Raw genomic sequence first — 57,671 nt, 5'->3', positions numbered from 1 at the left:
TTTATGAGCTTCAGGCACAAACGATAGTTCAATCTCTTGAATACCGAACAAGCTACGGCTATTTGGTTTATATTCCAGCTCTTGATAACAACCAGAGACAGAGTTAAACGTACTAGCACGTAAGAAGCCCTTTTCAACATCCGCTTTTACCAAGCTAAAACCCAGTTTATCCATCGCTTGCATAAAAGTAGTTACGGCATCATTTGGATAAATATGAAGATGATCTTTATCCGTAGGATCAAGTGCTAAATCAATATCTAAACCTGTTTCAAGCCACACATGTGATTGGTTATAACCGGCGTTGATTTCGGTGATCGGTGTTTCTGAATGTAAGCGCGCTTCAAACGGAATGTGTTTTTGCTGACCCGGTTCAATTGTACCAATATCGGTTATACGCCACTTATCAATAATATGATTGGTAAAATAAGCACCGTCTTCACCTTCCACTTTTACGCGCGTCATTAATGCTAAATCAAGACCTGTTATCGCTTGGCTAACATCCCCTGCGGTGATCACTATTTGGGCATTAAATAATTGCCCAGGTTGTAAATGCTCAGTTTCAAGCACGGTATCTACTGTTGCTGCACCAATACCGACTGATGCAAGAATTTTTTTAAACATCTATTTCTCCTTAAGCTTAATTCACCTAAACCTGAATCACGCTTAAATTCCTTTGTTACTGCATCTTAACCATATTTAAAAGCTGCTGTCAGTGAAAAAATAACTATTTTTTGAGTTTTTAGCAGAATAATTAACTAAACGAGTGTTTTTCATACACAGGTATATCTCTATGCGCGCAATTTATATGCATAATATACACGAATGATTTTCAAAAATGCTGATATTTCGCTACACTAGGTAACCAAATGAAGTGATATTAAGAATTATGGAACTATTATATTTTGCTGTCGCATTTGTGTGTGGCTTTGCCGTGTACCAACTTAAACTTCCTCCGCTAATCGGTTTTTTGATTGCTGGCTTTGTACTGAACTTATCTGGCTTTAAAACCACTGAGCTACTTAATACGATTGCTAATTTAGGGATCACGTTATTACTATTTAGTATTGGTCTAAAACTAAAAGTTAGTCATCTTATTAAGCCACAAGTTTGGGCCCCAGCCTCTTTACATATTATTATTAGTAGCGCTATTTTTTGCAGTTTGATGCTGTTCTTAGGCGCACTTTCTTTGCCATTATTTGCTGACCTAAGTTGGCAAAGTGCGTTACTTGTTGGTTTTGCTTTTAGCTTTTCTAGCACAGTTTTTGCTGTAAAAGTACTTGAAGAACGTGGTGAAATGGCAAGCCTTCACGGCAAAATAGCCATTGGTATTTTGGTTATGCAAGATATCTTTGCAGTGATCTTTTTAGCCATCAGCACAGGTAAAACCCCCAACGGTTGGGCTTTTGCGCTATTAGTTGCCTTGCCATTGTTACGACCAGTCATGTTTTGGGTGTTAAATCGTTCTAAACATGGTGAGCTACTACCTTTGTTTGGCTTTTTCTTTGCACTTGTCGTTGGCTATCATGCATTCGAATTTGCAGGCTTGAAAGGTGATTTAGGCGCGTTGATCATCGGTATGATCTTTGCTCCTCATAAAAAAGCCAGCGAGCTTGCAAAATCACTACTCAATCTAAAAGAAATTTTATTAGTTGGGTTTTTCTTAACAATTGGTTTAGGTGCTGATCTGACGCTCAACTCATTACTTATAGCGCTTATTATTGTATTGGTGTTACCAGTCAAAGTTGCCCTGTATTATGTACTAACGAATGCCTTTAAGTTACGCGCTCGTACTTCTTTATTAAGTGCTTTTAGTCTAGCTAACTACAGCGAATTTGGCTTGATAGTCTGTATGGTTGCTGCCAGTAGCGGGTTAATCACCTCTGAGTGGTTGGCTGTTATGGCTATTGCAGTATCAATGACCTTTATCATTGCATCCCCACTAAATAAACGTTCAAACGAAATTTATGTAAAAATCGAAGCTTGGCTCATGCGTTTTGAGAGCCCTACTCGCTTAGCAGAAGAACTTCCTGTGAACTTAAATGACACCAAGATTGTTATTTTTGGTATGGGTCGTATTGGCACCGGTGCATATGAAACAATTAACATCACCCATCCTGGCGTTGTAGCGGGTATAGATATCAAACCTGAAGTGGTCGAAAAGCATGTTACACGAGGTCGTAAGGCACTCTTGGCAGATGCAACCGATCCAGACTTTTGGCAACGGGTAAATCACTCCCATGTAGAGATGATCATGCTCGCGATGCCGAAACATATGCAGAACATTTTTGCTTTAGAGCAATTGCGTGCTTCGGGTTACCAAGGTCAAGTTACTGCCATTGCTAACTATCCAGATCAGCAAAAAGAATTAGAAGATATGGGCGTTGACTCTACTTATAACTTCTATTTAGAGGCCGGTAGCGGCTTCGCTGAGCATGTAAAACAAAAATTATTTCCATAATATAGAAAGGTTCTCAGTACCACAAAAGGTACTGAGAACTATTTTCATTTAATTTTCATATCCTTATATATAGCCGCCTGAAACAACCCCGCAGAAGTCCCCAAATAAGAGTCAAGCGCATTTACAAAGCTTTACATCCAGATTGGCATTTACCCATGAAAAAAGAGTAAACTGCACTTGTTGAGTAATACGTAAGTATCTATTTTTAGCACAAAAAAAGCCTTCTCATGTTTGTGTATACGTATTTATCGGCATTTTGTCTTTTGCTATTAAATAAGGTTTTTAGATGAAAAATAAGTTTGCTACACAGTTTCAGACAGTGGCGGATGATGTAAATAACCCAAAACTGGTTGAACTTCAAAATCGCCTTGATGAAATACAAAGAAATGGAATGACAGCGTTAACAATGCGCGCAGTGCTATTTCAAAAAATGCTCGATATATATCAAGTGCCGGAAAATCATTTCTTGCGTGATAGCGAAACACCAAGCCGCATCGATGATCCGTCAATTATAAACAAACTTAAACAACTTGGATTTACCAAAAAGCATCAATACCAGATCCATTAGTAATTATGAGGGCCCTACTCTCCCTCATTAAATAGGCTGTTTCTTGCCCGTCACAGCCTATTTTCTCTCTCTCTTTTGTAATACACTTCACGCATAACCTAGCAAACTAAGTTAACCATGGATCCAGAGCTTTTAAAAATAGCGATTAATACAAAAATGCCATTTGGTAAATATGCAGGCCGCCCTTTGCTGTTATTACCAGAACCATACTTAGTCTGGTTTAAGCAGCAAGGATTTCCTCACGGCACACTCGGTGCTCAATTAGCAATGATGTATGAAGTTAAACTCAATGGCTTGGAGCAGATGCTCATGCCGCTTTTAAAAACACATAAATAAATTAAAAGTAATAAATAATGGAACTTACTTAGCAAAGTGAAGTCTACTCTTTTGCTACTTGTTGATTTTGGTTTTAACCGCAGAAAAGCGCCTATTAGGCGCTTTTTTTTTGAGTATCAATTTAGCCACAGATATAGCAATAGAAAAGGAGTTACTTACCCTGAACTCTGGTTACTTAGGCAAATAGATTGTAAATTTGGCGCCACCTAATTCTGAATTCGATATCGAACAGCTGCCTTGGTGCCAAGACACTATTTTTGCCACAATGGCTAAACCAAGCCCAAAGCCTCCAGTCTTTTTATCGCGACTTTTATCAAGTCGGGCAAAAGGTTTAAACACTGCATCCCATTGTGATTGTTCAATGCCAGGGCCATCGTCTTCGACCGATAAAATTAACTGCCCAGTATTTTCAACTAAGCTAATTCGCACTTCGTGACGAGCATATTTCAACGCATTGCCTACTAAGTTTTGGATACTGCGGGCGATAAAGTGACTGTCACAAGTGTAACTGCATAAAGCTGGTAATTGCATATTGAGTTTTATTTGCGTAGCAAAATCAAGTTTAGTGACAACACTTTCTACTAGCTGCACTAAGTTACATGTTTGCACCGTAAGATTAGGTTGTTGGCTATCAAGGCGAGCATAATCAAGCATTTCTTTAACTAACGACTCTAACTCCACAATATCTAATTGCATGTTATCGATATATTCAAAGGCTTTTTCGTCAGCTACTTTATCCTCAAGCATTGCCAACGCAAATTTTAAACGTGCCAGTGGCGTTCTAAACTCATGCGATACCGACGATGTAAGTTCTTGTTGAGCGGTTAATAAATGCTGAATACGCTGCTGCATAGCACTTAAGGTGTCGGTAATTGGTAAAAAGAATGATTTCGAGGTGGCGCTCAGCTCAAAGTCTTGTGATCCACCAACGGCTTCACAGGCCAGTCGCAACTTAGCAAAATCACGCCACAGTAAAAAACTCCATAAGCCAACAGGGATCCCAACGACACACAATAATAATAGATAAGGCCAAACGGATGAGAATACTGGCGCAGAAACGGTAATTGGACCCACTTGCAATAATTGCTCATTATCAACAACGATATACCAGATAGCTCGCTGTTGTTGATCAAATAGATAAATATAATTATGTAGGTTAAGTTCTTGTTGTTGTTGTGCGGGCAACATTAGGTCTTGTTTTTGTACTATTTCACTTTGAAAGCGAGTGGCTATTTTAGTAAGCCCTTGCGGGGTTTGCGCTAATAGCCATAGGGATTGACCAAACTCATCATCGAGCGCAATTTGTTGTTGGCTATCTTCGTACGGCCAAAGTTGTTCAATTACCCCACTGACTAAAAACAAGGAAACTATAATGTACAAATATAAACTTGCGAATAGTTTCCCCATTAATAATTACATACCCCATGCATCGGAGACAAATAAGTAGCCTTGTCCCCAAACGGTTTTAATACGGTATGGTTTATCGCTGTTATCACCTAATTTTTTACGGATCCGCGATACGCGTACATCTACGGTTCGGTCTAATCCATCATATTGGCGACCGATCATGTGTTGATGAACATGTTCACGACTTAGTACTTCACCGGAATTTGAAGCTAATAGCCACAGTAATTCAAATTCATGGGAAGTGAGGGTGATTTCGTTATTCTTTAAGCGAACAATACGGCTGGTTTTATCAATACATAAATCGCCAAATTGTAATTCCTCTGGCGCTTTTACTGATGCTTGGCCACGGCGTAATAGCGCATTAATACGGGCAAGCAATACTCTTGGCTCAGCTGGCTTAATAACATAATCATCGGCACCAAGTTCCAAACCAATGACTTGATCAAAGTCTTCACCTTTGGCGGTCAACATTAATATTGGTAAGCTAAATTTATCTCTCACTTGACGACAAACACTAAAGCCATCTTTACCTGGCAGCATTACATCGAGGATCATCAAATCAACCGGATTGTTTTCAAGGTAACTAAACACTTCATCGCCACGGTCTAGCACCGCCACTTCAAGGCCATTATTTTCAAGATAGTCACGGGTTAATTGCTGTAACCCTAAATCATCTTCTACAAGTAAGATCTTTGCCATTTGCAGCTCCAAGATTAAAAAAAGCTCCACGGAGAACGTAATCGGCGCCGAGTTGTTTTAGCGCGAGTGCTCTGTACTTCAATGCGTGTTGTCGCCAGTAATTCATCCGTGTGAGGATTGACTAGGGAGTATATGGTTTCAACCTGAACACGCGCTTTATGATTGAATTCTTCTAAGGTAACCTGTTGCCAACATTGCAGTTGTTGATCTTCGCTGTATAAACAAACGTCCATTTTATGGGGCATATTTAAAGCAAATTTTACATCAACATCGCAAAAGTCTTGTTGTTCGGAAACCACACAGACTTTTGGAGTAACTGTTAATATATCTTTTTTTGCGGCAGCTAACTTTGGCCATACCAACAAAAAAATGACGCACGCACCAAGTTGTAAATACTTCATATTAAAAAATATGATCAAACCCTATAAAGGCAGTCAGAGAATACGTTTGTTCAAACAGCGGACTGTCGTCAGCTAAGGCGGAATAATCATAATAAGCCAGATGAAAACGCAATGAGTTGGCTCCATTTAAGGGCCAGCGGGCATCTATTTTAGCATAAGGCTGCCAACTACTGCCAACCTCAATTGCACGAACTGGAGACTCTTTTTCTGTTAAGCCATAAAAATATGTATTCAGTGCTGCCGATTTATACCAGATGCCAATAGTCGGCTTAATCTGTAACTCACCAATGTTCTTGTGCATTTGCCACTGCAGTGCACTTCGCCACCCGTCATACACTCCGGATACATCAGCTAATGCCTGCACGGAAAATACATGCTGCTGATAGCTATAATGGTAACTCAGGCCAGCATCGAGTGCCCATTTACGTTTATTAAGCTCACGGATATCTAGACTAGGTTGTTGGATTTGAAGTTCATTTTCACTGTTCGTAAATGAACTTTCTGATCTTAATGCAAAAATGTTACTTGGATGCCAATCAACAAAAAAACGAGTTTCCGAATTAAACTCAGTGACTAAATTAAAGGTATGTGGGGAGTCTTGTATCAGGCTATAGCCTAAGCGACCATTATCAAAAAAGAACTGTTCACCGTAATAAGCTATATCTGGGATCAACACTAATGGTAAATCACCTCCACCAGCTAATGGATTTGTTATGACTCCTAATCCCGTGTTAAGGCTCAAGTGCCACTGCCCTGTTGTTATATCCTGCACAGGCTCAATTTCTGATGGCTGTGCAAAACAAGGTACTGTAAGCCATACAGAGATGCAAAGCGCAGTAAGAATATTAACTATCGACTTCATTGTTGTTATTTATGCCAAAAGAGACAACCCAATATCGTTATCATAGCAAGGTATTAATAACTAATCCCTAGACGATTACAATCATTCACACTTTTGATACATATGGAACGATTCAAGGTAAATAAACTTTACATCTGCGTATTTAGACTCGGCTAAGGAGCTAAGCTATTAACGTTTTTCAGTGATTGAGCAATCTCCCATAATGCATTTAACGCGGCATCTGGTAACTCTTTACGTAATACTGCCAAACCAATCTCAAACCCGGCAGGGGCCTCTTTTTGATCACTGATCACCTGAACGCGATCTTTTAATGGGCTATTATCTAAAACAATTTTTGGCACCATGGCAATGCCTAGCCCTAAACTCACCATTGACACCATAGCTTCATGCCCCGCTACTTGCGCATAGATCTTTGCATTAATACCGTGCTTACGCCACCACAGCTCTAACCTTTGACGAGTAAAACCTTGCTCTGGCACTATAAACTCAAGCTCAGACCAATCTATCTTATCGCCAAACTGGGCCAGTTTTTCAGTGAGCAACGACGGAATACGTGGCGCGATAAATACCAAGGATGAATAACCAATACTGGCAAATGCAATTTGCGTCGGTAATTTATCAGGCTTTGCGGCAATTGCCATGGCTTCGTGTCCGTCAAGCACACGGTTTATTGCCACTGCGGGATCGCCAGTATTAAGCTTTATTTCTATATGTTGATGTTGCAAACGCAGTTGCTCTAATAGTTGATGCAAAAAACTATAAGAGGCCGTTACTGAACAGTAAATGCTTACTTTACCGTAAATAGTTTGCTCAGGATTTTGTACATTTGCTCGAAAACGCTGCCAATTAGCTAACGTAGCCGTTGCATAGTCGATAAACGATTCTCCTTCAGCTGTTAACTTTACACTGCGATTATCGCGACTGAATAATGCGACTCCAACTTCATCCTCTAACTGTTTAATATTGCGACTTAAGGTGGGAGCACTTATGTGGCATAACTCGCTGGCACGGGCAAAATGTAAGGTTTTGGCAAGTGCCAGAAAGTAATGTAATCGTTTATGGTCCATAGTGATCCCAATAGTTAGCGGTTATTAATTAAAGCATTTCATTTTTTGAAATACTTTAATGCAAATATATCATTTTACGCAAGGGTAAAAATTCCTTATGGTGACTTTAAGCAAAGCAGCAAGCGCTTGCATCTAACAAATACGAAATTTATAGGATACTAACAATGGCGAATTATTTTAATACTCTTCCCTTACGCGAGCAGTTAGCACAACTAGCACAATGTGAATTTATGGATCCGGCTGAATTTGCCGATGGTGTTGAAGCACTTAAAGGCAAAAAACTTGTTATTGTTGGGTGTGGTGCACAAGGTTTAAACCAAGGACTGAACTTACGAGATTCAGGTTTAGATGTTGCCTACACATTGCGTGATTCTGCAATCAGCGAACGTCGTCAATCATTTCTTAATGCGTCAGAAAATGGTTTTACTGTAGGTACTTACGAAGAATTGATCCCTACTGCTGATGTTGTGTTAAACCTAACACCTGATAAACAGCATACTGCGGTTGTAAACGCAATCATGCCGATGATGAAACAAGGCTCTACGCTTGCTTATTCACATGGCTTCAACATTGTTGAAGAAGGTATGCAAGTACGTGATGATATCACTGTAATCATGGTTGCACCTAAGTGCCCAGGCTCTGAGGTTCGTGAAGAGTATAAACGCGGTTTTGGTGTCCCAACTCTTATTGCTGTTCACCCAGAAAATGATCCTCAGGGACATGGTCTAGCCCAGGCTAAAGCTTATGCAGCGGGTACTGGCGGTCATCGCGCTGGGGTATTAAAGTCTTCATTTATTGCTGAAGTAAAATCAGACCTAATGGGTGAGCAAACAATTCTTTGCGGCATGTTACAGACAGGCTCAATTTTATGTTTTGATAAGATGATCGAAAAAGGTATAGATGCCGGTTACGCATCAAAACTAATTCAATACGGTTGGGAAGTTGTTACTGAAGCACTTAAATACGGCGGCGTTACAAATATGCTTGACCGTTTATCAAACCCAGCGAAAGTAAAAGCGTTTGAATTAAGTGAAGAATTAAAAGTAATCATGCGCCCGCTTTACAATAAACACCAAGACGACATCATCGATGGCACGTTCTCTCGTGTAATGATGGAAGATTGGGCGAATGATGATGCAAACCTTTTGAAATGGCGTGCAGAAACAGCTGAAACAAATTTTGAAAAAACCCCTGCCGGTGATGTTGAAATCACCGAACAAGAGTTTTTTGATAACGGTATATTGATGGTTGCAATGGTGAAAGCCGGTGTAGAATTAGCGTTTGAGACCATGACTGCTGCAGGTATTATAGCTGAGTCAGCATATTATGAATCGCTACATGAAACGCCATTAATTGCCAATACCATTGCACGTAAAAAATTATTCGAAATGAACCGCACGATCTCCGATACTGCAGAGTATGGTTGCTACTTATACAATCACGCATGTTTGCCACTGTTACAAGACTTTATGCAAAACATCGATACTGATGTGATTGGTAGAGGCTTAGGCGAGCGCTGTAATCATGTTGATAACCAAACACTAATTGCAATCAACAAGTCGCTGCGTGAGCACCCTGTTGAAATCATTGGTACCAAATTGCGTGGCTACATGTCAGCAATGAAGAAAATTGTTTAACCCTGGAAAGTAACAATTTCGCTTGTTAGAAACCAAGCCCACATGCTAAACGCAGTGGGCTTTTTCATTTTATTTACTTTGTCAAAATACATCTTAGAGTAAATTACAAACTGAGTACTTACTCTAATAGATGATGAACTGCATGAAAAAAACATGCTAAAATACCCGCATAATTTGTAAATTCAGTACCCACAATGTCGTATAAAACTCTTAGTATCACGCGTAAGATCACTATTTTAGGGATCGCTATTGCCCTGTCAGTTGCCAGCTTAATTGGCATTACGGCGCTGTTATCCGCCAAAACCATTATCGAACAACGGATGATACAATCTGAGTTGCCCAGTAAACTACACGCAATTAATAACTATATCAGCTTAGAAATAAATGAATTGCTTAGTGCGGCCGAACAAGTATCAAGTAATCATTTTATACTCGCGTGGGCAAATAGTCGTGATAACAATGATGAAGTTTTAATCAAAGAATTAAATCGTCTGGTAAAACAATACGGCTTAGCAACCGCATCATGGGCAAATCGCGATACCGCGCAGTACTGGAATCAAGATGGCTTTTTAAGAGTATTAGATAGGCAGCAAGATGGCTGGTTTTTTGATTTTAAAAACGCCAATCAAGCTTACTCTATTAGCTTATATCAAGAGCCTAATGGCAACACAAAAATGTTTGTAAATCATCAACAGATCAATGGCATCGGCTTAACTGGACTGGCAAAAAGTATTGATGATATGCAGGCACTGCTAAATAAATTTACTATCGAGCAAACCGGTTTTGTATTTATCACTGACGATAAAGGCGTAATTAAACTCCATCAAGACGTTAATAAAGTAGAAAAAACAAATCTAGATAGCTTGTATGGTCATCAAGTAAGTGGTCAATTATTAACAAGCAATGAATTTAACTTGCAAGAAGTCGAACTCAATGGCGACACTTTTTTCCTAGCGGCGAGTCCGATTAAAAACACCCAACTCTATGTGGTTGCACAAGTACCAAAAACAGAAGTTTTTGCTGGGATCACTACATTACAATGGCAAATTTTAAGTTTTGCTATCGCAATTGCGCTGTTGGCATGTATCGTTAGTTTTTTACTGGCTCGTTCGTTAGCTTCACCGCTATCAAAAATGGCAGAGTTATTTACTCGTTTAGGATCTGGTGATGCCAATCTAGCTTACCGTTTACCTCACAGTGACCAGCCTGAGCTATCAGCATTAACGAATGGTTTTAACCAATTCATTGATAAAATTGAAACCGCCATTGCGCAAGTCTCCCACGAAAGTTTAAAAATTCGTCAAAGCTCAGATCAGGTATTTACTCAAGCCAAGCATAACTCACAGGCAATGGACAACCAAAAAGAGCAGACTATCTCTGTTGCAGCAGCAATCAACGAAATGGGTGCAACAGTGCAAGAAATTGCCCACAGCGCCGCAACTGCCGCAAAACTGACCGAAGATAGTAAAGCGAATACATTACAGAGCCACCAGCAAGTAGTGCAAAGCCAACAGAGTATTACCGCATTAGCCAGTGATATTGACACAATTGCGAGACAAGTGACTGAGCTTGCCAATAAAACCCAGACTATTGCCAGTATTGTTGACTCTATTCGTGGTATTTCAGAGCAAACCAATTTATTAGCACTAAATGCAGCAATTGAATCAGCACGTGCTGGTGAACATGGCCGCGGCTTTGCCGTGGTTGCGGATGAAGTACGAGCCTTAGCCAACCGTACGTCACAATCAACGACTGAAATTCAATCAATGATTGAAGAGCTCGCGAAAACAGCTACCAATGTGGTTGAACATATTGCCCAGTCCAAAGATAAAGCTCAACACAGCGTAGCAACAATGCAAAGCTCTGTGCAGTTGCTTGATGCCATTACCAATACCGCTAATGAAATTAATGATATGGCAACCTTGATTGCTACAGCTACTGAGGAGCAAAGTAGCGTGGTTGCTGACGTCGGCCGCAATATTGAACAAATTAGTGAGATCAGCGATATGGCAATGCGAGAACAAATTGATACCGAGCAGGCGATCAAAGGACTTGCAACCAGCGCACAAACCTTAGCAAGTTTAGTCGCCACCTTTGAAAAGCGCTGACACAGTTTGTAACATTTAACATCTACCCCGACTAAAAAACAGACTAAACTTAATAAGTCAGTAATTAGTTGGGGTATGATTATGACAATATTAACGCGGCTTTATAAGCTAGCAGTCATTGTGCTGCTTTTTAGTATCTCTGCCTGTACCAGTGTGAGTAATCAACCAATACTCATCCCGCCACCAGTGACTGAAAACCAATCTTTCACGCTTTACCCGGTAGAAAGTAGTGAACAGATTTTTACCTTAAGCGATACAATAACACAACAACTCGATGCAGCCTTTCCAAGTACTAAACGCAATTTAAACACAACTCGAAAATTACTAAACTTTTTGTTAGAAAATGGCGATGCATCCTTACTATATCAAGCAGGGGCTACCCTAACCGCCAATCAAGCCTACCGAGATTTAAATGCTAACTGTTTATCATTATCGATTTTGGCCTATAGTATCGCGGAATATTTAGGCATGCAGGGGCAATTTCAAACGGTTCATATTCCTGAGTATTGGGCGCTAAATAAAGGCTATAACTTATTGACTGGGCATATTAATTTGATCGTCACACAGCGTCGTAACAACAACACTAATGTGACTTATGTGTATGACGCAAAAACCTCATTAGTGATTGATTTTGATCCGAACTCGCGAGGCGAGAAATTTCAGACGACCCCCATCAGCAAACAACGAATTACCGCGATGTTTTATAACAATAAAGGGGCAGCGGCAATGCTCAATCAAAATTATGATTTAGCCTATAGCTACTTTTTAGCGGCAACAAAAGCAGATAAATATTACTCTGCTGCATGGGGTAACTTAGCCGTATTACTTCGCCTTGATTCTCAGTATGATAACGCCGAATTAGCCTATAATTATGCTTTGCTGCTTAATAACGACAACAATACAGCACTGGGCAACTTAGCTTTACTGTATCAACTCACCGACCGTCCTGAACTGGCCGACAAGATTTTATCTAAACTTGATTTGAAGCGCCAAAGTAATCCGTATTATCATGTGTCATTAGGAAATAACGCATACCTTGAACAAAACTATCAAGATGCCATCAAGCATTTCAATAAAGCAAAAAGAATTGATGATAATATTCATGATAGCTACTTTGGTCTTGCCCGCACTTATTATCAGTTAGGTGATTTTAAGCAAGCGTATCGCCAATTACGTTTGGCTAATAAACATGCCGATTTTGACCATGATAAGCAACGTTATCAAAATAAATTACAGGCACTAAGTGACATGACCGCGCGAGTAATTAATCATTAACTATTTTATTTTGCTATTGAGCCTCAGCTTTTCAACATTGTGCCAAAGTAATAGCAGCGCGCAGCAACAGCTGATTGATGATCTGAGGCATCTAAGCTCTACGGCTCTAAGCGGTAGAAAAACCAATACCGACGGCGCGCATACCAGTGCCCAATACATTAGTACGCGACTGCAAACGCTCGGTTACAATACACAATTACAGCCGTTTAGTTACAGCCATGGCTGGTCTTCAAAAGCAACGGGGCAAAATGTAGTTGCGACTTTAAAACCACCGCACTTAGTCAAGACTCATTTGGTAATTACCGCTCATTATGATCACTTAGGTATGCGTGGTAACACTTTATATGCAGGCGCAAACGATAATGCCAGTGGCGTCAGTGCCTTGTTATTCCTAGCGCAACGCTTCGCACACACAAATCTGCCTTTCCAACTTAGTTTTGTTGCTACTGACGCAGAGGAAAATGGTTTACATGGAGCTGAATATTTTGTTAGTCAATTGCAAATCGACGACAGCGTAACCGTGCTAAATATTAATTTGGATATGTTAGCAGTAAAGCCGCCAAAAAAAATCTTATATGCCTTTGTCTCACATGCACAACGCAGTGCTTTACAAGCACAACTACAGCAGGTGCCTGAGCATAATTTAAAGATAAAAGTAGCTAGTTCATCAACCACAATGAACAGAATGACCCTCGGAGATAGTATTGATTGGCGCCGAGCAAGCGACCATTATGCGTTTGCTAAAGCCGGAATTGCTTATATTTACTTTGGCATGGGTCATGACCCCCACCATCATAAAAGTTCCGACCTACTAAATAATATTGACCAAGCGCTTTATATTGATGCAGTTAATTATATTGCCGCATTTATTAGCCAACTTGATATAAACGATATAAACACTCTTTGAGCTAAATTGTAGATAGTAAATATATTTTAAACTGAATTCAGGTTAGCAAAATCCCAGAGCTAACAAACGCTCGCTTTTGTGCCTTACTTAAGCGTTTAATTTTTATCTCAAGCTTGCTGGCTTCACTGCGAGAACCGACTTCACATTGATATATTAAAGTCAGTGGCCCCTTCCCCTTTAAGTTTTTAGCCCCTTTGCCCGCTTGATGTGCTGCAAATCGTTTTGCCACATCCGTGCTGATCCCAGTGTACCAATGCCCTAAACGTGTTTGTACAATATAAAGTGACCACGTGGAGATCTTAGTTGTCATAGTATTTTCAGTAGTAGTTAAACTTTTTGCGGACTCAGAGGTCAAAATTACGCTCCAAACATCGATAGTAAAAATTAAGTCACAAACAATTACTCAAAAGGGTTTTACCTTAGGTGACTAATCGGTATCATGCAGTTTATAAAAAATAAGGATCCAAACAAACAATGCAGTCGTTAAAAACTTTTTCTCTTTGGTTTATCGTTGCTCTGACCTTAAGCGCAACCGCCGGTTGTTCTAGCTGGGTTTATCGTATCAACATCCCACAAGGTAACTTTTTAGAACAAACCGATGTTGACAAGCTTCGTATCAATATGACCCGTGAGCAAGTTCTTTATGTATTAGGTAAACCTGTTGCAGAAGACGCTTTCGATAAAAACACGTGGCATTACTTATATTCTTTTAATCTTGGCCGTGATAACGAACAACGTAAATCACTGACTATTAATTTTGAAAATGAAAAATTGGTATCGCTCAGTGGTGACTATGAACAACCCGCAGAGTTTAATACACCGCTTGAGCAATAACGCTCCAGTTCAGTAAATTACGAAAAGGTTAGCAACAGCTAACCTTTTTTGTTTGAGCTATTATTTAGCTTTATCAAGCGGTCGCCCACCTGTAATTTTATTAGCACGACCTTCGTCTTTAGCTTTTTCTGCACGTTTTCGTCGTGCGTCTTTAGGATCAGCAATTAAAGGACGGTAAATTTCAATTCTATCGCCATCCTCAAGCACTTGCGTAAGCTTGCAGGTACGGTTCCATATTCCTAAGGTTAATGCTAAGCCATCAATTTCAGGGCACTTAGCGAGGATACCTGATTGCATCACGGCATTTTCTGCCGTTGTACCAACTGGTACTTCAACAAGCAAACACGTTGCCGTGGTAGGTAATGCATACACAACTTCAACTTTTATCATCATCGCAGTCCATATACCTGTTTAGCGCGTTGAGTAAATGCATTCACCATGTTTTTTGCAACATCGTTAAATACGCGCCCAAACGCAAGTTCAATTAATTTACTCGCAAATTCAAACTCAAGCTGTAGCTGAACTTTACATGCATTGTCATCCAACACTTGAAAATGCCAACGCCCTTGCAAGGCTTTAAATGGCCCATCAACTAAGCGCAATGTTACTGTATTATCATCTACAAAGGTGTTTTCAGTAGTAAACCATTTTTTTATACCCGCTTTGGAAATTTCCAAACTTGCCGTCATGGTATTACCTTGCTGTGCAATAATTTTTGCATCCGAGCAATGGGGTAAAAATTCAGGATAAGCATCCACATCATTGACTAAATCAAACATTTCTTTGCTGCTATACATTACTAGCGCACTTTTTTCTATTTGTGGCATACTCACTCCCAACTGTGTGGGCGAATTTTAGCAAGCTTTGCGTTTTTCCCCAAACTTTCATGGCGCTTTATTTACAAACACTTTTTTATTAGCAAAAATAAAAAATCGATGTAAAAAGCAGAGCTTTACGTATAATATGGGCCACTATGGCTAAGAAAAATTCATCTAAATCGACAAGTAATACTATCGCGCTAAATAAAAAGGCGCGTCATGAGTATTTTTTACACGACAAGTTTGAGGCTGGTGTTGAACTACAAGGCTGGGAAGTAAAAAGTATCCGAGCTGGTAAAGTAAACATCTCTGAAACATACATTCACCTTAAAAATGGCGAAGCGTTTTTGCTTGGCAGTCAAATACAGCCTCTCAATAGTGCTTCAACCCATGTTATTTGCGATCCATTACGTTATCGCAAGTTATTATTAAGCAGACGCGAGCTAGATCGCTTAGTCGGTGCGACTGAGCGCGATGGCTATTCATTAATCGCCACTGCCATGTATTGGAAAAAATGCTGGGTGAAACTTGAGTTCCACCTTGGTAAAGGTAAAAAAATGCATGACAAACGTGAAGACGGTAAAAACAAAGACTGGTCTCGCGAAAAAGAACGGTTAATGAAGCACAAAGTTTAATCTATCTAAACAACCTCAAAAACGCCTAACCCAGTTAGGCGTTTTTATTTATATCCCTTAAATCCTTCTAACTGTATCAAATATAGTACACCTCTTTACAATTCAATTTGATAACAAACCTGTTACATGGTATTGATGTGTGTGGTTCATTTGACCAGATAAAATTAACATTATAACAAGGATTTAAGGATGAAGAACATACTCCCATTTAAACCTAAGCTAATCGCTTGTGTAACACTTGCACTTTCAACAGCGGGTTATACTTCTCAATCATTTGCTGCGGACGAAGCAAAAAAAGTTGAACGTATTGAAGTGACGGGTTCTAGAATAAAGCGAACAGATATTGAAGGCCCTTCCCCAGTACAATCAATTAGTCGCGCCGATATCGATAATATGGGCTATGACAACTTACAACAATTACTGGAAAGAATGCCTGCTGCTGGTAATGGTACTTTTTCTACTCGCGGTAATAATCAGGATTCGACCGCTAACGGCTCTGCAGCGGTATCGCTACGAGGTTTAGGCGCTGATGCAACACTTGTATTAATTAATGGCCGTCGAGTAGCTATAAGCGCATTTGCGGAGAGTATCACTAACTCATTTGTTGATATTAACAGTATTCCGGTCTCTGCTATCGAACGTATTGATATTCTTAAAGATGGTGCCTCTGCAATTTATGGTTCCGATGCCGTTGCAGGTGTGGTGAATATTATTTTGAAAAAAGACATCGATGGTTTAGAAGTTAATTTAGGTTATGGTGGTACTGACGGCCCTAACTATGAAGAAACCTCAGCAAGCATAGTTTGGGGTACCTCAAACGAAAAAAGCAGTGCGTCTGTGATCATCGATTACTTTAAAAACACCTCTTTATCATCAGATGAAATGGGCCGCTTAGGCACTGCTAATCAAACCGCGAATGGTGGTGAAGATTTCCGTTCATCTCGTGGCTTTCCAGGTACATTTGGCGTGAATGGCGTCCAAACTCCAGATCCAAGTTGTCCTGCAGATCAAATTAGTGGTAGCGATAGTTGTGTGTTTGATTATGGACCCTATGGCTATATTGCCCCAGCTTCTGAACGCGTTGGCGCGATTTCTCAGTTTGAATATAACTTTGATAATGGTATTACTGCCTTTATGGAAATGGCTGTTCAACACAACAATTCAATTGCCGCAGGTGCTCCAACACCATTAGATAAAGATGCAGGTTTAACAGTCCCAGGGAATCATCCAAATAATCCTTTCAATCAAGAAGTAATTATCAACTACTATAGAACTGTTGATGCGGGTGCCCGTCAATGGGATATTGAGTCAGACACTTTGCGATTTGTTGCCGGTCTACGTGGTGAAATTAGCGATTGGAGCTGGGAAGCCGCTGTACAAAAAGGCCGTAGTAAATCAATGCAAACCGGTGATCGTACTCAAGGCTGGGTAAGAACTGATTTTTTACAGCAAGAAATAGATGCCGGCAACTACAACCCATTTGGCGGCACTTATAATGATCCTGCAGTCATTGAACGTATTTCAACCAGCCTAGTTCGTCGTGGTGAATCACATATGACCTCTTTTGATGCCAACATCACTGGCGAAGCGTTTAGTTTTGGTGACAATGTCGTGATGATGGCGGCTGGTATTGAGTACCGTGAAGAGGATGTCAGTGATACCCCTGATGATCAATTTCAGCGAGGTTTAATTTTTGGTACTGAGTCCGTTTCTGCTGCCGCTGAGCGGGACCAATACGCTGCCTATGTTGAATTCTCAATCCCATTAGCTGATAGCTTAGAATTACAACTTGCAGGTCGTTACGATGATTACAGTGACTTTGGTACCACAACCAATCCTAAAGTAGCGCTGCGCTGGGCACCTACTGATGAAATTACTGTTCGCGGCTCTTGGGCACAAGGTTTTAGAGCACCTTCACTAGCACAAATAGGTCTAGGTCCATCAGAGAAAAGTCAATTCTTTATTGATAATTACCGCTGTAGTGCTACAGGTCTTGATTGTAAAGCTCTTGATTACAATATCCAATTTGCTGGTAACCCTGATTTACAAGCTGAAGAATCTGAATCATGGAACGTTGGTTTTATTTGGGCTCCTATGGCTGAACTTGGCTTTAGTATTGATGTATGGAGTATTACTCAAGATAACAAAATTGATGAACAAGCATTCGGCCCAATTTATGACGCAGAATGTAACAACCAAAACAGTACGATTTGTGTTCGCCTAGCCCCAGCCGGAAGCGAAACCCTTGGTGTTATCCAAAAAATTCATAGCACTTTTAAAAATGTCTCTTCGCAGGAAGTGTCTGGTGTTGATTTCTCAGCAAATTATAATCACTCCTTGGATGATCTTGGTTTACTTAAGTTCAACTTAGAATGGTCCTATCAAGACAAGTTTGAAAAAGACGGTCGCGATTATACTGGTGAATATGGTTACCCTGAACACCGCTGGATGTTCTCAACTAATTGGGAGCTTGGTGAATTCAATACTAATGTAAATATCAGCTATGTGGGTGAGTTTGAAGATACGCCTGATATTGATTTTGATGGCACCCTCGATTTTGATAGCAACACGTCAAGAATGGTTGATTCACAAGTCTTAGTTGATTTACAAACGGCTTATCGTATTACCGAATCGACCAAGATCTCGATTGGCGTAAATAACCTATTTGATGAAGAGCCACCATTTGCAATTGGTGATGGTGATGGTGATTTATACGGTTATGCTTCCGCGGTTCACAACCCTCGCGGACGTTATATCTACACCAAAGTGTCATTCGCTTTCTAGCGACTACCCTAAATAAAAAACCCGCCAAATTGGCGGGTTTTTCATATTCTAAAACAAAGGCCTAAATTATAGGTCGCTTTCGTTTTCTGAAAGGAACTTAGCAACGCCTGCTGGGCTTGCATCCATACCTTTTTTACCTTCAGTCCAACCAGCTGGACATACTTCACCGTGCTCAGTGTGAAACGCTAGAGCGTCAACCATACGAAGCATTTCGTCGATGTTACGACCTAGTGGTAAGTCATTTACTACTTGATGACGTACATTACCTTCTTCATCAATTAAGAATGAACCACGAAATGCAACGCCCGCTTCTGGATGCTCAACATCGTATGCTTTACAGATTTCGTGCTTAACATCTGCAACTAGTGCGTATTTAACTGCACCGATACCGCCGTCTGCAACAGCAGTGTTACGCCATGCGTTGTGTGAGAATTGTGAATCGATTGAAACACCAATTACTTCTACGCCACGCTTTTGGAATTCTTCATAACGCTTGTCAAAAGCAATTAGTTCAGAAGGACATACGAAAGTGAAATCTAATGGGTAAAAGAAGATGACTGCTTTTTTACCTTTGATTGTTTCGTGAAGATTGTAGCTATCTACGATCTCGCCGTTACCTAGTACTGCTGCAGCGGTAAAGTCTGGTGCCTGGCGGCCTACTAATACACCCATTTTATTCTCCAAATATTTGAGTTTGCTTTTAATTGCTTACGCAATGCTTGCCTTTAATATGGGATCTAAAAAATAAATACCAAGGGCTAGCATGCATAATTATCAGAATATTTTAGAGACTAAAGACTTAAAAGAACAATCGTATTTTCCGATGTCACTCATCGAAAAATACGAACGCAGTGTATCACTCGCTGTTTGTCATTAATAACAGCGAAAAAAAACCTGCATATGCAGGCTCCTTATAGATATAACTACACAGTAAATGCAGAGTTAATCCATGATATTTTCCGGCATATCACCACGGATTTTTTGCCAGATCTCACCTGTTTGATGACCATATTTCCGCATCATTGAAATTGCGCCGTCATGTTCGCGTTTCTCAGCAAGTATGGTTAAATCTTTATAGAATTGACGCGCTAACTGACGCGTGCCTGGATCTGAAAAGTAATGACAGCCAATTTTAGAGTAAAAACCCTTAAAACCATTAAGAATAAGTACATAAATACGGTTATTACCTGCAACAGCCAACTCATGATGTACTTTATAATCATAATCAGCGAAAGCTTGTGCACTATCTTCAAGTTCATCACTTTTTGAAAGAATTTCTATCACGCGATCAGGTGCTAGTTTAATGGCAGCGCGAGTATAGATAGCGCTAATATTAGTACGCGCAGAAAGTAACTGGTCGGTTAACTCGGGCATTTTATCTTCATCAAGACGCGCTAAGGTCTCTAAAATATTAAGTCCTGAGGTTTCCCAAAAGTTATTTACTCGAGTCGGTTTACCGTGTTGGATTGTTAACCAACCATCACGCGCTAAACGCTGCAGTACTTCACGTAAGGTTGTACGAGTAACACCGATTAATTCTGATAACTCTCGCTCAGCGGGAAGAATAGAACCTGGTGGAAAATCACCATTCCAAATTGACTCAACAATGTACTCTTCGGCAAACCCTGCTGGGCTTTTCGCTTTAAAAATTCTCATTCAATTCCCACTTGAGTTACCACATAACATTACTTTAAACGATTAACTGACTGATTGTACCAGATGAAGCCAAACTAACAAGTAAAGTCACTTCATTAATTCACCCACGACGACAGGCTTAAGCCTCTACTCTCGCCACGTTTTTAAAATGGATACAGGCTAATTTATCACTCTTTCAGTGTCGCTTTCTTTTATACTAAATTGAAGGGATTGACCACAAAGAGTAATAGACATTTAACGTCATTATGCACACTATACGGACTGAATAAAAATACCCATTTCGCTATTTCAGCTACACTTAATATAGCGCGGCATATTAAATGGATAAAAGGTACGTGATGTTGTTTATAGCTTTTTTGTTTACACCACGGCTAGACTGAATTAACTTAACCAACAACAGTTATACTTAAATGTACAATAATAAGGAACACCTATGCAACAGAGTGTTTTCAATGCAATTTTTAAGAATTTTTTAGGCTCTGCCCCACAGTGGTATAAATACACAATTATTGCTTTTTTAGCTATTAACCCTGTGTTATTTCATATCAATCCCTATATGGCTGGTTGGGCATTAGTTTTAGAGTTTATTTTTACTCTCGCGATGGCGCTGAAATGTTATCCACTGCAACCAGGTGGTTTACTTGCAATTGAAGCACTGTTTATAGGCATGACAACTGCCGGGCAAGTAGAGCATGAAATTGTTCAAAATGTAGATGTAATCTTACTGTTGATCTTTATGGTCGCAGGTATCTACTTTATGAAAGATTTATTACTCTATATTTTCACCCGCTTGGTGGTATCAGTTCGCAGCAAAACTGTACTTTCCTTAGCATTTACTATTTCTGCAGCATTTCTTTCTGCTTTTTTAGACGCACTTACAGTAATGGCGGTGGTCATAGCTGTCGCTATGGGCTTTTACAGTATTTACCATAAAGTCGCCTCAGGGAAAGACTCCACTAGTGAACATGACATTAACGATGATAACCAAGTACGCCCAGTTAATCGTCAGGAACTTGAAGAATTTCGAGCTTTTTTACGTAACTTATTAATGCATGCTTCGATTGGTACCGCGCTTGGTGGAGTCTGTACTATGGTGGGTGAACCACAAAATCTTATTATTGCAGAACGAGCAAGCTGGCAATTTGGGGAGTTTTTCTTGCGTATGTTGCCTGTTACTATGCCTGTATTCATCGCTGGTATTGTTACTACAATATTACTCGAAAAAACAAAAACCTTCGGTTATGGCGCAAAGTTACCAGAACCGATTCATCAAATACTTGCTGATCACGCAAAAGAGCTCGATAACAAACGCACTAAACGCGATAAAGTTAATCTGATGTTTCAGTCATTTATTGCTGTATGGTTGATCATTGCATTAGCTTTACACCTTGCCACGGTTGGCTTAATTGGCTTATCCGTCATTATTTTTGCAACTGCGTCCGCTGGTATAATCGAAGAACACCAACTAGGAAAAGCGTTTGAAGAAGCATTGCCGTTTACTGCACTGTTATGTGTATTTTTCTCAATCGTTGCAGTAATTATTGATCAACACTTATTTACTCCTGTAATAACTTGGGTACTGACATTTGAAGGGCAATTACAGTTAGTTATGTTTTTTGTCGCTAATGGCCTACTCTCGATGGTCAGTGATAATGTGTTTGTTGGCACTGTTTACATCAACGAAGTAGCGGCGGCTTTAAAAGCAGGACAAATTAGTCGCGACCAATTTGATTTATTAGCAGTAGCAATTAATACTGGTACTAACTTACCAAGTGTAGCCACACCGAATGGACAAGCTGCATTTTTATTCTTACTAACATCAACACTTGCTCCCGTATTACGTTTATCTTACGGGCGTATGGTTTATATGGCACTTCCCTATACCATTGTACTTACGGTTGTTGGTTTAAGCTCTACATATCTAGGGCTTAGTGAGGTAACTGATTTACTCTATCAATGGGGTTGGATTGAACACCACAGCGCAAGCTTACAAAGTATAGGAAGTTCAGGGCATTAAATATCCAAACTCTGGACAGTAAATCCCTTAACCCATATTTAGGTTAAAGAGTAAAAAACAAAGCTGCTTCGGCAGCTTTTTTATTGTTACAAATCATATTTATCCTTGCGCCTAGTTTAATGACTAAGTCATAATTCATCTACAAATTATAGATTGGATATTTTATGACTTGGTTAGCAAATTTAGCCCAACAGCGCAGTGCTTGGTTACTGCTCGCTTTTAGTGCTTTTATTTTTGAAGTAATCGCATTGTTTTTTCAATATCAAATGGGCTTAGAGCCATGCATTATGTGTATTTACCAACGTACTGCCATGCTGGGGTTATTAGCCGCAGGGTTACTCGGTGCAATTAAACCCACGAATGTAATATGCCGTCTAACAGCATTTTCTGCATGGGCAGTTGCCAGTATTTGGGGTTATTTAATTGCACGCGAACATATCGATATGCAAACTACCACCGATCCTTTTGCGTTTAGCTGTGAATTCGAACCTAATTTCCCATTACCATTGCACGAATGGATGCCACATTTTTTTGCTGCAACAGGTGACTGTGGCAACATCGATTGGCAATTTGCAGGGCTAAGTATGCCGGCGTGGATGGAGATCATTTTTGCCGCATTTACTCTGATACTAATGGCCGTTGTAGCAAGTCGTTTAATAATTAAAAAGTCGCTGTGATGATGGCATTATTTTCAAGTCAAGTAACGCAATTAAAATCGTTTAAAATACGTCAACGTCAGCAAATAATTGCGATTGCAGTGAGTATGTTAACTCCAATGCAAAAAATCAGTTTGCGTATTATAAAGCTGGTTTTATTGATCCCAGTATTTCTATCATTAGCGTATGTTGAAGGTTGGTTGTTACTTCCAGCTTTACTTCTGGCCGGGTTAAGCTACCCGTTGTTAACCACTCCAGTCGAAATTCAATTCTCTAAACGCTATTTAAGGCACGCTATTAAGCAATTTGAGCAGGGCGAATAATTCGCCCTGCTGATTTTTAGAATGTAACTTTGCCATCCAATTTAGCGACTAATTTTTCGCCAATACCTTTCACCTGCGCTAAATCTGCAACAGACTTAAACTTGCCTTGCTTGGTACGGAAATCAATTATCGCTTGCGCTTTTGATTTACCAATACCCGGCAGCTGAGTAAGCTGTTCGACTGTTGCTTGATTCACATTGACTAACTGAACTTTCTTCATACTTTCAGCAGTCTCTGTTTTAGTTACAGCTGCGCTACTAGGCAATGAAATAGCTAAGCCAAGCACTACCACTATTAAAGTTAAAAACTTCATGTTTCTCCTCCATGATATCCATACGTGGACTCAATTAATAGTTGATTTTAATGCCTTCACTTTTGGACTACCTCCAAATAAAGTCATACTAAAAAAGTGCGACTATTTAAATAAAGTAAAGTTGTACCTCTTTGTCAAATCCTAGTAGTAAAAAATAAAAATGTTCACTTGCAAAAAGACCAATAAACAATTACTGTACATAAAAACAGTAATCAATCAAGGTGAACTTGTTATTCACCAAGCAAATTGGCAGGAGAAATCATGGCTGTTGTTGTTAAATATGTTGTAGAGAGAAACGGAGTCGAGCGTATGACGTTTACTACTAAAAAAGAAGCTGACGCGTATGACAAAATGCTTGATATAGCAGAGTCGCTTGAGGTTATGCTTGAGAAAGTTGATGTGCCACTAAGCGAACAACAAATCGAATCGCTCGCACTTGAGATTGCTAAAAGTAAAGACGACTTTATGAATGTACTTAAAGGCGGCAAAGAGGCAATACAGAAAACACCTACGGCGAAAGTAAAAAAAGAAAATGTAGCGTCGATTAAAGCCAGCGCAGATAAAGAAGCAAGCTAAAAAATTACAAGTTAACTTACTAAAAAAGGGCAATTAATTGCCCTTTTTTAGTTATAAAAATTACTACCCGTTATAGCCCTCGTTCAACTTCATCAAATAATTCGGTGATCTCTTTATTTGGTGGCGCTGTTGATAAGCTCACTGTAATGATTGCAATTGTTGCAAGTATAAAGCCCGGTATAATTTCATAAATGATACTGCTGAGGCTCTCACCATTTATAGTGATTGGCGCGTATATCCAGATCAACACTGTCCCTGCACCCACAACCATGCCACTGATCGCACCTTGTAGATTCATTCGCTTCCAATACAAGCTAAGTAATACTAACGGGCCAAACGCAGCCCCAAAACCAGCCCATGCATTACTTACTAAATCTAAAATAGAACTATCGCGATCATAAGCCAAATAAATAGCAAATAATGCAACGAGTAGTACACTAATTCGCCCAACTAAAACCAGCTCGGTTTGTGATGCATCACGGTTTAAATAAATTTTATAGAAGTCTTCAGTCAAAGAGCTTGAACAAACCAATAACTGAGATGAAATAGTACTCATAATCGCAGCTAAAATAGCAGCAAGTAAAAAGCCGGCAATAAGTGGATGGAAAACCAATTCAGATAATACTAAGAATATCGTTTCTTTATCGTCAATCAGCATTTGATTTTCGATCATGTAAGCGGCACCAAATAGTCCAGTTAACACTGCACCAATCGCTGATAAAGTCATCCACGACATACCAATACGACGCATAGTTGGCATATCTTTCACTGACCGTACTGACATAAAACGTACTATGATATGCGGTTGACCAAAATAACCTAAGCCCCATGCCATTGCAGAAATAATAGCGATAGTTGAACCACCAGCAAACCAATCTAACATATTAAGCGAGTGGACTTCGCTCTCTTTCGGAGCGCTTAACAGCAAGTCATAGCTGGCATTAGCAAGTGTGTCTAACACTGGCTGGTCTAGCATCGTATAAGTAACAATAGGTACAGCAAGTAGCGAGACAAACATAATGCAACCTTGCACAAAGTCAGTCAAACTAACAGCTAAGAAACCACCAAACAATGTATAGAGTACGACGACTCCGGTTGTCACATAAAGCCCTGTTTCGTAACTCATCTGAAATGAGTTTTCGAATAATTTACCGCCAGCGACAACGCCTGAAGAAGTATAAAGTGTAAAGAAAACGATGATCACGATTGCCGAGATGACTCGTAATATATTTTTATTATCAGCAAAACGATTAGCAAAGTAATCTGGGATGGTAATCGAGTCATTCGCTTTTTCAGTATAGACACGTAGCCTTGGCGCGACTAAAAAGTAGTTTGCCCAAGCACCAAGTACTAAACCTATCGCAATCCAAACTTTACTTAAGCCAAATAGATACATAGCACCGGGTAAACCCATAAGTAGCCAACCACTCATGTCCGATGCACCTGCAGATAGTGCAGCTACAGCTGGTGATAAACTTCTGCCACCCAACATATAACCCGACACATCGGCGGTAGACTGCTTATAAGCGTACAAGCCAATACCTAGCATTACGATAAAATACGCAGCTAAAGAAATAATCATTCCAGTTTCCAAACTCGCCTCCAACTCTGAAGTTAAAACCTGGCTTTCAATCCTAATAATGACTCATAAATCAATACTATATAAAGTCATTATTGGTGTAAAAACCAACCTAGAACTTGACTATATCACGCAAAGGGTGAATAACTCCACTTACTGAGGTAGCCAAGTAATGATATAAGGTGGAGTTGTTTTTATCTGATGGTTAATTATTTAACTACAGAACATGGTAATTAATACTTAATTACCTTAGGATTAGATCGATGATGTATCAATTAATTAATACTATAGCATTGATATTCTAAATATAATTAATGCTATTTATGCTGTTTTATCTTATATTGCCCAAGTAATCGCTTAACTGATGTGGACCCGCTGTTTATGTATTTTTATGCTGCACGCCAACCAATTTTAGATCGAAACAAACAACTTGTAGGGTATGAGCTACTCTTTCGTGATGGCGTTGATAATGTATTCCCTGATATTGATGGTGACGAGGCAACCACTCGGCTAATTGAAGGTAGTCAATTCAATTTTGGTTTAGAAGATCTCACCGATAATAAACCAGCGTATATCAACTTTACGCTTGAAACATTACAAAAAGGCTACCCAACTCTGCTTGGTAAAGATCAGATTGTTGTAGAAATACTCGAAACAATTCAACCTGGGAAACGCTTGCTCGCGATCGTCAAAGACTTAAAACAAAAAGGTTATACGCTCGCGCTGGATGATTATATTCACCAGCCTGTATGGCGTCATTTTTATCCTTTTATTGATATTATTAAAATAGATTTTATCAATTGTGACGTTGACACTATCCACACCATAATCGAAGAAATTAAACCTTATCCGCATATAAAATTATTAGCAGAAAAGGTAGAAACCTACGAAAAGTATCAATTAGCATTAGATCTTGGCTTTACTTACTTTCAGGGGTTTTTCTTTTCCAAACCAGAAATGGTGCAAAGTAAAACCTTGCCGCCATCAGAGATAGCTCTTGCCGAGCTGCTTTATGAGACATCCACTGTTGAAGTCAATTTAAAGAAAATTACCGACGTATTTGAGCGAGATGTAAACCTCTCTTATAAATTATTACGTTATAGTAATTCAGCGGCATTTAAGCGCAGAGCTGAGATCAGCACCATCAAACAAGCACTAATTGTGCTAGGTGCAGCAGAAATTAAAAAGTTTTTATCCTTGTTGTTTGCAGCTCAAGTTGCTGGTGATAAACCCGCAGAGTTAATACGCTTATCGTTAACCAGAGCACGCTTTACTGAGTTGCTAGCTATAAACCATAATAAACTCAAAGATACGGGCATGGCTTTTTTAACCGGTATGATGTCATTAATGGATGCCATATTAGATGAAGATATGCAAAGCGTGATGAAAAAGCTACCATTATCCAACGACATAAAGTTAGCATTATTAGAGGATCAAGGTTTACTGGCACAATATCTGCGCTTAGTAAAATTATACGAACAAGCCAATTGGCAAGGTGCAAACGCGATTAAAGATGAGCTTGGTCTTGGCGCTGGTAAAGTGCCAGATGCGTATCATGATGCCGTTAACTGGGCTAATGAACAAATGAAAGTGCTGGCAGGATAATAAATAATACCGTAAATAACAATGCCAGCTTAGACGCTGGCATTTTTATTTAACCTGAAAATACACATTAAAGGCTTTCTAAAAAGTCTTCATCAAAATCGTCGGGCTCTTTTTCAACCGGTGGATTACCATCATACAACTCATATAACTGACGTTGAAAGTAAATGTCTTTCATAAAAATATACGGATCGAGTGACTCATTCAATAAGCTTTCTTGTGGTATTAAAGAAGCCCGAGCTTCTACAGCCTTTAACGCAAACACCAATACAGTTTGTGGCGTGGTTAAGGCAATTTTTGGTAACACATAGCCATCAACCACTGCACCCGTTAGGTTACGCGCTGTTGACGGTCCCATTCCCGGTAGCATTAAATAAGCACCGTCGCCTATTCCCCATACCCCCAGAGTTTGACCAAAGTCTTCATCGACAATATTCAAACCAAGCGATGTCGCAACATCAAATAAGCCAAAAATACCCACAGTTGAATTAACTAAAAACCGCGCTAAGCTCACGCCTGCGTTACCCGCTTTACCTTGTAGCGTGGCATTAACTACATCAGTTGGTGCACTAATGTTGCCAGTAAAATTGACGATACTACGGCGCACCGGTGTTGGTGTTACGGCCACATACCCTACCGCAACAGGGCGCAGAACATAAGCATCAAGTACATCCATATTAAAATCATACATTGGACGGTTAAATGATTGTAGTGGATCTCGCTCATCTATTTTTTCGTCAGGCACTTGCGCGCATCCTGCTAGCACCAATAGCCCAAACAAAACTAAACTCTGTCTTAACATCTTTTATCCTTAAGGTATTAATTCATTGATAAGTAAATCGTAAGCCTTGGTTTGGCTACGTTCTAACACATCTGAACGCCCTTCCAACTCACCCGTTGAAGGCATTACTGATGCATCCTTTGAAATGCGTGCAGTTAAAATAATTTTATCAACGCTTGAAAGCGTTAACCCTGCGACCATAGCATTACTATCACTTAACTGTACTTCAATTGGAAAACTATAATCTGTTAATTTTACCACTGCGAGCGGCATTGGCGGACCATTGGCAGCTTTTGCAAATACGAATAAGGTACCTTGGATTGGAAGCTTGTCCGCAAGCTGTGGCGCAAGATTAACGGTAACTTTGATAGCACTCATTTTAGCTGCGTTATTATCCTCGCCACTGCCCTGCTCAGCTTGTGGTTGCAATGCAGGTGCTAGTTGTGTGTTTTCAGCTGTAATATTTTGTTCAATTTCAGTAATTCGCTGAGCAATCATGTCATAGCGAGTATCTTGCTCATCCATACTCTTTAAAAGCACTTCGAATGCTGCTTTTGCTTGCAACCAATCATGACGCTCATAAGCAATTAACGCTAACAATGAAATAGCATCAAGGTTAGTTGGATCGTCTTTGAGCACTTTAGAGAGCATACCCGCAGCGCGCGTCATATTTACATCACTGCCTTCAAGTAATAGTACTTGGCTGTAACTGATCAGCACAGGCATGTTGTCAGGATCCATGCGTAGCACTTTATCAAATGACTGTTGCGCCATGTCGTATTCATTCAATGACATTGCAACACGACCGAGTAGCATCCAAGCCACTTGATCATCACCACTTTGCGCAAGTTTAGTGCGTAGCCCTAACGCAAACGCTTGTAATTCATTTTGGGTTAAAGGTTCGCCTTGTTGCATCACGGCTCGTTCACCATAAACTGCTAAATTATCCATGGCGCTGTGCCAGTTCTGCAACTGTTGTTGTGAACCAGTTGCGGTATAAAATACAGCGGTAAAAGCGATTAAAAATGCACTGCCTGTTAATGCAAAAATACGGTTATTGCCTCTGCTCATCAGTGATTTTTCAGGCGATAACTCATTTAGTAAACGACGTTTGAGCTCAATCACAGACTCATCATGGTTAACTTGGTCAATACGTTGATTTGCTAAATCATTTGCCAGCTCGCCAAGGCGCTGATGGTAGATGGCAATAAGCTCTGAATTAGCATTGTAAGTGAGACTTTGTACCCGCTCTTTACTCAAAAACGGCAATGCCACAAACGTCACAGCTAATAAGGTTAATAATGCAAAAGAAACCCACATTAGTATCATTTAAATCTGCTCCTGACGTTCATTTTTCGCAATGAGCTTGGCTAATAACGCCTCATCTTGCTCACTCCATGTTTGCTTAACCGCAGCCTTACGTTGACGAAAAATAATAAAGCCAAAGCCAAATACCACTATCAAAATAGGTAATACCCATAGCACTAATGTTGCTGGCGTTACTGGCGGATCGTAGTGAACAAAATAGCCATAGCGGTCAATCATATATTCAATCACATCGTCTTTCGATTTGCCTTCTTTGACTAACGCCAATACTTTTTCGCGCAAATCTTTCGCAACCACAGCATCTGAATCTGCGATATTTTGATTTTGACATTTAGGGCAACGTAATTCTTTAGTTAACTCAGTAAAGCGTTGCGCTTGTTCGTTGTTATCAAATTGGTAACGATCTTGCTCTGCCATAGCTATGCCACTGGCTAGTATCATTAAAGCAATTAAAAAATATTTCATGGCTGTAATTCCTGCATCAAGGGAGCAAATTTAGCACGCCAAACTCGTGGGTTTATATCGCCAGTATGGTGCAATAAAATGGTGCCTTTGCTATCCACTAAAAATGTTTCAGGTGCACCTGACACACCTAAATCAAGCGAAAGAGTACGGTGTAAGTCAAGAATATTAAACTGATACGGATCACCGGCACGACTTAACATTGACGTCACTTCTTCACGTAGCGCTGGCATATCAAATTCACCATCAAAGTCAGCATCATAACTTTGTACATAGTAAAGCCCGATAATTTTAACGCCTTGCTCTCGCAATTGGGTTAAATAATCTAATTCAGCTAAACAGGTAGGACACCAAGTGCCCCATACATTGAGTAGATATACATCGCCTTTTAATTGGCTATCTTGCCAACGCTTTGAATCCTGCATTAAATCAGGTAAATCAAAGGCTGGCATTGGCTGACCTAACCGACCGGTTTGAATTTCTCTTGGGTTTGAAAACAAACCTTGAAATAAAAACACGCACACTAAAACAAATGCCAGCAGAGGTATCAGCGCTAACAACTTGCGGTTCATACCAGTTTCTCCTGTGACTTATCGGTTTTTTTCTTGCTAGTACGGTAACGTTTGTCACCTAAAATCATAAAACCGGCAAGTGAGATCAATACACCACCAATCCACATCCAACGTACAAATGGCTTGTGATAGATGCGCAATGACCAACCGCCGTTATTTAATTGCTCACCCAGAGCAAGGTATAAATCACGGGTAAAGCCAGCATCAATTGCAGCCTCAGTCATAAATTGCATACCAATATCGTAACGGCGCTTTTCAGCATGCAGTACAGTGACTAGTTTATCATTTTTCAGGACGCTCACTTCTCCAGCATGACCACTGTAGTTTGCACCACGAATAGTGTATACCCCTTCAAAACGATACTGATATTGATTTAACTGTACGATTTCGCCCGGCTTCATCGAAACATCACGTTCAACCGAATACGCCGAAGTTAAAGTGACACCTGCGATAACAAAGGCAATACCAACATGCCCTAGTACCATAGCCCAATAACTAAGTCCTAACCTTTTAAGACCTTGGCTAAAGTTAGTTTGCACAGTAGCTTTAACATATAAATCAACACCGGTGGTGATCACAATCCATATCGCAAGCGTGGTCGCCAATAAAGTTAAAGGCGCTACGCTGGCATAACTTGAATATAACCAAGCAGCACTGATCACTATGCTCATTAACGCTGATACAAGGAGTTTATTTTGTAAAAAAGACCACTTATTTTGCTTCCAACGTAACAGAGGGCCAATGCCCATTAAGATGGCAAACGGCACTAAAATAATGGCAAACATTTTATTAAAGAATGGTTCGCCAATTGAAATACTGCCTAAGCCCATTTCTTTATGAACCATAGGTAGTAAAGTACCCAGTAACACAATAAATGTAGCAACCACTAAAAATATATTATTGAGCCATAACGCCACTTCACGTGATACCAGTTTGTAACGACCTTCGCTGCGTACTTGCGATACCCTAAATGCATATAACGTTAACGCACCACCAACCACTATCGCTAAAAACGCTAAGATAAATAAGCCACGATCAGGATCGGTAGCAAACGCATGCACTGACACAATAATGCCAGAGCGAACAATAAAGGTGCCCAGTAAACTCAATGAAAATGCAGCAATCGCAAGTAATACGGTCCATGATTTAAATACACCGCGTTTTTCGGTTGCCGATAATGAGTGCAATAATGCAGTAGCTACTAACCAAGGCATAAGCGATGCGTTTTCAACGGGATCCCAAAACCACCAGCCACCCCAGCCAAGCTCGGAATATGCCCACCAGCTTCCAATAGTAATACCTAGTGTTAAAAAACCCCACGCAGTCATTGTCCAAGGACGTGACCACTTAGCCCACGTATTATCAAGTTTACCTGTTAATAACGCTGCAATTGCGAATGCAAAAGAAACCGATAGACCAACATAACCCATATATAATAAAGGTGGATGGATGATCATCCCTGGATCTTGTAATAGTGGATTAAGGTCGCGCCCTTCGACAGGAAAATACGGCAGTAATAATTCAAATGGATTTGACATCCACAGGGTGTAAAGCATAAAGCCAACACCTAAAAAGCCTAACACACCTAATACACGAGCACGCAGTATCCAAGGCAGTGAATTAGAGCGCAGTGCTACTACTGCAGTCCAACCGGCTTGCATTACTAGCCACAATAAAATAGCACCTTCGTGCCCACCCCAGGTTGAAGTGATTTTATAATACCAAGGCAAGGTACTGCTAGAATGATAAGCCACGTACGCGACGGTAAAATCATCGGTTAAACTGGCATAAATTAAGGCAGCGAATGACATTAATACAAATACAAATTGGCCAACAGCTAATGAAGGAGCTGCACGCATTAACCGTAAATTACCAGTATGTGCGCCCCATAGAGGAAAAATACACAATAAAACACTCAGCACCATGGCCAGTGTTAGGGAAAAATAACCGAGTTCTGGGATCATCTTAATTGCCACTTTCTAAGTTATATTTAGGTTTTTCGTGTTTGATCCCCTTCACCGCTTCCGCAACTTCAGCAGGCATGTATTCTTCATCATGCTTAGCCAATACTTCAAACGCTTCTATTACATTAGGTTCAATCAACACACCTTGAGCAACAATCCCTTGCCCCTCGCGAAATAAGTCAGGCAAAATACCTTGGTATTTGATCGTTACTAAAGGGCCTGTATCAATCAAGGTAAAGCTTACTTGTAGGCTGGTTTCATCTCGAATAACTGATCCTGGGACCACCATACCGCCAATACGCAACTTTTGACCAATGTGCGGCTTTTCTTTATTCGGGCCTTTTCCTTCAATTAACTCACTTGGAGTATAAAATAAGTTAATATTTTCTTGCAGCGCATACAATACTAAACCGATGGCGGCACCAATACCGAATACAATAGCGACGACGCCAAGCAAACGTTTCTTACGTCTTGGGTTCATGCTTGATTCTCCTGTTGAGCGTGTTTAATGCGAGCCTCTCGTTCAGCTTGTTGCTGCACAGAAGCCATAATGCGCTTAGTATCATTAAAAGAGCTTACTAAAATACCTAATAAAATCAGTGCACATGAACCAAAAGAAAGCCACACGTAAAAGCCGTAACCGCCCATGGCAATAAAATCAGAAAAAGAATCAAACTGCATAACTAGCCCCTATTTAACAACTGACGCACCCAAGGGCGATGCTTTTCACGTTGTAAAATTTCATTTTTAAGACGCATCAAAGTCACCATGCCAACAAAACCAGCAAATGCGACTATATTTACCATTAATGGCCAAAACATACTTGAATCAATGGCTTTCGTATCAAACTTGGTAATAGTGGCACCTTGATGCAAGGTGTTCCACCACTCAACCGAAAAGTGAATAATGGGTAGGTTAATTACCCCCACAATAGCTAAAATAGATGCAGCTCGACCTGCTGCTTTTTTATCTTCAAAGGCATGATATAAAGACAATACCCCCAAATATAGAAATAATAGAATGAGCTCAGACGTAAGTCGTGCATCCCATACCCACCAGGCACCCCACATAGGTTTACCCCAAGCGGCGCCAGTAATAAGTGCAATTGCAGTTACACATGCGCCAACAGGTGCGATGGCAATCACCGCCAACTCGGCATTACGAAGTTGCCATACCAAAGCGATCACTGCCGCAATAGCCATTGATGAATAAGCCCCCATCGACAAAATAGCTGACGGTACATGAATGAAAATAATGCGATAACTGTCTTTTTGTTGATAGTCAGCTGGTGCATAGGCTAACCCCCAGACCCAACCAATAATCATAAAGACAACCGTTATCACGGCAAAATAAGGCAGTAACGTATTGCATAATTGATATGCACGATCTGCTTTAGCGTAGGGATGTAACCACTTCCACATATTAACTTACACTCACTTTCAATGCTGACGATATGGCGATTGGTGCGCTGATAATTGCAATGACAAGCATCGCACCAAGGATGGCAAGCTGACCACTATAATCCAGCGACATTGTGCTGGTATCGATAGCAGACGTTGCAAAAATTAATACGGGGATATATAAAGGCAAGACCAATAAACTCATCAAAATGCCGCCTTTTTGTAATCCCACTGTAAGCCCAGCGCCAATAGCGCCGATAAAACTAAGTAATGGCGTACCCAATAGCAAGGTAAGCACAGTTGCAATCAATGCTTGATTGTCTAAATTTAATAACAAGGCGAACAGCGGCGTCATCAACACCAACGGCAAGCCTGTAATAATCCAATGGGCAACGACTTTGCCAAGCACCGTTAACGGTAACGGGTACGATGAAGCAATCAATTGCTCTAAACTACCATCATGATAGTCATCACGAAATAGTTTATCTAAGCCTAACATGGTTGAAAGTAACGCAGCGACCCAGATAATACCGGGTGCCATACGGCTAAGTAGACCGGGCTCAGGACCAATTGCTAACGGAAATAATGTAATAACAATTAAGAAGAACAAAATGGGGTTTACGATTTCAGCACGCTGGCGAAATGCCAGCCGTAAATCTTTTTTACAAACGGCACTAAATAGCTGCCAATATGAATGCTGGCGTAACATCAGTGTCGGTACTCCAGAGTAACGGTTTGCAACTCATTAAAGTGGGTCGTTAAGTCTTGGTGGGTGGTTAATAAAATCGCCCCACCTTGTGCTAGGTGAGCTAAAAAGCGTTGCTGCAAAAATGCGATACCGGCTTTATCTAAGGCTGTAAATGGCTCATCCAGCACCCATAACTTCGCATCATTAAGCCAAAGTCTGATCAACGCAACACGACGTTGTTGACCAGCAGATAGAGTACGCACAGGTACATCTTCAAGACCAACTAAGCCAATCTTAGCTAATAATGAGTAAAGATCTTGCTCAGTGTCGTAACCTTGAATCTGTAACCAAAATCGCAGGTTTTCAATCGCACTAAGTTGGCTATTCACCCCTGTTTTATGGCCGATAAATAACAATTGCCGGGCAAATTCATCATAATTTTTAGCAATTGATTCACCTTGCCACATAACTTGTCCTTCATCGGGCGCAGAAAAACCCGCAATTATACGCAGCAAGGATGTTTTACCAGCCCCATTTGGGCCTGCTAATTGCATGATTTGGCCTGATTTCAAGCTGAAATTAAGATCCGCAAACAAACAACGTTCTTGCTTGATGCAGGTGACGGACTTAATGTGTAACAAGATGATGATTCTCTATACCCAAAATTAGGCGTTAGTCTAGCATAATGATAGGGTAATACGAATAATGCTTTGCACCGATTAACAAAAACTTGATTTAAAATAATGAACAAACCTACACAGATAACATTAGCGAATTCGCTTCCTGTCAGTCATTCGTCGCACAATGGCGTTGCACAGCAATTACCTGTTTTCAGCGAGCAAACACTCAGCGCTAAAAACATCGTGTTCGCCAAAGGCTCTGTGCAGATGGAAGTCTATGTTGATAAGCATTGGCAAACATTACGCTTAGCTACAACTGGCACTGAAACAAACACTCAAAAAATTGCCAGTGCCGATATTCAACTCAGTAATGATGGTAAACAACTCACTATTTTACCAAAGCAAGCTGAGATCAGCTTGCGTCAAACAAACCAACTGCAAAGTGTTTTAAATTTAATTAACAGTGGTGTTCAGGTCGAGAATAAACCTTTGTCGTTGCAAATTATTTTACAGCCTGCTGCAAAATTACTGTTAAATCAGTTACACGCCAGTATTCCTATCAATAAAGAAGTCGCCCAACTACTGCACAATGAGCAAGATCTAAAAGCAATAATTACCCCGAACCGCAATAATTTTACCTTAAGTGTTGTTAATCGCTTTGCTGATACACTTCACCAGCAGCCAATCAGCCAAGCAAAACTTGCTCTTTGGCTTAGTAAACTGGTACCAAATGGGCAGCTACAGCTAGATAAAAATACCGCAATACTGAGCTTTAATAATTATAATGGCAATATTAAGCTCGCACTGCAGCAGCCGTTAAATAATCACAGCATACACTCAACTCAGCCTGGTGGGGTAATTCAAAAAGTACAATTAAATGCGCTTAATGAACAATTAATAATAAAAACGCAGCTACCAAAAATAGCTCTGCAGTTAAAAAATTCATTAGCCCATACTTTTAATTCATTGCTACAAAAAAGCCATGTACCAGGCCAGTTTAATACCCAAACAAGTGTCGCACCTAGCAGCCCCTTATTGGTCAGCAGCAGCCCAATAAGCTCGTGGTTGCAAGACAGTTTTGCTGACTTAAAAACCCGGATCAGTGACGCTGTACGCTATTTTGAAAGCAAACCATTTAGTCAAGTCAGCAATAAATCAGCTGTAGCACAATCACTAACACCAACAGATCAAACTGCACAAACCTTACTACCCAAATCACTCAGGCAAATAAACCTTGTGGCAATGGCGACAAGCAACACCCAACCATTACTGACAGATATTAGCCAAGGTACCGCGCTGCCAAAGCATTATCATCAATCGCCTCCCCTGGTACAGTTATTTCAGCGATTAAAAGCCGGTTTAGCAAGTATTACAGAGCCTAATGCGGTTAAAAATAACAGTACTACTGCGGCGCCACTGAGCAAAGATACCGATAACTACAAACAATTAAATAAACTAGCTGCCGCGATTCAATCCAGCGAGCAAACTACAGTAGCGCAAAATAAAACACCGCAGGTTACTGTTAATCCAAAACAAGCAGCATCTGATATTAATGCTCAACCTGCTCAGCTAAACAAAGAACCTATCGCTAAAGCGCTAGCACACAGTCCCGAACAAGTTCTACCCAGCAAAACCAATAGTACAACTGTCAATGTCAGTGATAATAGCGCTGTCGCCAAAACAGTTATAGCCGATGCTCAGCAAAAATTAAAAACAACTCCACCTTTTGCTGCAGGAGTAGATACCAAAGTAGCATCTCTAACAGCACAGCTAAACAACGACAACCTAAAAGCAAGTACTCACTTACATATAGAAGCACTATTAAAAGGACCGATAACCAGCGCTTTGCCAGCCAGCCAGATTAGCTTGCCACTGGAAGCCAAATTATTGGCACCACTTTTAAAAACGCCTATCGAAAAGCCGCTACCTAATTTTAAATCAGCAGCAAACTACGATAAACAGCATATCGCTTCACAAATTAATAAACTAGCAGCGACCAAAGTAAGTAATAATGTCGATTTAAATCGGCTAGTCAATCAAGCTTTTAGCCGCATGATTGACAGCCAATCGTTGCAACCGTTAACCATTCAACGAGAAATACTCAGTGTTTTGCGTCCAGAAAGCTTAACCACTAGTGCCCTGCAAAATAGTTTTAGCCAATCTATTGAGCATTTGGCAGTGGCGATTTTAGCGGCTCCAAGCTTAGCAAATATCAGTGCGTTGAATTTTAACAGTCAAAGCTCACTTGATGCTTTATTACAAATATTAGTGCCTAACTTTAAAGCAACTAACCCACAGAAACTGCAAGAACAATTACTACAGCCACAATCACAAGCCTTAGCGGCTGAGCTGAGCCAAATAAAAACTGCAATTAGCCAAATTAACAGCACCCCCATCAATCAGCAGCCTGATAATAATCCGTTAGTACAATTTTTACTGCCGATGCGACTGCCACCGGAAACCGCACAAACAGAAATTTCATTAGGACAATATAAAAAACCAAGCCAAAATAAACTCGAAGCTAAAAATGTTTGGTTTGTGCGACTTAATTTTGATTACGCTGAGCTTGGCCAATTACAGATCACCGCTGAATTAATGGATAAAGCACTCGATTGTCAATTACTTGCCTCAAGCCAAGATATCACCGCAATGGCTCATCCGCACCTTGAGAGTTTGCGTCATAAATTAACAGCTCATGGCCTACAAGTTGGTGAAATGAAGCTAAGCCAAGGTGCGCCGCAACACCAAGCTTTTTATCAATCCCATGCCATTATTAATATTAAGGTTTAAGCCATGAGTGAGATACCAAAACATAAGTCTGCAATTGGTTTAGTTTACGAAGCCGGTCGTACTCCTACAGTCAGTAGTAAAGGGTTTGGTGAGCTCGCAGAAGAGATCATTAAAGCTGCAGAAGAAAAAGGAATTTTGATCCACAAAGATGAAGCATTGGCTAAAACGTTATCGCATTTAGAGCTTGGCGAAGAGATCCCAAGAGAACTGTATTATGTGATTGCCGAACTGATTGCTTTTTCATATGTACTGCGGGGTAAATTCCCACCAGGCTGGCAAGACTTTCAAGGCAAGTTAAATATTCAGGCGTAAAAAGTAAAAGGCGCTAATTAGCGCCCTTTTGATGATGTAACGACATTAATAGTTCTGCTTCGGCACGCGGAAGTTCACACTCTCGTATGATCTCTTCAATATCGGCACCTAGTTCAACCATTTTCACTGCTCGAGAATAAATTTTCGCATCAGGATCGTCATATTTTTGCGCATCTTGTAATTGCGCTAACTCTTGATTTCGCTGCTCTACAGCGACTAATCGCTTACCAATACTTAGCATACCGGTGCGCATTTCTGCGACTTCACTGCGTAAAATACTGAGCTGTTGTTGAGTTTCTTGCAGTTGCAGTATTTTGCTTTTTAATGCTGCAGCGTACTTATTATTATTAATAAAAATTAGTCCCAAGCATACTAACACCAGTACAATTGAGACTCCAAGCAACGAGTATAACAACATAGTTTTTCCGTAAGCGTTATAAATCGCTCAACTCATCCCACTCTTCGTCATTTAGTAATTTATTTAAATCAACTAAAATCAATAATTCACCATCACGATTACTGACACCTTGAATAAACTTGGCACTTTCTTCAGTACCAATGTTTGGTGCACTATCAATTTCTGAGCTACGCAAATAAACCACTTCTGCTACACTGTCGGCTAAGATACCAATGACTTGCTCTTCAGCTTCAATAATTAATACTCGTGAATTGTCTGTTGCTTCTGCAGACATCAAACCAAATCGTGCACGCGTATCGATTACTGTTACAACATTGCCACGTAAATTAATAATCCCTAAAACATAGCTTGGAGCACCTGGTACTGGAGCAATTTCTGTATAACGCAAAATCTCTTGCACTTGCATCACATTCACACCATAGGTTTCTGATTCAAGCTTAAAAGTTACCCACTGCAATACTTCATCATTGCCATCGGTATTTTTACTGCTTGATAATAATCTTTGTTCACTCATGTTATTACTCCGAATATCGTTACTGGTCGCGGCTATCTAAACCTTGCTCTAATAATTGACCTAAGCTTTGCACATCAATTAAGGCACACATTTTTTCTTTAATTACACCTGCAAGCCAAGGCCGCTTGCCACTTTTAGCTCGCCATTTCACATCTTCACTGCGTAGTGTAATGTTATTAACCAGCTTTTCAGCCAACAATCCCCATTGGCTATTACCTAAAGTAATTAAGTATTGGTAGTTTAATTTGTCTTCTAACTCTTGGGTATACTTTTCTGGCATCACCCAAAGCGCTGTATCAACTACATTAAGATTCTCATCACGATTTAGCATCACTCCTTTAAACCACTTGGGTTTACCAAAAAGCTGATTAACTTCACCTAATTGATGAATACCACCTAATGCTTTTAATGGTACTGCGAGGGTAAGCCCAGCCACTTCAAAGAATAACGCCTGAAACTCACCATCAAAATAATCTTCTTGACGCTGTACAGGAGTTTTAGCTTCAGCAACATTTAGCTGTTCACTCACTTTAGCTATATCTTTGATATTAGCTTGGATCTGTGGTTTCTCAAGGGGCGCGGGTATTTCTTCCTCAATACTAGTCTTTGGCTCATCAAGTGCGTTTGGCTGCACAATGGTTTGCTGCGACGCCTTGAGTGGCATTTTATTGCTACTTTCTGTGGATGGAACTTGTTCGAGTAATTTTGCAACCGGGTGTAAGTCTGTTGACTCATCGTCTTCGCACAGTAAAGCCCCCAAGTACTGGGTCATTACTTTTTCATTAGCAAATAATTGCTTACTCATTCATTAACCTTGTTCAATCAAATAATCGAGTAATGCGCGATAAGCATAAACACCTCTTGAGCGTGGACAATACTGAATCGGTACTTGTTGAGCTAAACTTGCATCACGGAACTTAGTATCTACGGGTATTACCCCTGGCCATACTTTTTCTTGGTACGTTTGCTGTAATGTCTTATATGCTTCAAGGGATGCATTAGTGCGCTTATCATACATTGTAGGGATAATGGTATATTGATACTGCTTTGATTGCGAGCTTTGCATTAATTCCATGGTCCGCATCATTCGGTCTAGTCCTTTGAGTGCTAAAAACTCAGTTTGTACTGGCACTAAAATGCGCTCACTTGCAGCCAATGCGTTAACCATTAATACACCTAACACTGGCGGACAGTCTAAAATAGCGTAATCATAATGCTCACTAATTTTTGCTAAAGCTTTTTTTAAGATAAGCCCCATTCCGGTCTTATTACCCATACTGCGGTCAAGTGTCGCGATTGCCATCGTTGCAGGAAGAATATCTAAGTTATCTATGTTCGATGGACACAAAGCTTGCAATATTTCTTCACTTGCCATGCTGTTTCCACGGGCAAATATATCATATACACTGACTTCTAAATCTTCTGAATCAATGCCAAAGTAATACGTTAAAGATGCATGAGGATCGGTATCAATCAGTAATACTCGCTTTCCTTGCAGCGCTAATATACCAGCTAAGCTCACAGCCGTGGTCGTCTTCCCTACTCCACCTTTTTGATTTGCTACCGTCCAAATTTTCACATCACACCTTATTTTTGTTCGTTGCGCGTTGTAATTCTTATACCACCGTGTGGGAGTTGGATCACTTTAATAGTGTTGTCATCACTTGGCAACTCAATTGGTTGCTCTGCTTCAGTTTCTGTTGCTGGTTGCTCGGTTGTAACAATGGGCTTGGGTGGCAAACCATATTTTGATAATGCAACGACTACTTTACGATTTTCAGCACGTCCTTGCTCTGTATCATTATCAGCAAAAGGTGAATACTGTCCATATCCTTCAATGGCCATGCGCGCAGGGTTGATACCTAATGCATCAAGTTCGACTAAAATCGAGGTCGCTCTTGCAACAGATAGCTCCCAATTAGAACGAAACATTTCATTATGAATGGTTTCATTATCGGTATAACCACGCACTCTAACGTAGTTATCTACTGGGGCAATAATATCGTTTACTAATTTTATCACTGCTTTCGCGCGTTGATGCGCCACAGCACTGCCACTGGAAAATAACATTCCTGAGCTTAATTCAATGATCAACCAGTCTTGGTGCAACTCTAAACTTGCTTCGCCATCGCGTATTTCATCGATCAAGGCTGATTGTAATTTAGTTAATAAGCTATCTAAAGGTTTGCCTAAGTGTTTTTGTTTTATATTACTGGTATCGCTTTGTCCATCCAGTAACTCTGGGCCAGCTTCTTGCTTTTGAATACTTTCACCAAACAGTAGTTCGTTTTCAGGAGTCACTCTATCGGTTAATAAACCGGTCCCCGTCACGCCTTGACCCTCTTGACTATACTGACGAGCTGACTTGTCAAAAACCTGCTCCAGCGAATCAGATAAAATTTGGAAGCTTTCTTCTTTATTAATCGCAATCGCATACATCACTACAAAGAATGCAAACATAATAGTCATGTAATCAGCGTACGACACTAGCCAACGTTCTGTATGCTGACTTTTGGTCGATGAGTGACGAAGTCGACGGCGCATCATAATAATTATTCTTGAAGCTGACTTGGACGCTCTACACGATACGCTTCAAGTTTCAGCTCAATATTGACAGGGCTATCACCTTGGCTCATGGCAATAATTCCTTCAGCTAATAACTCATGAAACAGCATCTTTTGTTCTACTTGTTGTTTGAGCTTGTTAGCCATAGGTAAAAACAATAAATTTGCTAAGCCAACCCCATAAATGGTGGCAAGAAAAGCAGTCGCAACCCCTGCACCTAACTTTTCAGGTTCAGTGATAAATGACATCGCTTGGATCAGACCAAGCACTGCGCCTAATATACCGATGGTAGGACTGTAACCGCCCAACGCCTCATAAACTCGACTAGCTTCAAGCAGCCGTTCTCTTTCTAGCAACAAATCAATTTCTAGTGTGTCTCTGAGTTTTTGCTCACTGTTGCCATCAATCAGTAAACTCAAGCCTTTGGCAACATATGGATCCGGATGGGTTAACGCTATTTCTTCAAGTGCTAAATACCCTTCTTGGCGGGCTTTTTGTGACCAACTTTTAACTTGCTCAATTGCTCTGTTGATATCGTAACTTGGTGGGAAAAATACCCAGTGGCTTATTCTTAATGCTTTATTAAACGTACTTGCTGGTGTTTGTAGCATTACAGCACCTAACGTACCGCCCAACACAATGATTAATGCCGGGCCATTAAATAAAGCACTCACAACACCGCCTTCTAGTGAGTAGCCATAACCAATCGCCAAAAGTGCAACGAACAGGCCTAGAAACGACAACTTATCCACAACCAATCTCTCGAACTAACCGATTAGCAACGTCTTCAAGCGCAATGCTTGCCGATGATAACCCTGCGTTAGCAACCGCTTGTGGCATACCATATACCACACTGGTTTTTTCATCTTGTGCCCAAATAGTAGCGCCGGCTTGTTTAAGCATTCTTGCACCGTCTCTTCCATCTGCGCCCATGCCTGTAAGTACCACAGCTAATACATCACCTTGGAACGATTTGGCTGTACTTGCAAAAGTAACATCAACACTTGGTTTATAGGTGATCCGGGCACTATCGTCTTCAAAAACACGTAAAGTGCGATTGCCAGCCCGTCCCTCAATCAACATTTGTTGACCGCCCGGCGCTAGATACGCGACGCCTGGCATTAATCGGTCGCCTTGTTGTGCTTCTTTTACTTTTATTTTGCACAAGCCGTTTAAACGTGTGGCAAATGCTGGCGTAAACGCAGCTGGCATATGCTGTATTAACAAAATAGGGTGCGGAAAATTAGCGGGCAACTGAGTCAGAATTGTTTGCAGTGCAACAGGTCCTCCCGTTGAAGTACCTATTGCAACTATTTGATATTTCTTTCCTGAAGCGCGAGTGTTAGCTGCAATATTAGTCGCAGGTGCAGCGCTCCGGTTAAAGCTTCGATCTGGTTGAGTTATCGCAGGGCGACTTGTTGTACCTGCAGAAACGGGAGGTATTGGTGCCGATGCAGGAGGCGTTGTCGGCCGACTAAAGCGCGAAAGACGCTTGCGTCCAATTTCTTTTACTTTATTTTGTAATAACTTAATCGCATCTTCATTATTACGAGCAATATCTTCAAATTTTTTCGGTAAAAAATCTAGAGCACCCGCATCAAGTGCGTCTAAGGTTGCTGTTGCGCCATCACGAGTCAGTGAGGAGAACATCAGAATAGGGGTTGGATTTGCTGCCATGATTTCTTTTACAGCACTAATGCCATCAAGCACGGGCATTTCAACATCCATGGTGATTACATCTGGACGAAGTTGATTTGTTTTATCGACCGCTTCTCGGCCATTTACCGCAAAACCAATTACTTCGATATCCTTATCTTGCTCGAGTATTTCGCTCACTCTGCGGCGAAAGAAACTTGAATCATCAACAACTAAAACTTTAACTGCCATTGGCATACTCTTGTTAAATTTTATCTGTGAGAGCCATATTTAGCCCTCACAATAAGATAAGAATTGGCCTAACCTGCGTAGTGTTTTAACAGGTTTGGAACATCTAAGATCAGCGCTATACCACCGTCAGACGTGATCGTTGCACCTGCCATACCAGGTGTTCCTTGTAGTAAAGCATCAAGCGGTTTAATAACAACTTCTTCTTGACCAATCAATGAATCCACTACAAAACCAACTTGTTGCGTACCAATTTGTACAATTACAACATGGCCTTGAGCTTTGCGTAATGATCTGTCAGCACCTTTAACTAACCAATGTTCTAAATAAAACAACGGTCGTGCTTTCTTACGAACAATAATGGTTAATTGACCATCAACTACATTCGTTTTAGTTAGATCTAGGTGGAATATTTCATTAACACCAGCCAGTGGTAATGCAAATGTTTGCTCACCGACAACCACCATCAATGTCGGCAAAATAGCCAACGTTAACGGTACTTTAATTTCTAGGATTGTGCCTACACCTAGCTCAGATTGAATACTCACAGAACCATTTAGTTGGGTAATTTTGGTTTTCACCACATCCATACCCACACCACGACCCGAAATATCAGAGATCTGTTCTTTGGTGGAAAAGCCTGGTGCAAAAATAAGGTTATAGGCTTCTGTATCAGATAATCGAGCTGCTTGCTCGTGATCAAGCACCCCTTTATTGATTGCTATTTTTTTCAGTTTTTCAGGGTCCATACCTGCACCATCATCACGAATGGTGAGCAAAATATGATCACCCTCTTGCGATGCTGATAAAGTAACAGTCCCAGTTCTTGACTTACCTGCCGCTTCACGCACATCAGGCATTTCAATACCATGGTCAACCGAGTTGCGCACCAAGTGGACTAAAGGATCTGCCAGTGCCTCAACTAAGTTTTTATCTAAATCGGTTTCTTCACCCACGAGCAGTAAGTTAATGTCTTTTCTCAAACTGCGGGCTAAATCACGGACTACGCGAGGAAAACGACCAAACACTTTCTTGATCGGTTGCATCCGCGTTTTCATTACCGCACCTTGCAAGTCTGCGGTTACTACATCAAGATTCGAAATGGCTTTACCCATCGCTTCACTTTCAGTATTGGTTGCTAAACTGACTAAACGATTGCGAACCAATACCAGTTCACCAACCATGTTCATTATTTGATCTAGGCGTTTTGTATCAACACGCACCGTCGTATCAGCTTGTGGAGGAGCTGGTTTTTTAGCAACAGCTGTCGCTGGAGCTGGTGCGGATTTTTCAGCTGCTTTCACAGGCTCAGACACTGCTGGTTTGGGCACTGGCTTAGCTGCGGCAACAGGTGCAGGTGCAGGTGTTGGTGCTTTTTTAGCGGGTGCTGGCTCAGTCTCAGCGACCGCTTGTGGCGCGCTGCCTTTACCATGTAATTCATCAAGTAAAGCTTCAAATTCATCATCGCTGATTTCATCTGGACCATTACTTTTCGTCGGTGCTAAAGGTGCTTGGGCCGGTTTAGGCGCAGCACTTTCGGTGCCTGCAGTATCTTTATTACTTACTAGACCGAAGCTACCAATGCCGTGCAATTCATCCAATAAATTATCAAATTCATCATCAGTAATATCACTATTTGATGATTCATTGCTGACAGTGGTTGTTGGCGTTATAGGACTTTGCCCTTGTCCGTGGAGCTCATCAAGCAGGCTCTCAAATTCATCTTCTGTTATCTCATCGATTTGAACATCTTTTTGATCGCTATCAACTTGACCATCAAATAATGAGTCTAGCGCAAATGGATCGTCAGAATCATCTAAAATATCATCAGCATCAACAACAGGGATATCGCCTGCAGGTTCAGCACTGCCAGTTAATTCTTCAGCCGTTGGCGGCAGCCCTAATTTATGTAAAACAGCGAGTAATTCTGGATTTGCTGGTTCTGGTTTTTCTCTACTTTGGATAGTCGCAAACATTTCGTTGATAGTATCGAGTGCTTGCAAGATCACGTCCATCAGTTCGGAATTAACCTTACGAACACCTTGACGCAATAAATCGAAAACGTTCTCTGCACCATGGCAAGCATCGACTAGTTCAGTCATGCTTAAAAAGCCTGCGCCGCCTTTTACCGTATGAAAACCACGGAAAATTGCATTGAGTAATTCGGTATCATCTGGGTTATTTTCAAGCTCCACCAGCTGTTCTGACAAAAGCTCAAGAATTTCTCCAGCCTCTACTAGAAAATCTTGTAAAATATCTTCATCGACTTCAAAGCTCATGCAGTTTTCTCCTCTTAGAAGCCCAAGCTTGATAATAAATCATCAACATCATCTTGTCCTGAGACAACATCATCACGAGATTCTTTATCAATAATTGGCCCTTCAGGGCCTGCAAGTGTATTTTCAGCAGGCGGTTTTTCAATGACTGGTGCTATTGTTTTTGTTTCGCTATCATCTTGGCTGCCAAATGCTGTCAACAAGTGGATCAAGCTGTCTTCTACTTCTCTAACAAGCTCGATAACCCGACGGATCACTTGACCGGTTAAATCTTGAAAATCTTGTGCCATTAACACATTGGTCATGAGTCCTTGCAACTCATCCGTTTTAGTTTGCGAGCTATTCATGAACTTATCTAAGCTATGGCAAAGTGTTTTAAATTCACCTAGCTCAATTTCACGATTCATTAAACGATCCCAAGTGGGTTTAATGTCTGAAATGTCATCAGCAAGCTGTTGGGCAATGGGTAAACTTGCTTCTACAGCATCCATGGTTTTATTAGCAGCGTTTTCGGTCATTTCCATAACATAGTTAAGACGCTGCTTCGCGTCGGGTAGTGCATCTTTGGTCAAATCAGCTAAACGTGTATCAAGCTCAAAATTTTTCAACGCATCATGAAGCTGACGCGTAAGTTTGCCTACTTCGGCAAATAATTCTGATTGCTCTTTTGACGCCGCATCAATAATTAACTGATCAGCTTTATCTTGTTCACCGTTTTCAAGGTAAACCACAAGCTGACGGGCTTGTTCTAAACTGATCTGAGGCGCAGCAGGTGCTGACATAAGCCTCTCCTATTTATTTAACCTAAACGCTCAAACACTTTTTCCAATTTGGTTTTCAGTGTTGCAGCTGTAAATGGTTTAACGATATAACCGTTAACACCAGCTTGTGCAGCAGCAACAATTTGTTCTTTTTTAGCTTCTGCTGTTACCATTAAAACAGGAATGTGTTTCAGGCTGTCATCGGCCCTAATAGCGCGCAAGAGATCGATTCCTTGCATGCCAGGCATGTTCCAATCTGTAACTACAAAATCAAATTCTTGATTCTGCAACATCGGTAAAGCTGTTGAGCCATCGTCAGCTTCTTGTACATTTGTAAAACCCAAATCTCTTAACAGATTTTTGATAATACGTCTCATCGTCGAAAAATCATCAACAACAAGAATTTTCATGTTTTTATCCAAAACATCCTCCGGTGAGGTCTGAACCTATATTTACTTACTACTAATTAATCCAGTCATTGATTTTTGCTTTGAGCTTAATCATCGCCTGACCATGTATCTGACTCACACGCGATTCACTTACATCGAGTATATGTCCAATCTCTTTTAAATTCATTTCATCGTTATAATACAGCGACAATACTAACCCATCTCGTTCAGGTAAAGATTGTATAGCTGTTAATAATGATTGATTAAAGCGTTCATTTTTAACGTTATTAAAGGGCTTGTCCAGTGCTAAATCATGTCCCACTGGTGTGATAACATCTTCATCTACCCCTAAGTCTTCTATACCTAACACTTTACTTGAATTTACATCACTAAGAATATGATGGTACTCATCTAGCGTAATATCAAGTTTTTCAGCAACTTCACTGTCTTTAGGTTCTCGATTCAGGCTGCTTTCTAGCTCACTAATCGCTTCAGCGACTCTGCGGCTATTACGGTGCACTGAGCGTGGAGCCCAATCACCTCGGCGCATTTCATCCAGCATCGCACCACGGATACGAATGCCTGCAAAGGTTTCAAAGCTTGCACCTTTAGTCGCATCAAAGTTCTTTGATGCTTCAATTAACCCTATCATCCCCGATTGAATCAAATCATCGAGTTGCACACTCGCGGGTAAACGAGCGATTAAATGACAAGCCACTTTTTTGACTAAGGAAGCATGTCGCTCAACAATCACATTTAAATTTTGTGTCGATTGATATCCCATCGCTTTATTCACCGATGCCGTCATAGTTAGCCGTTTACTAATTTTTCTATGAAAAATTCTAAATGACCAGATGGTTGATTAGGTATAGGCCATTTAACTGCTTTTGTCGCTAATGTTTTAAATGCTATTGCTGCTGGGGAACTTGGAAATAAATCAACAATCACTTTCTGACGACGAGTTGCTTTACGCATATTTTCATCATACGGGACTGTTGCTACCAATTCCATTGAGACATCCAAAAAGCGATCCGTTACTTTTGAGAGCTTAGCAAATAGTTCCTGGCCTTCACGCATGCTGCGCACCATATTAGCAACGATTTTAAATTTATACACACCGTGCTCACGACTCAATACTTTGATTAATGCATAAGCATCAGTTATTGAGCTCGGTTCATCACATACTACTACCATGACATCTTGCGCTGCGCGCGAAAAACTTAATACCATGTCAGAGATACCAGCAGCAGTATCAACAATTAATATATCAAATTCGGTATTTAATTCACTAAAAGCGCGAATTAAACCAGCATGTTCTGATGGTGAAAGTTCCACCATACTTTGTGAGCCTGACGTCGCTGGTACTATTTTAATTCCTGCAGGCCCTTCAACTAAAATTTCATCGAGCTCGCATTCACCTGATAGTACATGAGATAGATTACGCTCTACCCTAAGTCCTAACATCACATCACAATTTGCTAAACCCAAATCGGCATCCAGTACTAACACTCGGTTTCCGAGCTGACCCAACGCAATCGCAGTGTTAAGTGAGACGTTAGTTTTCCCTACGCCACCTTTGCCACCTGTTACAGCGATAACTTTAACGCCGTTATTATTGTTTTGACTCATTTTACGCAGGCCACTTGCTTGATCTAATACTGTGTTAATCATACATCCCTACTGTGCTTGACGCTACTGCTTGGCGTCGTGAATGTTGTGCTTTTGTTCTTTTTAAATACAATTGTTCTGCTTTTTTTACTAATTTCTCTGCATTGGCGACCCGAATGTCCTCTGGAACGCGCTGACCGTTAGTAAGATACCCTATTGGAAGGCGATTTTGAATCGCTATACTAATAATCTCACCTAAACTTAATGATTCGTCTAATTTAGTGAAAATACAGCCACTTAATTGTACCTTCTTAAAGTGTCTTACGGTTTCTTGTAAAACATTAATTTGTGCGGTCGCACTGAGCACTAAATAATTGCGAATATCGACACGTTGATTACGCATTAGTGTATTTAACTGCTCAGTTAAACGTAAATCACGTTGGCTCATTCCCGCTGTATCTATTAATACTAGACGCTTATTTCGTAAATGATATAAAACTTCTGCTAATTCATTGGCATCTTTAACTTGTTTTACACCACAACCGATGATTCGGCCATAAGTAGCAAGCTGTTCATAAGCGCCAATACGGTAAGTATCAGTGGTAATAAGCGCAACTTTATCTGCGCCATATTTTTGTGCGCCAAGGGCTGCAAGTTTTGCCACGGTTGTAGTTTTACCAACCCCAGTAGGGCCAACAAGTGCATATACGCCGCCTTGGCGTAGTATTTCATTATTTGTAGTATGCATTTGGTTTTCAACCATTTGCAATAGCGCTTGCCATGCTTGCTGACGTGACACATCATCGGGAATAAAACAGGCCATTTGCTCTGCAACTTCACTGTCAATACCCATTCCGACTAAACGATCGATCATGCATGCGCGAGTAGGGTCGCGACGCGCTAAATCTTGTTGCATCAAGCCAGATACTTGATACTCAAGTAATTGACGCATCGCTGCCATTTCATCACGCATAGCGGTAATTTCATCTGTTTTGGGTGCACTTTTTGTTGGCATCGGAGTATCTAAATCATCAAAACCACTTTCTAGATCATCATCAAAACCTAAGCTATGTGCTTGCGTTTGTGGACGCGACGCAGTATCGCGACGAGCAAAATCATTATGTGCTTGTGGTTCATGGCGAGTTTGCTGTGCTTGATGTTGTTGCTGTGGTTGATACTGAGTTGATGTATCAATCCCTGACTGGCTAAACATCGATGCAAGCTCAGGTGAACGTGGACGCGGTGATTGGCGCTCTAATAATGCTTGTAAGCTATCAGCTACCGCAGCTTGCGGCTCAGGCTGTGAACGTTGTGGCGCAGGTTTAACAAAGTTAGCATTTGTTTGTGCTTGTGCCGTAGCAACATGTGCTTGTGCAGGTGCTTTCGGGGCTGCTTTTTCATAATCAACGGCGGCAACAATCTCTACCCCATTGGCTAATTTTTTATTTGACATGATTACAGCATCTACACCGAGTTCATCTTTAACTTCTTTCAGTGCGGTGCGCATATCTTTAGCAAAAAAACGTTTTATTTTCATGGTTCAACCCCTTTAAAATCCGATTATTGGCCTACTGAGCTGACAATCTTGATCTGTCTTTCGTCTGGTACCTCTTGATAAGACATCACTCGCAATCCTGGAATGGTGTACTTAACAAAACGAGATAACACAGTGCGTAACATTCCTGACGTTAGCAATATCGAAGGTTCACCGGCCATTTCTTGGTTTTGATGCGCTTCATTTAATGATTGTTGAAGTCGCTCTGCAAGTCCTGGCTCTATTCCGGCACCTTCGTCGCCTGCATTTTGTAGTGACTGATGCAACATCTGTTCCAACTCAGGCGCCAAGGTTATGACAGGGATTTCTGATGACATTCCAACCGCGTCTTGAACAATTAATCTGCGCAGTGAAATTCGCACTGCTGCGGTTAATACATCAGGATCTTGGCTTCGAGGGCCATACTCAACAAGGGTTTGTACAATTGAACGCATATCGCGAATAGCAACGCCTTCATTTAATAAATTTTGTAATACTTTAACAATTGCTGTTAGTGGTAAAATATCTGGCACTAGCCCTTCAACTAAACGAGGATGACTTTTTGCCAGCATATCTAATAGATTTTGCACTTCCTCGTGGCCGAGTAACAAGGCCGCGCTGTTAGTTAGTAACTGACTAATATGCGTTGCTACCACTGTTGCTGCATCAACCACGGTATAACCGAGTGATTGTGCTTCATCTTTTTGATCTGGTTTGATCCAAATAGCGTCTAGACCAAAGGCCGGATCTTTAGTAGCAATGCCTTTTATTGGACCAAATACTTGGCCAGGATTAATAGCCAACTCATCACCGTGCTTAAGCTCCCCCTCACCACTTGAAACACCCATCATGGTAATTCTGTATGCATTTGGGTCTAACTCTAAGTTATCGCGAATATGCACCGGTGGAATTAAAAAACCAAGTTCTTGAGATAACTTTTTACGTACCCCTTTGATCCGGTTTAATAGTTCGCCACCTTGTGATTGATCAACTAATGGAATTAAGCGATAGCCAACTTCAAGGCCAATTACATCAACTTGTTGTACATCATCCCAACCTAGCTCTTTTTGCTCTTGCTTGTTAGCAACACCAGTGCCTGTTGCACCACCATTGGTAGCTTCTGCTTCTTTTGCTGCTGCTTCTTTTAGCTTATTTTGCTGGGTGTAATACGCTAAGTAACCAAGTAATGCACCAAGACTTAAAAAAGCAAAATGTGGCATACCCGGTACTAAACCCATCACGATTAAAATACCCGAGGCGATAAATAATGATTTCTCGTTACCGAGTTGTTTCTTAAATTGATCGCCCATATTGAGCGATTCATTTTGACGAGTAACAACAATTGCAGTGCCAATTGATAACAGTAATGATGGTAATTGTGCGACTAAGCCATCACCAATGGTCAGCAAAGTATACACTTCCATGGCGTTGCCAAAGCTTAAATCATGCTGGATCATACCAACAAACAAGCCGCCAACAATATTGATGATCAGTATTACAATACCAGCAATCGCATCACCTTTTACAAACTTGCTCGCACCATCCATAGAGCCATAAAAGTCCGCTTCACGGGTGACTTCTTCACGGCGATCTCGTGCTTGCTCTGCACTAATAAAACCCGCATTCAAGTCAGCATCAATGGCCATTTGTTTGCCTGGCATCGCATCTAAGGTAAAGCGTGCCGATACTTCAGAGATCCTGCCTGCACCTTTGGTGATTACCACAAAGTTGATGATAATCAAAATCAAAAACACCACTAAACCAACCGCGTAGTTGCCACCAATTACCACTGAACCAAAAGCTTCAATAACTTTACCTGCGGCATCACCACCGTTATGACCTTCAAGCAGCACCACCCGGGTACTGGCAACATTTAGTGCCAAACGCATAATCGTTGCAATCAATAGCACTGCTGGAAACATACCAAATTCAACAGGCTTCATGGTGTAAACTGTCACTAACAACACCACTAATGCTAAAGCTATATTAAACGAGAAAAGAATGTCGAGTAAAAATGGCGGTAACGGTAAAATCACCATACCCAACGCAGCGAGCACCAGCAAAGGTGTACCAACACCTTTTAAATACTCTTTTTTATCTTTATTAAGTTGTTGTAATACAGCTTTAAATTCCATAATTCTACAATTTCAAAAAATTGACACTAAACGGAATTTGCAATAACTATTCCAAGTTATTAATTACTAGCTTAAAAGAATACTGATTATTCAAATCAATACTTATAGGCATCTGGAATTGGGAGTGTTTTATTCAATTTTGTAGGGCGTTTACCACGGCCTTTTTGAAAGCGTTTAAGCTGAAATACATAAGCTAAAACTTGTGCGACTGCAGTAAATAGTTGGTCAGGGATTTGCTCTCCTACTTCGGCGGTATGATACAGTGCTCGAGTTAGCATGGGGGATTCAAGGATGGGTACCTCGTTACCAATGGCTATTTTCCTAATTTGCATCGCCATCTCATCAATGCCTTTGGCAACGACTATCGGCGCGCCAGCGCGCTCTGTGTCGTACTTTAATGCCACAGAGTAATGAGTAGGGTTGGTGACAACTACATCGGCATCTGGCACATCCTGCATCATGCGTCGCTGCGACATTTGTCTTTGCGTTTGTCTTATACGCGCTTTAATTTGCGGATCACCTTCAGAATTTTTATATTCATCTTTGACTTCTTGTAGAGTCATTTTTAATTCTTTGTGATGTTTATGGCTTTGGTATGGCGCATCAATCGCAGCAATAATGGTTAAGGTGCAGGTCAGTCCTAAAAACATCCATGCGAGTATCTCTAAGGCATGAATGATATTGCCCGGCGCACTTTCAATACTCAGATGAAGAATTTCATCAAAGAAGGTGTTGATCAAAAAGATAGCAAAGCCAGCTACTACCACAAACTTTAAAATCGATTTCACCAACTCGACGCCCGCTTGTGGACCTAACATCCGCTTTATACCTTTTGCTGGTGACATTTTACTGGCTTTAGGTGCTGCCGCCTCCCAACTAAAGTTAAAACCACCTAACAAGGTATTACCTATGATACCCGCCAGCACAATAATAAACACAAACATCGCCATCGGAAATACTAGCGCATCGGCCACCGCTCCCCACACTGAAAACATTTTAGTGGTATCGTACGTTTCATTACGGTTCAAGCTGAGCATGCGACCCATTATATTATACAGTCCCTTGCCAATCTCAGGTCCGTACATAAGTAATGAAATGGCTGAAAAAATAAGTACAAACATGGTGCCAAGCTCTTTTGAGCGCGCAACTTGGCCTTTCTTTTTCGCGTCGCTTACTTTTTTCCCCGTGGGTTCTTCGGTTTTTTCTTGACCTGAATCTTCAGCCATCACTCTCTCCTATGGGGAACAACCAACTAAAGTACACATTAACTCAATCATTTTTAACCATTGAAATTCAAATTGAGTAACAAAGTTACCTAAGGTTGCCCAAATAATGACTAAACCTGCAACCAAGGTAAACGGAAAACCGATTGAAAAAATGTTTAACTGCGGTGCTGCACGGGTCATCACACCAAACGACATATTAATCACCAGCATAGCTGTTAAAGGCGCCAAAGATAGCACCAAGGCGGTAGTAAACATCCAGCCGCCCCACGTCACTATGTCCCAATAATGATCAACCGCCCACCAATTACCGTCGATTGGCAGCACTTCAAAGCTATGCACTACCATTTGGATCATCATTAAATGGCCATTAAATACAAAGAATAATAGCGTGGCTAGAATCAAATAAAACTGCCCAACAGCAGGCACACTCATACCATTAGAGGGATCAACAACTGAGGCGAAACCAAGACCAGTTTGCATTGCTAATATTTGCCCTGCTAACACAAAAGTATTCAACATCAATACAGAAGCAAAACCTATCGCAACACCGATTAACATTTGTTGAATAACTACCAAGATCATCTCAAAAGAGAATAAGTTATTAAATGTCGCAGGCGGAAGTACTGGTACAACTAAAAAGGTAATCATTACCGCTAGACCCATCTTGATCCGCGTAGGCACATTTTTAGCACCCAGCCCCGCCATGATCATAATCATCGAGCTGATCCGTACTAGTGGTAACAAAAAGTCACTCAGCCACTGAATAATGACTGAAAAAGGAAACTCCATACTAGCCTGCTATCTCTGGGATGATAAGCACTAAACGAGTGAAAAAATCCATTAACTCTTGCGTTAACCAATGCCCTCCAGCAATTAACGCACTGATGGTAATTAATAAGCGCGGCAAAAAGCTTAATGTTTGTTCATTGATTGATGTAGCAGCTTGAAAAACGGCAACCACTAAACCCACTAATAAACCTGGTACCACAATTGCGGAGACTAACTTAATAACTAAAAACAAAGAATCGCTGAGTATGTCAACAAAAATTTCCGGTTCCATGGTCCCCTCCTAACCTTTGTAGGCAAAGTATTGTATTGCCATATCAAGTACCTAAGCCAAAACTCTTCGCTAAAGTGCCCATTACTAAACTCCAGCCATCGACAAGTACAAACAACATAATTTTAAACGGCATAGACACAATCATCGGCGAGAGCATCATCATACCCATGGCCATTAAAACTGACGCAACTACTAAATCGACTATCAAAAATGGAATAAAAAACATAAAACCAATAATAAATGCAGTTTGTAATTCACTGGTTATAAATGCGGGGATCAATACAATTAATGGCGTCGCTTCAGGTGAGTCTAACTTGTCATACCCAGCAATTTTAGCGAAGGTTTCTAAATCTTTTATGCGCACCTGTGAGAGCATGAATTCCTTCATCGGCTCTTTGGCAAGTTCAAGCGCTTGAATCGAGGTCACCTGCTCATTTAAATATGGCTCAATGGCTTGCTGATTCACTTTTTGATAAACCGGCGTCATTATAAAAATACTTAGAAATAGCGACATACCTAACAGTATTTGATTTGATGGTGTTTGTTGCAAACCAATTGCTTGGCGCAAAATAGCCAGTACTACAATAATGCGAGTAAATGAGGTCATCATGATCACCGCAGCGGGTATAAAGCTCAGCGCGGTCATAATAGCCAGAACTTGCAAGGTTACAGAATAATCTTGCGAGCCATCTGGATTAGTCGTAATACTTAACGCTTCAATGCCTTCGGCGTTAACTGAGGGAATAAAAACGAATGCAAAAAGTATAAGCAGCCACTTAGTCATATTATTAATTCTTTTTAATGTGGTTAGTTTGTGGGTTTAATAGCTTGCCAAAACGTTGTGCTAGGGCTGGCAACTCTTTTTCTGTTAACGGGGTTTCTAATTTATGCAGGTAGTTAATACTATGCGGCGTTACACCTAATAAATGCTGACAATTATCAATTTCGACGACCATTAATCGCTCTCGCGCACTTAATGGTAAACTACGCACCACTTTAAATTCGTCGGTATTTGCTAAATTGGGGTTTAGTTTTTTAACCAAAAATGCCAGTACCACAATCAGTACTAGCACCATGATTAAAGACATTACCATTGAGAGTAAGTCGCCCATAGGTGTCGCTGCGGGCAGTGCTGAGCTTGCTGCAGTCGATAAAAAAAGCCAACTGCTCATCGCAGCTTTTTGATCCGTTCAACTTGGCTGATCACGTCAGTGAGGCGGATACCAAATTTATCATTAACTACGACGACTTCACCGTGCGCTATCAATGTACCATTAACTAATACATCCAGTGGTTCACCGGCAACACGATCAAGTTCAACAACTGAACCTTGGTTAAGCTGAAGTAAGTTACGAATATTGATTTTTGAACGCCCAACTTCCATCGAAATAGTTACCGGGATATCTAAAATTGTATCGAGTTTGCGTTTTTCTTCGCCACTCATTTCATGTCTAGTATCACTTAACTCGTCAAGTTCAGTTACTTTGGCACCGTCAGAACTGTCGGTTCCTTCGGCTTCGGCTAAAGCAGCCGCCCATTCGTCCATTGTATCTTGGTCATCACTCATACTATTAAACCTTTTAATTCTCTTACCAGTCTAAATCTACGCCTTCTGAAAGGTGTAGATCATCTTCTAGTTCTGCTAATTCCGCATCTGAATCAAGCTTTTTGCCACCTTTTGTAAAGACATGCAACTCTGATTTGACTGATTCAGGACGTCTAATTTTTTCACTAATTTGCAGCGCAACGTTATCACGAGAACGACCCATTTTCGCCCTAAAGGTCGGCAGCTCTTCGACAAACACCGTTATGTGCTCTGGCATTTCAACAGGAATAATATCCCCAGCCTTAAGCTCCATAATTTGCGCTAAGGTTAAATCAACTTCAAGCAGTTGTGTTGATATTTCAACTTCAACATCCATAATTTCATCACGTAAGGCTTTGCTCCAACGTAAATCGGTATCTTCAGTATCTGATTGCACACCAGCATCGAGTAATTCACGAATAGGTTCAAGCATTGAATACGGCAATGCGATATGGAAATCTCCGCCACCGCCATCCAGCTCAATATGGAATGAACTGATCACTACTACTTCGGTGGGGCTGACGATATTCGCCATTGCTGGATTAACTTCTGAATCAAGATATTCAAAAGACACGTCCATTACCGGCGCCCATGCTTCTTTGTAATCTTCAAAGATTATTTTTAATAGCATTTGTACAATACGGCGCTCAGTAGGCGTAAATTCACGACCTTCTATTTTCGCATGATAGCGACCATCGCCACCAAAAAAGTTATCAACCAAGATAAACACTAACCGTGCTTCCATGGTGATTAATCCAGTACCTTTAAGAGGACGAAAGCGCACCATGTTAAGACTGGTAGGAACAAATAAAGTGTGGATATATTCACCAAACTTTATCATTTGTACGCCATTGATAGAAACCTCAGCAGTGCGGCGCATCATATTAAACAAGCTAATTCGCATGTGTCGAGCAAATCGTTCGTTCACAATCTCCAGAGTCGGCATGCGACCACGAACAATACGATCTTGTGAAGAAAAATCGTATTGTAGCGTATTACCGCTGCCATCATCACCGTCCTGTAGATCCTCCTCTTCGACTTCATCGACACCATGCAACAGGGCATCGATTTCATCTTGGGATAATAAATCGCTCACGCTGACCCCTTATTGCATTACAAAGCCGGTAAACAACACCCGCTCGATTACTTTACTTCCCTCTACGTCCATTAACGCCGCTTGTACTTTATCAAGCGCTGCTACTCGCAGGGTTTCTTTTCCTTCGCTAGTGCCCAGTTCATCTGCGGTGGTGGTTGAAAACACACCAAGCAATGTACCTTCAATT

62 protein-coding genes (2 of these 62 cut by a window edge) are annotated in these 57,671 nt (G+C 40.7%); 17 read left to right on the top strand and 45 right to left on the bottom strand.

Annotated features, from left to right (window positions below):
• Positions 1-621, bottom strand: the 5' portion of a protein-coding gene (locus tag H5187_RS07055) for a sporulation protein (RefSeq protein ID WP_145239228.1). The gene continues 123 nt to the left of window position 1, outside the view; 621 of the gene's 744 nt are visible here — the first part of the coding sequence; the start codon lies at positions 619-621; the stop codon falls past the left edge of the window.
• A 265-nt stretch (positions 622-886) separates the two neighbouring features.
• Between H5187_RS07055 and H5187_RS07050 the strand changes: the two genes are divergently transcribed.
• The 3 genes from H5187_RS07050 (at position 887) to H5187_RS07040 (ending at position 3,362) form a co-directional block, all read left to right on the top strand.
• Entirely contained in the window at positions 887-2,458 is a 1,572-nt protein-coding gene (locus H5187_RS07050) for a cation:proton antiporter family protein (RefSeq protein ID WP_149981440.1), read from the top strand.
• Positions 2,459-2,744: 286 nt separating this feature from the next.
• Positions 2,745-3,026, top strand: coding sequence for a hypothetical protein (locus H5187_RS07045; RefSeq protein ID WP_145239233.1), 282 nt, complete (start codon positions 2,745-2,747; stop codon positions 3,024-3,026).
• Between the two features lie 117 nt (positions 3,027-3,143).
• Positions 3,144-3,362, top strand: a complete 219-nt coding sequence (locus tag H5187_RS07040; RefSeq protein ID WP_182719329.1) for a DUF3820 family protein — start codon at positions 3,144-3,146, stop codon at positions 3,360-3,362.
• Positions 3,363-3,533: 171 nt separating this feature from the next.
• On the opposite strand, the gene H5187_RS07035 is transcribed toward H5187_RS07040, so the two are convergent.
• The 5 genes from H5187_RS07035 to ilvY all read right to left on the bottom strand — a co-directional run bounded on the left by H5187_RS07035 (position 3,534) and on the right by ilvY (position 7,798).
• A complete protein-coding gene (locus tag H5187_RS07035) occupies positions 3,534-4,769 on the bottom strand; it encodes an ATP-binding protein (RefSeq protein WP_182794251.1) in 1,236 nt (411 codons plus the stop codon).
• Positions 4,770-4,775: 6 nt separating this feature from the next.
• Positions 4,776-5,468, bottom strand: coding sequence for a response regulator (locus H5187_RS07030; protein ID WP_145239242.1), 693 nt, complete (start codon positions 5,466-5,468; stop codon positions 4,776-4,778).
• Positions 5,469-5,482: 14 nt separating this feature from the next.
• Positions 5,483-5,869: a DUF3019 domain-containing protein gene (locus tag H5187_RS07025; protein ID WP_182719327.1), complete on the bottom strand. Its 387-nt coding sequence runs from the start codon at positions 5,867-5,869 to the stop codon at positions 5,483-5,485.
• Between the two features lies 1 nt (position 5,870).
• Positions 5,871-6,731: a MipA/OmpV family protein gene (locus H5187_RS07020; RefSeq protein ID WP_182794252.1), complete on the bottom strand. Its 861-nt coding sequence runs from the start codon at positions 6,729-6,731 to the stop codon at positions 5,871-5,873.
• A 152-nt stretch (positions 6,732-6,883) separates the two neighbouring features.
• Positions 6,884-7,798 (bottom strand): HTH-type transcriptional activator IlvY, encoded by a 915-nt coding sequence (gene ilvY, locus H5187_RS07015; RefSeq protein WP_145239251.1) that lies wholly within the window; start codon positions 7,796-7,798, stop codon positions 6,884-6,886.
• Between the two features lie 164 nt (positions 7,799-7,962).
• On the opposite strand from ilvY, the gene ilvC reads away from it, so the two are divergent.
• The 4 genes from ilvC to H5187_RS06995 all read left to right on the top strand — a co-directional run bounded on the left by ilvC (position 7,963) and on the right by H5187_RS06995 (position 13,725).
• The gene (gene ilvC / locus H5187_RS07010; protein WP_182731024.1) at positions 7,963-9,435 is read left to right on the top strand and encodes a ketol-acid reductoisomerase; all 1,473 of its coding nucleotides are present in this window, start codon (positions 7,963-7,965) and stop codon (positions 9,433-9,435) included.
• A 194-nt stretch (positions 9,436-9,629) separates the two neighbouring features.
• On the top strand, positions 9,630-11,543 hold the full coding sequence (locus H5187_RS07005) for a methyl-accepting chemotaxis protein (RefSeq protein ID WP_182797666.1): 1,914 nt from the start codon (positions 9,630-9,632) through the stop codon (positions 11,541-11,543).
• A gap of 81 nt (positions 11,544-11,624) precedes the next feature.
• Complete coding sequence (locus H5187_RS07000; RefSeq protein ID WP_182761084.1) at positions 11,625-12,818, top strand: tetratricopeptide repeat protein; 1,194 nt, start codon at positions 11,625-11,627, stop codon at positions 12,816-12,818.
• A gap of 37 nt (positions 12,819-12,855) precedes the next feature.
• On the top strand, positions 12,856-13,725 hold the full coding sequence (locus tag H5187_RS06995; RefSeq protein WP_259401711.1) for a M28 family peptidase: 870 nt from the start codon (positions 12,856-12,858) through the stop codon (positions 13,723-13,725).
• Between the two features lie 37 nt (positions 13,726-13,762).
• Here the strand turns inward: H5187_RS06995 and H5187_RS06990 are convergent, their stop codons facing one another.
• Positions 13,763-14,080 (bottom strand): GIY-YIG nuclease family protein, encoded by a 318-nt coding sequence (locus H5187_RS06990; RefSeq protein WP_182719322.1) that lies wholly within the window; start codon positions 14,078-14,080, stop codon positions 13,763-13,765.
• Positions 14,081-14,199: 119 nt separating this feature from the next.
• Between H5187_RS06990 and H5187_RS06985 the strand changes: the two genes are divergently transcribed.
• Positions 14,200-14,559 (top strand): outer membrane protein assembly factor BamE, encoded by a 360-nt coding sequence (locus H5187_RS06985; protein ID WP_145239264.1) that lies wholly within the window; start codon positions 14,200-14,202, stop codon positions 14,557-14,559.
• Between the two features lie 60 nt (positions 14,560-14,619).
• Here H5187_RS06985 and H5187_RS06980 read toward each other — a convergent pair whose 3' ends face one another.
• Together H5187_RS06980 and H5187_RS06975 are read right to left on the bottom strand one after the other, a co-directional pair.
• Positions 14,620-14,949 carry an RnfH family protein gene (locus tag H5187_RS06980; RefSeq protein ID WP_145239596.1) on the bottom strand — a complete coding sequence of 110 codons (330 nt, stop codon included), beginning with the start codon at positions 14,947-14,949 and terminating at the stop codon, positions 14,620-14,622.
• Positions 14,949-15,386, bottom strand: coding sequence for a type II toxin-antitoxin system RatA family toxin (locus tag H5187_RS06975; RefSeq protein WP_149981450.1), 438 nt, complete (start codon positions 15,384-15,386; stop codon positions 14,949-14,951). The genes H5187_RS06980 and H5187_RS06975 overlap by 1 nt, the downstream gene beginning before the upstream one ends.
• A 146-nt stretch (positions 15,387-15,532) precedes the next feature.
• On the opposite strand from H5187_RS06975, the gene smpB reads away from it, so the two are divergent.
• Both smpB and H5187_RS06965 read left to right on the top strand, forming a co-directional pair.
• On the top strand, positions 15,533-16,012 hold the full coding sequence (smpB, locus tag H5187_RS06970; protein ID WP_064666579.1) for an SsrA-binding protein SmpB: 480 nt from the start codon (positions 15,533-15,535) through the stop codon (positions 16,010-16,012).
• A 189-nt stretch (positions 16,013-16,201) separates the two neighbouring features.
• Positions 16,202-18,796, top strand: a complete 2,595-nt coding sequence (locus tag H5187_RS06965) for a TonB-dependent receptor (RefSeq protein ID WP_182719321.1) — start codon at positions 16,202-16,204, stop codon at positions 18,794-18,796.
• A gap of 66 nt (positions 18,797-18,862) precedes the next feature.
• On the opposite strand, the gene H5187_RS06960 is transcribed toward H5187_RS06965, so the two are convergent.
• On the bottom strand, positions 18,863-19,468 hold the full coding sequence (locus H5187_RS06960; RefSeq protein ID WP_145239274.1) for a peroxiredoxin C: 606 nt from the start codon (positions 19,466-19,468) through the stop codon (positions 18,863-18,865).
• 270 nt (positions 19,469-19,738) lie between these two features.
• Entirely contained in the window at positions 19,739-20,452 is a 714-nt protein-coding gene (gene fadR / locus H5187_RS06955) for a fatty acid metabolism transcriptional regulator FadR (protein ID WP_149981452.1), read from the bottom strand.
• Positions 20,453-20,885: 433 nt separating this feature from the next.
• On the opposite strand from fadR, the gene nhaB reads away from it, so the two are divergent.
• The 3 genes from nhaB (at position 20,886) to H5187_RS06940 (ending at position 23,448) form a co-directional block, all read left to right on the top strand.
• Positions 20,886-22,469, top strand: a complete 1,584-nt coding sequence (gene nhaB / locus H5187_RS06950; RefSeq protein WP_182718161.1) for a sodium/proton antiporter NhaB — start codon at positions 20,886-20,888, stop codon at positions 22,467-22,469.
• A 164-nt stretch (positions 22,470-22,633) separates the two neighbouring features.
• Positions 22,634-23,146 carry a disulfide bond formation protein DsbB gene (gene dsbB, locus H5187_RS06945; protein ID WP_182739673.1) on the top strand — a complete coding sequence of 171 codons (513 nt, stop codon included), beginning with the start codon at positions 22,634-22,636 and terminating at the stop codon, positions 23,144-23,146.
• Positions 23,146-23,448, top strand: coding sequence for a DUF6170 family protein (locus tag H5187_RS06940; protein ID WP_182718163.1), 303 nt, complete (start codon positions 23,146-23,148; stop codon positions 23,446-23,448). Before dsbB ends, H5187_RS06940 begins: the two co-directional genes overlap by 1 nt.
• Positions 23,449-23,464: 16 nt before the next feature.
• Here H5187_RS06940 and H5187_RS06935 read toward each other — a convergent pair whose 3' ends face one another.
• A complete protein-coding gene (locus tag H5187_RS06935) occupies positions 23,465-23,761 on the bottom strand; it encodes a ComEA family DNA-binding protein (protein WP_182718164.1) in 297 nt (98 codons plus the stop codon).
• A gap of 261 nt (positions 23,762-24,022) precedes the next feature.
• On the opposite strand from H5187_RS06935, the gene H5187_RS06930 reads away from it, so the two are divergent.
• On the top strand, positions 24,023-24,337 hold the full coding sequence (locus H5187_RS06930; protein ID WP_182718165.1) for a YebG family protein: 315 nt from the start codon (positions 24,023-24,025) through the stop codon (positions 24,335-24,337).
• A 70-nt stretch (positions 24,338-24,407) separates the two neighbouring features.
• On the opposite strand, the gene putP is transcribed toward H5187_RS06930, so the two are convergent.
• The gene (gene putP, locus H5187_RS06925) at positions 24,408-25,919 is read right to left on the bottom strand and encodes a sodium/proline symporter PutP (RefSeq protein ID WP_149981458.1); all 1,512 of its coding nucleotides are present in this window, start codon (positions 25,917-25,919) and stop codon (positions 24,408-24,410) included.
• Positions 25,920-26,297: 378 nt separating this feature from the next.
• Between putP and H5187_RS06920 the strand changes: the two genes are divergently transcribed.
• Positions 26,298-27,521 carry an EAL and HDOD domain-containing protein gene (locus H5187_RS06920; RefSeq protein WP_182718219.1) on the top strand — a complete coding sequence of 408 codons (1,224 nt, stop codon included), beginning with the start codon at positions 26,298-26,300 and terminating at the stop codon, positions 27,519-27,521.
• A gap of 67 nt (positions 27,522-27,588) precedes the next feature.
• On the opposite strand, the gene H5187_RS06915 is transcribed toward H5187_RS06920, so the two are convergent.
• From H5187_RS06915 to ccmA, 10 genes are read right to left on the bottom strand one after another with little or no spacing between them, the layout of a single operon-like run.
• Positions 27,589-28,320: a VacJ family lipoprotein gene (locus tag H5187_RS06915; RefSeq protein ID WP_182718166.1), complete on the bottom strand. Its 732-nt coding sequence runs from the start codon at positions 28,318-28,320 to the stop codon at positions 27,589-27,591.
• A gap of 9 nt (positions 28,321-28,329) precedes the next feature.
• Positions 28,330-29,628 (bottom strand): c-type cytochrome biogenesis protein CcmI, encoded by a 1,299-nt coding sequence (gene ccmI, locus H5187_RS06910; RefSeq protein WP_182761086.1) that lies wholly within the window; start codon positions 29,626-29,628, stop codon positions 28,330-28,332.
• Positions 29,629-30,090 carry a cytochrome c-type biogenesis protein gene (locus H5187_RS06905; protein ID WP_182739671.1) on the bottom strand — a complete coding sequence of 154 codons (462 nt, stop codon included), beginning with the start codon at positions 30,088-30,090 and terminating at the stop codon, positions 29,629-29,631.
• Positions 30,087-30,659: a DsbE family thiol:disulfide interchange protein gene (locus tag H5187_RS06900; protein ID WP_182718169.1), complete on the bottom strand. Its 573-nt coding sequence runs from the start codon at positions 30,657-30,659 to the stop codon at positions 30,087-30,089. The genes H5187_RS06905 and H5187_RS06900 overlap by 4 nt, the downstream gene beginning before the upstream one ends.
• Complete coding sequence (locus H5187_RS06895; protein ID WP_182783756.1) at positions 30,656-32,623, bottom strand: heme lyase CcmF/NrfE family subunit; 1,968 nt, start codon at positions 32,621-32,623, stop codon at positions 30,656-30,658. The genes H5187_RS06900 and H5187_RS06895 overlap by 4 nt, the downstream gene beginning before the upstream one ends.
• 1 nt (position 32,624) lies before the next feature.
• Positions 32,625-33,104: a cytochrome c maturation protein CcmE gene (gene ccmE, locus H5187_RS06890; RefSeq protein WP_149981464.1), complete on the bottom strand. Its 480-nt coding sequence runs from the start codon at positions 33,102-33,104 to the stop codon at positions 32,625-32,627.
• The gene (gene ccmD, locus H5187_RS06885) at positions 33,101-33,304 is read right to left on the bottom strand and encodes a heme exporter protein CcmD (RefSeq protein ID WP_182739670.1); all 204 of its coding nucleotides are present in this window, start codon (positions 33,302-33,304) and stop codon (positions 33,101-33,103) included. The genes ccmE and ccmD overlap by 4 nt, the downstream gene beginning before the upstream one ends.
• A 2-nt stretch (positions 33,305-33,306) precedes the next feature.
• Entirely contained in the window at positions 33,307-34,044 is a 738-nt protein-coding gene (locus tag H5187_RS06880) for a heme ABC transporter permease (protein ID WP_149981466.1), read from the bottom strand.
• 1 nt (position 34,045) lies between these two features.
• Complete coding sequence (ccmB, locus tag H5187_RS06875) at positions 34,046-34,732, bottom strand: heme exporter protein CcmB (protein ID WP_182718172.1); 687 nt, start codon at positions 34,730-34,732, stop codon at positions 34,046-34,048.
• Positions 34,732-35,352, bottom strand: a complete 621-nt coding sequence (ccmA, locus tag H5187_RS06870) for a cytochrome c biogenesis heme-transporting ATPase CcmA (RefSeq protein WP_149981467.1) — start codon at positions 35,350-35,352, stop codon at positions 34,732-34,734. The genes ccmB and ccmA overlap by 1 nt, the downstream gene beginning before the upstream one ends.
• Before the next feature lie 102 nt (positions 35,353-35,454).
• On the opposite strand from ccmA, the gene H5187_RS24585 reads away from it, so the two are divergent.
• A complete protein-coding gene (locus tag H5187_RS24585) occupies positions 35,455-38,121 on the top strand; it encodes a flagellar hook-length control protein FliK (protein WP_259399173.1) in 2,667 nt (888 codons plus the stop codon).
• A gap of 3 nt (positions 38,122-38,124) precedes the next feature.
• A complete protein-coding gene (locus H5187_RS06860; protein WP_145239329.1) occupies positions 38,125-38,433 on the top strand; it encodes an EscU/YscU/HrcU family type III secretion system export apparatus switch protein in 309 nt (102 codons plus the stop codon).
• Between the two features lie 13 nt (positions 38,434-38,446).
• On the opposite strand, the gene H5187_RS06855 is transcribed toward H5187_RS06860, so the two are convergent.
• From H5187_RS06855 to fliL, 22 genes are all read right to left on the bottom strand, one after another.
• Entirely contained in the window at positions 38,447-38,851 is a 405-nt protein-coding gene (locus H5187_RS06855) for a DUF2802 domain-containing protein (RefSeq protein ID WP_145239332.1), read from the bottom strand.
• A gap of 16 nt (positions 38,852-38,867) precedes the next feature.
• Positions 38,868-39,365 carry a chemotaxis protein CheW gene (locus tag H5187_RS06850; RefSeq protein WP_145239335.1) on the bottom strand — a complete coding sequence of 166 codons (498 nt, stop codon included), beginning with the start codon at positions 39,363-39,365 and terminating at the stop codon, positions 38,868-38,870.
• Positions 39,366-39,384: 19 nt separating this feature from the next.
• The gene (locus H5187_RS06845; protein ID WP_149981468.1) at positions 39,385-40,170 is read right to left on the bottom strand and encodes a chemotaxis protein CheW; all 786 of its coding nucleotides are present in this window, start codon (positions 40,168-40,170) and stop codon (positions 39,385-39,387) included.
• Between the two features lie 3 nt (positions 40,171-40,173).
• Positions 40,174-40,944 (bottom strand): ParA family protein, encoded by a 771-nt coding sequence (locus tag H5187_RS06840; protein ID WP_149981469.1) that lies wholly within the window; start codon positions 40,942-40,944, stop codon positions 40,174-40,176.
• Between the two features lie 8 nt (positions 40,945-40,952).
• Positions 40,953-41,912 carry a flagellar motor protein MotB gene (locus H5187_RS06835; protein ID WP_149981470.1) on the bottom strand — a complete coding sequence of 320 codons (960 nt, stop codon included), beginning with the start codon at positions 41,910-41,912 and terminating at the stop codon, positions 40,953-40,955.
• Between the two features lie 5 nt (positions 41,913-41,917).
• Positions 41,918-42,682, bottom strand: a complete 765-nt coding sequence (locus H5187_RS06830; protein WP_149981471.1) for a flagellar motor protein — start codon at positions 42,680-42,682, stop codon at positions 41,918-41,920.
• Positions 42,675-43,817, bottom strand: coding sequence for a chemotaxis response regulator protein-glutamate methylesterase (locus H5187_RS06825; protein WP_182718173.1), 1,143 nt, complete (start codon positions 43,815-43,817; stop codon positions 42,675-42,677). Before H5187_RS06825 ends, H5187_RS06830 begins: the two co-directional genes overlap by 8 nt.
• Positions 43,818-43,885: 68 nt before the next feature.
• A complete protein-coding gene (locus H5187_RS06820; protein WP_182767508.1) occupies positions 43,886-46,093 on the bottom strand; it encodes a chemotaxis protein CheA in 2,208 nt (735 codons plus the stop codon).
• Positions 46,094-46,107: 14 nt separating this feature from the next.
• Positions 46,108-46,872 carry a protein phosphatase CheZ gene (locus H5187_RS06815; protein ID WP_145239357.1) on the bottom strand — a complete coding sequence of 255 codons (765 nt, stop codon included), beginning with the start codon at positions 46,870-46,872 and terminating at the stop codon, positions 46,108-46,110.
• 17 nt (positions 46,873-46,889) lie between these two features.
• Positions 46,890-47,273: a chemotaxis response regulator CheY gene (cheY, locus tag H5187_RS06810; protein ID WP_016708035.1), complete on the bottom strand. Its 384-nt coding sequence runs from the start codon at positions 47,271-47,273 to the stop codon at positions 46,890-46,892.
• A gap of 40 nt (positions 47,274-47,313) precedes the next feature.
• Positions 47,314-48,024: an RNA polymerase sigma factor FliA gene (locus H5187_RS06805; protein ID WP_149981786.1), complete on the bottom strand. Its 711-nt coding sequence runs from the start codon at positions 48,022-48,024 to the stop codon at positions 47,314-47,316.
• Between the two features lie 26 nt (positions 48,025-48,050).
• Positions 48,051-48,911, bottom strand: a complete 861-nt coding sequence (locus H5187_RS06800) for a MinD/ParA family protein (protein ID WP_149981477.1) — start codon at positions 48,909-48,911, stop codon at positions 48,051-48,053.
• Positions 48,904-50,385: a flagellar biosynthesis protein FlhF gene (gene flhF / locus H5187_RS06795; RefSeq protein ID WP_182794256.1), complete on the bottom strand. Its 1,482-nt coding sequence runs from the start codon at positions 50,383-50,385 to the stop codon at positions 48,904-48,906. Before flhF ends, H5187_RS06800 begins: the two co-directional genes overlap by 8 nt.
• Positions 50,386-50,408: 23 nt before the next feature.
• Entirely contained in the window at positions 50,409-52,517 is a 2,109-nt protein-coding gene (gene flhA / locus H5187_RS06790; RefSeq protein WP_149981479.1) for a flagellar biosynthesis protein FlhA, read from the bottom strand.
• A 95-nt stretch (positions 52,518-52,612) separates the two neighbouring features.
• On the bottom strand, positions 52,613-53,743 hold the full coding sequence (gene flhB, locus H5187_RS06785; RefSeq protein ID WP_182718178.1) for a flagellar biosynthesis protein FlhB: 1,131 nt from the start codon (positions 53,741-53,743) through the stop codon (positions 52,613-52,615).
• 9 nt (positions 53,744-53,752) lie between these two features.
• The gene (gene fliR, locus H5187_RS06780; RefSeq protein WP_145239372.1) at positions 53,753-54,532 is read right to left on the bottom strand and encodes a flagellar biosynthetic protein FliR; all 780 of its coding nucleotides are present in this window, start codon (positions 54,530-54,532) and stop codon (positions 53,753-53,755) included.
• 1 nt (position 54,533) lies between these two features.
• A complete protein-coding gene (locus tag H5187_RS06775) occupies positions 54,534-54,803 on the bottom strand; it encodes a flagellar biosynthetic protein FliQ (protein WP_182718179.1) in 270 nt (89 codons plus the stop codon).
• A gap of 43 nt (positions 54,804-54,846) precedes the next feature.
• A complete protein-coding gene (fliP, locus tag H5187_RS06770; protein ID WP_182718180.1) occupies positions 54,847-55,587 on the bottom strand; it encodes a flagellar type III secretion system pore protein FliP in 741 nt (246 codons plus the stop codon).
• Between the two features lie 4 nt (positions 55,588-55,591).
• A complete protein-coding gene (fliO, locus tag H5187_RS06765; protein ID WP_145239382.1) occupies positions 55,592-55,975 on the bottom strand; it encodes a flagellar biosynthetic protein FliO in 384 nt (127 codons plus the stop codon).
• Complete coding sequence (gene fliN / locus H5187_RS06760) at positions 55,972-56,370, bottom strand: flagellar motor switch protein FliN (RefSeq protein ID WP_149981486.1); 399 nt, start codon at positions 56,368-56,370, stop codon at positions 55,972-55,974. Before fliN ends, fliO begins: the two co-directional genes overlap by 4 nt.
• Positions 56,371-56,392: 22 nt before the next feature.
• On the bottom strand, positions 56,393-57,484 hold the full coding sequence (gene fliM, locus H5187_RS06755; protein ID WP_149981487.1) for a flagellar motor switch protein FliM: 1,092 nt from the start codon (positions 57,482-57,484) through the stop codon (positions 56,393-56,395).
• A 9-nt stretch (positions 57,485-57,493) separates the two neighbouring features.
• Positions 57,494-57,671, bottom strand: the 3' end of a protein-coding gene (fliL, locus tag H5187_RS06750) for a flagellar basal body-associated protein FliL (protein WP_149981489.1). It continues 353 nt past the right edge of the window; 178 of the gene's 531 nt are visible here — the last part of the coding sequence; its start codon lies off the right edge, out of view; the stop codon is at positions 57,494-57,496.

The organism is Pseudoalteromonas sp. SG44-1 (genome assembly GCF_014164315.1).
GTDB lineage: Bacteria > Pseudomonadota > Gammaproteobacteria > Enterobacterales > Alteromonadaceae > Pseudoalteromonas > Pseudoalteromonas rhizosphaerae.
Note: the sequence above shows the minus strand (reverse complement) of the source record. Positions and strands in the feature narration are given on the sequence as shown.

Coding starts and splice junctions, on each gene's coding strand:
- ccmD (WP_182739670.1), bottom strand. CDS start 33,304: ATGCAGTTTGATTCTTTTTCTGATTTTATTGCCATGGGCGGTTACGGC.
- H5187_RS06960 (WP_145239274.1), bottom strand. CDS start 19,468: ATGGGTGTATTAGTAGGCCGCCAGGCACCAGACTTTACCGCTGCAGCA.
- H5187_RS07045 (WP_145239233.1), top strand. CDS start 2,745: ATGAAAAATAAGTTTGCTACACAGTTTCAGACAGTGGCGGATGATGTA.
- H5187_RS06845 (WP_149981468.1), bottom strand. CDS start 40,170: ATGAGTAAGCAATTATTTGCTAATGAAAAAGTAATGACCCAGTACTTG.
- H5187_RS06905 (WP_182739671.1), bottom strand. CDS start 30,090: ATGAAATATTTTTTAATTGCTTTAATGATACTAGCCAGTGGCATAGCT.
- H5187_RS07005 (WP_182797666.1), top strand. CDS start 9,630: ATGTCGTATAAAACTCTTAGTATCACGCGTAAGATCACTATTTTAGGG.
- putP (WP_149981458.1), bottom strand. CDS start 25,919: ATGATTATTTCTTTAGCTGCGTATTTTATCGTAATGCTAGGTATTGGC.
- fliO (WP_145239382.1), bottom strand. CDS start 55,975: ATGAGCAGTTGGCTTTTTTTATCGACTGCAGCAAGCTCAGCACTGCCC.
- H5187_RS06915 (WP_182718166.1), bottom strand. CDS start 28,320: ATGTTAAGACAGAGTTTAGTTTTGTTTGGGCTATTGGTGCTAGCAGGA.
- fliN (WP_149981486.1), bottom strand. CDS start 56,370: ATGAGTGATGACCAAGATACAATGGACGAATGGGCGGCTGCTTTAGCC.
- ilvY (WP_145239251.1), bottom strand. CDS start 7,798: ATGGACCATAAACGATTACATTACTTTCTGGCACTTGCCAAAACCTTA.
- H5187_RS07035 (WP_182794251.1), bottom strand. CDS start 4,769: ATGGGGAAACTATTCGCAAGTTTATATTTGTACATTATAGTTTCCTTG.
- flhF (WP_182794256.1), bottom strand. CDS start 50,385: ATGAAAATAAAACGTTTTTTTGCTAAAGATATGCGCACCGCACTGAAA.
- H5187_RS06980 (WP_145239596.1), bottom strand. CDS start 14,949: ATGATAAAAGTTGAAGTTGTGTATGCATTACCTACCACGGCAACGTGT.
- dsbB (WP_182739673.1), top strand. CDS start 22,634: ATGACTTGGTTAGCAAATTTAGCCCAACAGCGCAGTGCTTGGTTACTG.
- H5187_RS06815 (WP_145239357.1), bottom strand. CDS start 46,872: ATGTCAGCACCTGCTGCGCCTCAGATCAGTTTAGAACAAGCCCGTCAG.
- H5187_RS06855 (WP_145239332.1), bottom strand. CDS start 38,851: ATGTTGTTATACTCGTTGCTTGGAGTCTCAATTGTACTGGTGTTAGTA.
- ccmE (WP_149981464.1), bottom strand. CDS start 33,104: ATGAACCCAAGACGTAAGAAACGTTTGCTTGGCGTCGTCGCTATTGTA.
- H5187_RS07025 (WP_182719327.1), bottom strand. CDS start 5,869: ATGAAGTATTTACAACTTGGTGCGTGCGTCATTTTTTTGTTGGTATGG.
- H5187_RS06860 (WP_145239329.1), top strand. CDS start 38,125: ATGAGTGAGATACCAAAACATAAGTCTGCAATTGGTTTAGTTTACGAA.
- H5187_RS06935 (WP_182718164.1), bottom strand. CDS start 23,761: ATGAAGTTTTTAACTTTAATAGTGGTAGTGCTTGGCTTAGCTATTTCA.
- H5187_RS06900 (WP_182718169.1), bottom strand. CDS start 30,659: ATGAACCGCAAGTTGTTAGCGCTGATACCTCTGCTGGCATTTGTTTTA.
- smpB (WP_064666579.1), top strand. CDS start 15,533: ATGGCTAAGAAAAATTCATCTAAATCGACAAGTAATACTATCGCGCTA.
- H5187_RS07050 (WP_149981440.1), top strand. CDS start 887: ATGGAACTATTATATTTTGCTGTCGCATTTGTGTGTGGCTTTGCCGTG.
- H5187_RS06940 (WP_182718163.1), top strand. CDS start 23,146: ATGATGGCATTATTTTCAAGTCAAGTAACGCAATTAAAATCGTTTAAA.
- ilvC (WP_182731024.1), top strand. CDS start 7,963: ATGGCGAATTATTTTAATACTCTTCCCTTACGCGAGCAGTTAGCACAA.
- H5187_RS06930 (WP_182718165.1), top strand. CDS start 24,023: ATGGCTGTTGTTGTTAAATATGTTGTAGAGAGAAACGGAGTCGAGCGT.
- H5187_RS06895 (WP_182783756.1), bottom strand. CDS start 32,623: ATGATCCCAGAACTCGGTTATTTTTCCCTAACACTGGCCATGGTGCTG.
- H5187_RS06820 (WP_182767508.1), bottom strand. CDS start 46,093: ATGAGCTTTGAAGTCGATGAAGATATTTTACAAGATTTTCTAGTAGAG.
- H5187_RS06920 (WP_182718219.1), top strand. CDS start 26,298: ATGTATTTTTATGCTGCACGCCAACCAATTTTAGATCGAAACAAACAA.
- H5187_RS07020 (WP_182794252.1), bottom strand. CDS start 6,731: ATGAAGTCGATAGTTAATATTCTTACTGCGCTTTGCATCTCTGTATGG.
- H5187_RS24585 (WP_259399173.1), top strand. CDS start 35,455: ATGAACAAACCTACACAGATAACATTAGCGAATTCGCTTCCTGTCAGT.
- H5187_RS06965 (WP_182719321.1), top strand. CDS start 16,202: ATGAAGAACATACTCCCATTTAAACCTAAGCTAATCGCTTGTGTAACA.
- H5187_RS07030 (WP_145239242.1), bottom strand. CDS start 5,468: ATGGCAAAGATCTTACTTGTAGAAGATGATTTAGGGTTACAGCAATTA.
- ccmB (WP_182718172.1), bottom strand. CDS start 34,732: ATGTTACGCCAGCATTCATATTGGCAGCTATTTAGTGCCGTTTGTAAA.
- H5187_RS06800 (WP_149981477.1), bottom strand. CDS start 48,911: ATGATTAACACAGTATTAGATCAAGCAAGTGGCCTGCGTAAAATGAGT.
- H5187_RS07040 (WP_182719329.1), top strand. CDS start 3,144: ATGGATCCAGAGCTTTTAAAAATAGCGATTAATACAAAAATGCCATTT.
- ccmI (WP_182761086.1), bottom strand. CDS start 29,628: ATGATACTAATGTGGGTTTCTTTTGCATTATTAACCTTATTAGCTGTG.
- H5187_RS06850 (WP_145239335.1), bottom strand. CDS start 39,365: ATGAGTGAACAAAGATTATTATCAAGCAGTAAAAATACCGATGGCAAT.
- nhaB (WP_182718161.1), top strand. CDS start 20,886: ATGCAACAGAGTGTTTTCAATGCAATTTTTAAGAATTTTTTAGGCTCT.
- H5187_RS06805 (WP_149981786.1), bottom strand. CDS start 48,024: ATGGGATATCAATCGACACAAAATTTAAATGTGATTGTTGAGCGACAT.
- flhA (WP_149981479.1), bottom strand. CDS start 52,517: ATGGAATTTAAAGCTGTATTACAACAACTTAATAAAGATAAAAAAGAG.
- fliP (WP_182718180.1), bottom strand. CDS start 55,587: ATGACTAAGTGGCTGCTTATACTTTTTGCATTCGTTTTTATTCCCTCA.
- H5187_RS06775 (WP_182718179.1), bottom strand. CDS start 54,803: ATGGAACCGGAAATTTTTGTTGACATACTCAGCGATTCTTTGTTTTTA.
- H5187_RS06880 (WP_149981466.1), bottom strand. CDS start 34,044: ATGTGGAAGTGGTTACATCCCTACGCTAAAGCAGATCGTGCATATCAA.
- H5187_RS06975 (WP_149981450.1), bottom strand. CDS start 15,386: ATGCCACAAATAGAAAAAAGTGCGCTAGTAATGTATAGCAGCAAAGAA.
- flhB (WP_182718178.1), bottom strand. CDS start 53,743: ATGGCTGAAGATTCAGGTCAAGAAAAAACCGAAGAACCCACGGGGAAA.
- H5187_RS07000 (WP_182761084.1), top strand. CDS start 11,625: ATGACAATATTAACGCGGCTTTATAAGCTAGCAGTCATTGTGCTGCTT.
- H5187_RS06825 (WP_182718173.1), bottom strand. CDS start 43,817: ATGGCAGTTAAAGTTTTAGTTGTTGATGATTCAAGTTTCTTTCGCCGC.
- H5187_RS06985 (WP_145239264.1), top strand. CDS start 14,200: ATGCAGTCGTTAAAAACTTTTTCTCTTTGGTTTATCGTTGCTCTGACC.
- H5187_RS06835 (WP_149981470.1), bottom strand. CDS start 41,912: ATGATGCGCCGTCGACTTCGTCACTCATCGACCAAAAGTCAGCATACA.
- fadR (WP_149981452.1), bottom strand. CDS start 20,452: ATGAGAATTTTTAAAGCGAAAAGCCCAGCAGGGTTTGCCGAAGAGTAC.
- fliR (WP_145239372.1), bottom strand. CDS start 54,532: ATGGAGTTTCCTTTTTCAGTCATTATTCAGTGGCTGAGTGACTTTTTG.